The organism is Microbispora sp. CA-135349, assembly GCF_050947365.1.
Taxonomy (GTDB): domain Bacteria; phylum Actinomycetota; class Actinomycetes; order Streptosporangiales; family Streptosporangiaceae; genus Microbispora.
This window is the reverse complement of record NZ_CP192001.1, coordinates 1,402,371-1,460,041: the sequence shown is the minus strand read 5'-3', so window position 1 is coordinate 1,460,041 and position 57,671 is coordinate 1,402,371. Positions and strand designations below refer to the sequence as shown.

The following is a 57,671-nucleotide window of genomic DNA, read 5'->3' as shown; positions in this document are numbered from 1 at the left end:
CCGGGTCGTGAGGCCGTTCCCGGTGAGCGCCTTGGCCAGTTCGGCGTAGTGCTCCATGGTGGCGGCCCCGCCGAGCAGGTCCTGCCGGGAGAGCCGGTCGAACACGGCGCGCAGCAGGCCGTCGGCCCTGAGCCGCTCGGTCACGAAGACCTCCGGCGGCACGACCCGCCGGACGTCCGGCCGGACGTCCGGCCGCTCGGGGACCGTGCCCTCCTTCGCCACCATGCCGTCCGGCAACACCCGGGTCATGGTGCCGCGTAGCGTGATGCGGCTGGTCCGGGGGACGCCGGTGGTTTTGGCGACCGCGCCGCGCAGGCGGCCCGACGACCGCTCGACCTCGATCGTGACGGTCACCGGATGCTCGACGAGTTGCCCGCCGCGGAACGCCGAGTGACGCTGGATGCGGGTCCGCTGGGTGCCGACGGAGGCCGTGCCGGAGTGCGAGCGGCCGGTGGCGGCCGCGCCGCCGCCGCTGCCGGCGCCCTGCCCGGCTCCGGCGTTCGCGGTGCCGCCGAACGTCGTGCCCGACGACTCGGCGGCCTCCTCCTGGCCGTATGTGTAGTCCTGCAGGATCTGGCCGAAGTCGTGGACGTTCCCGCCGTACGTCGCCTGGTCGCCGTGGAGTTCCGCCGTGATCCTCACCGTGACGTCCTCGGTGAGGTGCGGGCCGATCCTGAGCGAGTACGTCTTGACGAAGCCCTCCGACCCGGTCATGTCGTCGATCTTGCCCCACCAGCGTTTGCCGGCGAAGTCGCCGAACAGGCTGCGCAGCAGGACCGGGTCGCGCTTCAGAGCGCCGGGCGCCACCTTTCCGATCTGGCCGAGCACCTGGTCGATCAAGCGGGTTCGCATGCCGTCCGGGGTCGTGAGCCGGACCGACTTCACGGTGCTCTCGCCGAGGGAGTCCTCGTACAGGTCGGGGACGTCCACGCGGCCGGCCAGGTCCGGCAGCCTGTCGTGCATCCGCTTGAGCCGGTTCCCCTCGGCGGCCACGCGCATCGGGAAGTCCCTGGCGAGCCGCTCGGCGAGCGCATCACGAGGGTGTTTCCTCACCAGGTCGGGCCGGGGACGGCCGTCCCTTCGCGCCAGCGCCCGATCGGCCAGGTATCTGCGGGCCAGCGGCACCGCCGTACGCGGATCGAGCCGGAGGTTGCCGTCGAGCAGCCGCGTCACCGCGTCGGCCACCTGGTCGAGGGGAAGCGTGAGCTCGCCCCTGCCGTACAGATCGAGCGCGTCGCGCTCCGGGAGGGAGTAGACGACCGTCCTGTCCCGCAACCGCTCGGCGTCGGCCCGGCGGTTGCCCGATTCGTCTCCGGAAACCGTGATGTCCGCCTTCATGGCGAACACGTAGTGCTTGCCGGTGTCGATGGCCAGCCGTTCCCTGCCCCAGATCGCCGTGTCCGAGATCGACGACGATGTGCTTGCCGCCCCGGTGAGGCCGGCCCCCTCCTTGCCGCCGAACGCGCCGGGCAGGGCCTCGCTCGCGCCGGTCGAGGCGTCCACCGACCGTCCGCCGCGCGCCTCGATCCGCGTGGTGTGCGCGCCCATCGTGAAGTTGATGTCGCCGATCACCAGGTCGGCCGCGGTCACGAACGTCGACTCGCCCGGCCGGGCCGTGATCCACGCCGACGCCCGGTGCGTACGCAGGCCGCGCGGGCGAACGGCCATGGCGGTGCTGTACGTCGTGGCGAGTCTGTCGGGGTCGGCGGACAGCCACTCCGGGTGGGAGATGAGGTTGCGCATGGAGAACGTCTCGGCGAGGTGGTGGAACGACACCGAGCCCGGCCGCATCGCCTTCGGCAGCACCGATCGGAGGGCGTCGAGCACGCCGGTCCCGTCCACGTGCAGCAGGGTGGCCAGGCTCAGCGCCTCCGCGGACGTCGGGTGGCTGGGCGAGGGCTCGGTGCGCTGCTCGGGCAGCAGGTCGGAGGGCACCAGCACCCGCATCCACACGTCGTCGCCGCGGGCCAGCGGCGTCACCGTTCCGTCGTCCTCGATCAGCTCCACGGTGAGCCTGTGCGGAACCTCGAAGACGGCCGCCGGAGCGGTGCCCTCCGTCAGTGTGACCAGGTTGCCCGTGTCGTTGAGGGTCGTGCCGGCCGTGCGCCCCTTGTTCCGGTGGAAGCCCCCCTCTCCGCCGGTCGAGCCGGCCTCGCCCGGCTTCGTCTCCAGGCCGAGGCCGGGCCCGATGTCCCGGACCCGTCCGTGCGACCGGCCCGCCGAACGGCCGGAGGTCTCCGACGAGATGTCGAGGTCGGTCACGACGTCGGCGGCGCTGGTGCCCCGGAACTCCTCCTGGCCCGACTGCTCCAGCCGGATCCGCAGGGTGAGGTGCCGGCTGGCCCTGCCGATGCCCTGGGTCACCAGGTCGAGGAAGACGCCGTCCTGCATGGCCTGGTCGTACGCGGTCTGCAGGCGTGCCGGGGAGAACTGCTCGGCCAGCTCGATCATGTTGGCGATCTGGCTCGCCCGGGTCAGCGGGTCACGCGACAGGCGGCCGTTCTCGTCCGGCAGCAGGCCGTGCGCGCGCAACGCCGCCTCGACCTTCGCGCGCACCTCGTCGAGGCGGCCGGCGCTCTCCGGCCGGTCGCTCGCCTGGACGAGCGCGGGCCCGGCCCCGCTCCCGCGCGACCAGCCGGGCAGCCTGGGCAGGCGGCCCTTCGGCGTGCCGGGCTTCGGGTCGTCCCTGAGCCTGCCGTCCTTCCGTACGGCCGACCGGTCGACGGGAAGGCCGTAGCGGTACGCCTGCGGCTCCGGCATGCGGAACAGGCCCGTGCTCCGGCCGGTCACGGGGGCATGCGGGGCGTCGTCGGTGTTCAGCTGCACGGTCACCGTGTGCACGAGCTCCAGCGCGTAGGCCTGGGTGTGGCCCGCCCAGCGCTGCACACTCGGCCGGATGGCGGTCCCGCCCGCGCTCATCGACCGCGACCGCGACCAGGAGCGGGCGAACCCGCCCGTGAGGCGCGGTGTGGCGGCCTTGTAACCGTCGAGGCCGACGGCGCCGAGCACCCTCCGGACGCCGATGGGAAGCTGGACCCCCGCGGTGCCCCTGATTTCGAAGGAGCGGCCCGCCGAGCGTGCGCCCGACGCGCCCGAGAACCCCACACGCAGCCGTTCCAGGCGGTGCTTGGTGCTCGGCGTGCCGACCGGCCGCGCCGTGTCCATCACGACCCGGGTCTTGATCCGCATGTAGCCGACCACGCGCCCGTGCACGGTGATCGGGCGGCGCAGCCCCTCGGGATCGTTGATCGCCTCGCCGAGCCGGGCCGGCAGCTCCTTCGTCACAATCGTGAGGATCTGGTCGCGGGTCATGCCGCCGACCTCGGAGTGGCCGGTCCGCTCCGCGGTGCGCTCGGCGAGGTCCTGCAGCCCGGTCAGCCCGGTGACCCCGTGCTCGGGGAACGGCGTGCGCTGCCACTCTTTTCGCGAGAGCCGGGTGACCTCGGCCGGCCCCCGCTGCGCGTGCGTGTGCGGGAGATACACCCGCAGGCTCCGCGCGTCGCCGTCCGTGCCGCTGTCCACGCGCGCCGTCTCGGTGCCGGTCGCGGTGCGCAGCTCCACCTCCGCCGAGGCGAGCCCGTCGAGCAGCAGCGCCTCGCCCGCGTTGTCCTGCACCGCGCCGGCCAGCGCGAAATCCGACGCGTTGCCGCTGAACGACTCGCTCCTGCCGAAGGCGGCGCCGCCCTTGAGCACGCCGAACTTCATCAGCATCCCGAACCAGTGGGTGTCCTGCCACGGCTTGGTCAGGGCGTTCAGGTCGAGATTCGGCGCCAGGCGCAGCGAACGGCCGGCGGTGGCGGAGGCCGAGCGTCCGCCCTGCGGCAGCTGGCCGAGCATCGACTGGGAGTGCCGCACCGGATGGCCGAAGACCTCGACCAGGTCCGTGACCTTCAGCCGCAGCCGCAGCTCTGCGCGCGTGCCGCGGCCCACTCGCAGCATCACGCCGTCCTGCGAGACCAGCCCCCTGAAGTTCGACCGCAGCACGTGCGACAGCTCGTCGGGCGAATAGCGGTGGTCGACTCCGGCGCGTTCGAGCATCTCGTTGACGACCCGCGTGAGTCGTTCGAGGTGGGGCAGCCGGCCCGCGGGCGTCGACTCCGGCAGGACCTCGGGCGACGGCAGGGCGTCCGCGAACGCCTCCTTGTACGCGGTGTGGGCGGCCTCCGCCTCCCGGGCCAACCGGGCGACCTCCGCCGGCAGCGTGCCTGTCCGGCCCGGGGGGAGGGCGTTCAGGGCGTTCTCCAGCGTCTCGTACTTCGTGCGTGCCACGACCGCCCGCCGCACGGCCCGCGCGTACGCCTCCTTGCTCAGGCGGGCACGCTCGGCGCTCGCCCGGTGGACGGCACGGTCCGCCAGCGCCTTGCGGCGGCGTTCCTCTGCGCCGCGGTCCTCTTCCCGCGACGCCTTCTCGGCGGCCTCCTCGGCCTGCTTCGCGTCGGCCGTGGCCGCCCTGGTGCTCTCGATCTTCTCCTTGACCGCCTTGAGCAGTTCTTCGATGGCCTTCGCCAGCGTCTCCCGCTGGCTGCGAGCCAGCCCGAGCAGGTCCGCCACCGGATCGGTCGCGGCCGGGCCCTGTGTGGTGGAGGCCTGTGCGGTGGAGGCCTGTGTCGCGGGGCCGGGCGTCGCCGGGGATGCGGCGGACGGCGGCCGGGGGGCCGACCAGGGGGGCGCCGGGGCGACGTGCCCGAGCCTTTCGATCTCACGCCCGAGCTGCTCGATCTCGTGCGCGATGGCTGGGCGCTCCTGCGCCGGGGCCGCCCGCCATCGCCTGTCCAGGAGCGCGTGCTCGCGATAGCGGGCCGTCACGCAGGCCGTGGCGTCCGGCTCGGCCGTACGGCTCAGGAAGGAGCGGATCACGCCCTGCCGGGGGCCGGCGAGCCGCTGGAAGACGTCGCTGATCTCGTGCAGCCACACCCGGGGCAGGATGTCGTTCGCCAGGCGCGGCGACAGCCGTACGACGTGGGGATCGGTGGCCGTGCCGGACCGCACCCTGGTGCTGGCGAGACGGCCGTCGGGCACCCTGCCGGCACGCACCCTGCCGATCTCGAACCGGAAGTGCTGCGCACCGAACCGGCCCGTTTCCACGACGACCGTCTGCCCGCCGGTCCGGCTCAGCGCCGTCACGTCCGGAGCCACGTCGGACGCGTGGAGCGACAGGAAGCCCTGCTCGGCCTCCTGCGACGACAGGTCGGCCAGGTGCGACGGCCTGCCGTCGGCGACGAACAGGCTCCGGGCGATGGGCCGGGCGGTCACCCGGCCGTTCCCCCGGGTCGTACGCGGTCCCGGCCGCGTGCCGGACGGCCCCGCCGGGCCGGCTGTTCGAGCGGAGTTCGTCGCCGGAGCGGCCCCCGTGGTGGAGGAGGCCCCCGCGTTCGAGGAGGCCCCCGTGTTGGACGAGACCGCAGTGCCGGAGGAGGCCGTGGCGTTCGAGGAAGGCCTCCCGGCGGAGGCCGCGGCGTTCTGGCCTCCGCTCGCCGGGTTGGCCGTCCCATTCGTGCCGGAGGCGGACGAGATCCCGGCGAGGCTCTCGGCGCGCCGGACGATGTCCGCGGCGGTGCCGGAGGAGCGGCCGACGCGAAGGGCGTGGTCGGGCCCGTGCGGCGGGACCGCCGCCGCCTCCTCTGCCACTCCGGCCCCCGCGTCGCTCAGCCGGTCGGGCCGCCAGCCGCGTGGGTTGTCCTCCAGCACCTCGCCCGCCACCTCGACGGCGGCGGCGCGGCCGTCCGGCGTCGCGTCGGCGAGCATGGCGAGCGCGTCGAGGGCCCCTTCGACCGGGAGCCCCAGGCTTTTCCCGGCGATTGTCGCCCCCAGCACGGCTGCCGCCTCCGCGCGGAGCCGAGGCGCGTCCACGCCCTCGGCGGCACGCGAGGTGAGCCGATCCACGAGGGCCTTCATGTCCTCGCCCGGCAGCTGCACGGGCCTTCCGCCAGGACCGGTCAGCCAGGCGCCCTGGCCGTCGCGAAGGAAGAGCACGTCGGGCGCGATCGTGAACAGCACATCGGAGACCGCGGTACGAGCCGAAGCGTGCGCCGCGGCGACGCTGCCGGAAGCGGTGCCGCCGGTCGTCCCCGGGGACGCCGCCGGTGCCGTGGCCGCCGGTGCCGTGGCGGCCGGTGACGCCGCGGCGGATGACGTGGTGCCACCGGACGACGGCGGCGCTGGGGACGCGGCCGAGGTGGGCGGCGCGGTCGATGTGACCGGTGCCGACACGGCCGGCACGGGCGGCGCTGCGGACACGGCCGGTGTGGGCGGCGGCGCGGTAGATGTGGGCGTCGCGCTGGATGTGGCGGGTGTGGACGCGGAGCCGGCAGCAGTGAGGGTGGCCGCGGCCGCGCCGCTCGCGCCAGTCGTGGTGCTTGAGCCCGCCGTAGTGCCCGGACCGGCCGCACCGGGGTCGGCACCGCCCGCGTTGGCGGCACTGGCTGTGCCGGGGTTCGTCGTGCTCGCGCCGGACGCGGCCGGCGGACCGCCGGAGGGCTGCCCCGCCACGGACGCGGTGCTTGTGCTGCCCGAGCCCGTCTGCCCGCCGTTGCCCACGGTTCCGCCGCCGGCCGTACTCACACCGGCGGAGCCCGGATCGCCGCCGGACGGCTGCCCTGCGGTGGGAGCCGGAGACGTGTCCGAGAGAGCGCGGATGAGGTCGGTGCGCACGCTCGTGTCGTACGCGGAGGCCAGGGCCGTACGCGGGCTGACGACCGCCTGGATCACGTCCGGGTTGAACGGGCTGATCGTGTTCGTGCGACCGGCGCCGCCCAGAGCGGCCCCGAGCAGCGACTCCCCGTCGGGCATCTCCCACTGGCCGTACACGAGCCCGTTGGCCAGGACGCTCCCGGCCGGGGAGGCGATCACGTTGCTCAGCCCGGTCGTCAATGCCCTGCCGGGGAAACGCCTGAACGCGTTGCCGAAGCCGGGGGCGTCGGTGTCCAGCCTTCTGAGCAGGGGAATCCTGTTGACCAGGTCGCTGACGGGGCGGGCGGCCCGCAGGCCGATGGCCGCGCCGCCCGCCGCGCCCACCGCCGCGGCCCCGGTCTTCCTGAAGTCCCAGCCGTCGCGGGTGCCCATCTTCCCCTGCTGAAGCTGGGCGATGACGTCCCCGGCGACCTCCTCGCCGATCTCCTCGACGAGTTCCCTGCCCAGGGGGTTGGCGAGGATGCGGCTGAGCAGGCCGAGCCGGGCCGACGACAACAGCGTTCCCCTGGCGAGCGCCTGCGCCGCGGCGGGACGGCCGGCGGCGAGGGCGAGCCGTTCGAGGATCCTCTCCGTCTCCGCCCGGGCTCGGGCGGCGATCGGGCCGACGAACCGCGTGGAGGCCCCGGCGGAGTAGAAGGCGGCGACGAGCGCGATGAACGTGGCGATCAGGGCGATCCAGAACACCACGTTGACGGACAGCTTCGAATACTGCGTCTCGCGGGCGAAGTTGTCGGCCTGCGCCGCGTAGGCGAAGTGGTTGTTCGCCACCCCGAGCAGGCCGGACTGTTCCGAGTAGTGCTCGCCGAGCCGGGTCAGGAACGCCTGCATCGACGGGCCCCGCATTCCGCCGAGCACGGAGACCGCGGCGGCTCCCACCGGGTCGACGGACCCGATCAGGCTCACGGTCGCGGACCGATGGGCGCGGGCGAGCTGCCACAGCAGGCTCTCGCTCGCCTCCGGCCATGTCTGGCCCGCGGTGAGCAGGGCGATGAGGTCGTCGGCCCAGGCGGGCAGCGACTCGCCCCAGGCGGGGGTGACGTCGGCGACCGAGCCTCCGCCGTCGGCGAACTCGGGCAGCCCGTCGCCGGTCGAGACGACGTCGCCGCCCGTCGTGGCCGGGTGGCCGCCGGAGCCCGTACCGGTCGCGCCGGAGTGGGTCATCGTCAGACCCGCCTCAGGATCTCGCGCACCTCCCTGGCGCGTTCCTCGTCCATCCCCCGGGCGTTCTCGGCGCCGCGCCGTACGGCCGGGCCGAGCTCGACCACCTTGGCGGCGAGCTCCTCACCCCGGTGCATCAGCGCGTCGGGCCCGTCGCCCTGCGTGTAGGCGGAGTGGAAGGCGGTGCCGGCCGTGTCCCGCCCCCACGGTTCGGCGGCGTTGAGCCGCCGGATCTCCCGCAGGGCGGCGCCGTAGCCGCTCTCGGCGCCGGACGACGCGGCGTGCCACTGCGACAGGCCCTTGGCGAGCTGCTGCGGGCGGATGTCGACATAGTTCACTTCGAAGAGCTCGCTCATCTCTCCCCCGGCGGCTGGTTCGGCAACCGCATCGACATCTGCTCCAGCACGGCGTCGAGATCTCCCTCGATGTGCGCCCTCATCTGCTCGGCGGGGATGAGCGGCGCGAAGATCTCGACGACGCGGTCCTGAGCTTTGGCCGCGGCCGCGTGGATGGTGCGGGTGATGGTGTCGGCCAGCCCGCGCGCGTCCTGCCGCCGGTAGATGCGCGGGTCGAGGTCGAGCCTGACCAGGTCGCCGTTCGCGCCGACCGTGGCCGCCACCAGCCCGTCACGCGACTTCTCCGTCACCTGCACGGCACGCGCCTTCTCGTGCAGCGCGGGCGCCTCCTCCTGCAGGCGCGTGAACGTGGCCCGCAGTTCCTCGGCGTACGCCCGCATCCCGGCGGCGTCCGGCGCCTGTCCCCTGGTCGTGTTCATCACCCCGATCGACCGCGTTCACCTGGACGATGATCTCTATACGACTTTCGGGATTATCACACCGTGACCGGAAATCCGGCTAGAGGTGACCATGACGGTTCACCGGGCCGCGCGAGACGCGCGCCCCCGGGCACGCGGGGGTGACAGGCCCTCACTCTTGGCGAAGCGCGCGGGAGTGATGCCGACGTGCCGGGTGAAGTGCCGGTTCAGATGCGCCTGATCATGAAATCCCACACTCGTCGCCACGTCGACCGGCCGTTGTCCGCTCAGCAGGAGCCTGCGCGCCAGTTCCACACGCTTGCCCGTGAGATAGGTGTGAGGCGGCAGGCCGTACGTCTGCCTGAAACAGCGGATCAGGTGGGTCGGGTCGCAGTGGAAGACGGCGGCGGCCTCGCGCAGCGACACACCCGTCCGGACGCGGGCATCCAGCAGGTCGCGCAGCCCGACGGCCAGGCGGTTCGCCTCGCGGCCCGGCGTCCTTTGACGCAACGCCTCAAGGTGGAAGCGAAGCCTGTCCGCGATGAACGACAAGCGTGATTCGGCCTCGAACACCTCGTCCTGGTGACGCAGCGCGGCGTGCAGCCGGTGAATCCGATGACGAAGCAGTGGGTCCGCGAGGATCGGCGCGTCCACCGCCTTGCCGATGAGGTGTTCCGGCAACACGGTGGTGTCCAGGTAGAGCACGCGCTTGCGGAAGCCGGCGGCGGTGACGGTCCTGCCGTCGTGACGGACACCGGGAGGCAGGAGCAGAACGGCGGACAGGTCCGTGGCGCCGTGCCGGCGACGGTCCAGCCCGAAGTCGACCGCGCCGTCATCGAGGATCATCAGGTCCCACGTGTCGTGGGTGTGCGCCGGGTAGGCGTGATCGGTGAAGTGCGCGTGGAACACCTCGGCGATGCCCGGCACCGGTGGCCGCCAGGCGCTGATCGTCGTCGGCGAGCGGTGAGCGATCACGCCAGAAACGTACAAGACGGGCGGCAGGAGAGCGGGCCACGCTTGTCCCATCCGCCATCGCCCACAGGGGCGGTGCACGTCCGGAAGGTGCCGCAGGGTGTCCGTTTCCCGTGATCCCATCAACATCGCCCACAAGCTCTCCCAGTTCGACGAGTTGTGGACGCAGAAGAAAATCGCCGGGCTCAACGACTATGAGATCAAGCTCGCCAAGCTGAAGGGGGAGTTCGTCTGGCACACCCACCCGGAGACCGACGAGCTGTTCGTGGTCGTCAGCGGCCGGCTCACGATCCGGCTGCGGGAAGGCGACGTCGTCCTCGAACCCGGCGAACTCTACGTGGTGCCCCGTGGCGTCGAGCACTGCCCGGTGGCCGAGGAGGAGACGGCCGTCATGCTGGTGGAGCCGACCGGCACGCTCAACACCGGCGACGCGGGAGGTCCGATGACCAAGGCCGCCGAACCCTTGACGTCGTGAAAGTCCCCTCGTCCCCCGCGGGCGGGCTACCCGCCGGAGAACCTCTTCGCGACGTCCCTGGCCCACTGCGCGGCCTTGGCCGCCTGGTCGGCGGCGACGGGTGCGCCGGGCATCCGGCTCAGGCGCTCCACCTGCTCCGCGAAGCGCAGGTGCTCCCGGTGAGCGTGCTCCCTGCAGGCGAGGCAGGTGACGCTCTCCGGACGGGCCGAGGTCATCGCATAGGGCACCCGAAGCCCGCAACCGGTGGTGACGACGTCCGGCGCGTCGGGCGCGCGCCCCAGCGACGACGCGACCAGATTGCGGTAGTCGGCACCGGCCTGCATCACCTTCTGCTCGACGTGGATGTGCGGATCGCTCTCGCTCATCTGCTGTCCGTCCTTCCGGCTCGAGTCGTCCCGGTATCAGGCTGGTGTGAGAGCCCCAAATCGAGGAGCTCGGCGTGCTCGCGCAATTCGGTCACCTCGGCGCGGGCCACCCAGCGCCGGTGAACGCCCCGCTCGGCCCGCTCCATGCCGAGCGCCCGGGCCACCGGCAGCCGCCCGCCGGTGTATTCGAGCAGCAACTCGCCCGCGCGCTCGCCGCGTACGAGGCAGGGGGCGCCCCGCCACTCGCATCTGCGGGTGACGTGGAAGACGGCCTCGCACTCCTGCGCGGGCACGGACCGCACGAACCGGCCCGGCGCGCGCTCCTCGAAGCCGTCGGCCGGCCCGTCGTGGAGCAGCCGGATCAGCAGCCCGTCGTGTCCCGGGTCGGGATTCGCCCGGAAGCCGGCTCCCCGCCAGCGTGCCCGATAGGAGCTCGCCGGGGCCTGCGCCGTGTACTCGCCGGGCACCCAGCGGCCGAGGTCGCCGTCGTGGACCGCGCGGACGATCTCGGTGCCTCGCGTGGTCAGCTCGACGATCTCCGAGCCGTGCGGCAGCCGTACGGCGTCCAGCTTGTACTCACGGACCAGGGAGTCGGGGTTCGGGGCGAGGCCCATGCCGGTGAACGGCGGCTCCTCGACGACCCACCCGGCCACCGCCGCCATGCCCGCCTCGTCGGTCCCGCCGTACGGCGTGCGGTAGAGGTTCAGCCCGACCGTGCGCCAGCGCAGCAGGAACAGCGAGCCGTCGCCGGTGAGCAGGCCGTCGTCCGCGCCCCTGCCGAGGGCGTCGGCGAGCACGGCCGGCGTCGCCACGTGCTCGACGTCGAGGGCGTGGTGACAGTAGCCGGAGACGCACGACTCCCCCTCGCCGAGGTACGTCCGCAGCTCGGGCGGGGTCAGCGGCTTCTGCACGACCGGCAGCGCGGGCTCGGGCTCCGCCAGGCGGTCCTGCGCGAGGGTGGGGACCGCGAGCCTGGCGACGGTCCCCGATTCGAGCAGGAAGCGCACCGGCAGCCCGGGGTTGACGGCGAGGCCCCACCGGGGGTCGGGCCAGCCGGCGGCCAGTTCGACCAGCGACGTCACCCTGACCCGCGACGGCGCGCCGCCGGTGGCGGCCCGCATCGCCTCGACCGACGTGTAGGCGGGCAGCCACACCCGGTCGGGCGTGGTGATCGTCGGCCAGGCGGCGCCGTCCCCCGGCGGAGCGGGCAGCGCCAGCTCGGTGTCCCTGAGCATGCCCAGGCAGAGCGCGAGGTCGCCCGCGTCGTACGCCGCCCCGAGCCGCCGCTCGAACGTGCTCGCGGCCCAGTCCCGCACGGGGTGCCGGTCCGTCACAGGGTGAACGGCGGCAGGAGGGACGGCGTCTTCATGCCGCCGAGATCGCCGGGGTCGGGCAGGGGATCGGCGAGCCCGCCGGTGGCCGGGTCGAAGGCGACCTTGGCCGTGGTGAGGTCGGGCACGTCGGCGGCGATCGCCTTCATGCCGGGGAACTTCGCGCTCGCGCCGCTGTAGAGATAGCCGGACACGGTGAGGATGCCGGCGACCTTCCAGCTCGTCTTCATCATCGTGCCGACGACCTTCTGCGCCCCCCGGCCGAGGGCGACCATGGCCCGCGCCACCATCGGGCGGGTGGCGGCGAAGGTCAGCGCGTTTCCCTTGCACGCCTGGCTGAACACGGCGACCGCCATGGCCGAGCCGCCGAGCGACGTGGACACCCAGCTCGCCGCGTCGTAGAGGTCTGCGGCCGAGTCGAGGCTGCCGCCGACGCACTCCTTGCACCGCTCGAAGTCGAGGAGCTGTGCGTTCAGCTCGGCATGCCTCTCCTTGATCTTGGCGAGCATCTGCCCCTTCAGGAACTCGCTGGACTCCAGCTCGGTGAACTGCCGGTCCAGCTCCGTGCGCAGCTCGGCGATCCCTTGGGTCTTCTTCCCGTCGGGCGACGGCTCGTCGCGCCACTGGCGCGCTCCCTGCCGCATGGCCTCCGGCGTGGAGATCATCGTGGTCAGCAGCCCCGCCAGCGGCCAGCCCGTGGGTTCGAGGCGCGCGGCCGTGGCGGCCATGCCGGCGCCCGCGATGAACCTGCCCCTCGCCAGGTCTCCCATCTCAGTCCTCCTCCTGCATGCCGAGGACGGCGGGCGCCACGTCCTCGTCGCCGAACCACGTGCTCTCGTCCTCCGGCACCGCGGGCCCCCGCTCGCGGTCCTTGCCGTCGTCGCCGCTCGCCGCGCCGCCCATCGGGGCGTACGGCATGGCGGGCATCCCGCCGGCCCCGATGCCGGTACGACCGGCTCCTCCGTAAGCGGCGGACGTCGGCGGGCCGTACGCGGAGCCGTATCCGCCCGAACCGGCGGGGCCCGTCCCTGACCGGGTCCCCGCGGTGGGGTCGGCGGGGCCGTACCCGGCCGTGCCGAGGTCGGGGACCGCCGGCGGGGACGGCAGGTTCGGGGTGTACGCCGACAGGGAGGTGTCCTTGGGGATGCTCGGCGTGGGCGCGTCGAGGCCTGCGGGAGTGGTGACGTTCTGACCGAGCCCCGCGCCGCCGAGACCGTTCGAGTCCGGGCCGTTCGGGTTGAGGCCGTTCGGGTCCGGGCCGTTCGGGTTGAGGCCGTTCGGATCCAGGCCGTTCAGGTCGAGGCCGTCGTTCCCGGGGCCGGTGCCGGGCAGGTCGAGGCCGCCCCCGCCGGAACCGGGAAGGCCGCCGGAGCCGGGGAGGTCCGGCGGCTTCAGCCCGTCGTTCAGGCCTCCGCCCTTTCCGGCGTTCGAGGAGAAGTCCAGTCCGCCACCGGGTCCCAGGCCGCCGGAGCCGAGACCGGGCATCTTCGGGCCGTTCCCGAGCGTGCCCGGGCCCTTCTGGCTCCCGGTCCCGCCCGAGCTCTGCTTCTCCGCCTCCTTGGCGTTGTCGATCGCCTTGTGCAGCGCCGCCTGCCAGGACTCGAGGACCTCCCTGCCCTTCGTCACGGCGTCGGCGGCCTGGTCACGCAGTCTGCTGTGGACGCCGTTCAGCCCGCCGCCGATGACGCCGAACGTCCCCACGGGCAGGTGGATGTTCTTTATGGCCGCGCCGGTGTCGGCCAGGGTCCGCCCGTGGCCCGCCACCCGGTCGGCGAACTTTCCGACCTCCGAGTAGTTCATGTGGAACTCGGGGTCGGCCAAGCGGGGGTTCACCGCGCCGCCGCCCGCTCCCATCGTGGCCGCGAGGTCGGCGAAGGGATTCGTCCCCCCTCCGCTCGTATCGGTCATGACACCCTCCAGCCGATTCACACGTCAACTAGTTACGGTCGAGTCACCATAAAGTTCGCAAATCGTACAAATCTTCTAACTAGCCACCTGACAAACCGCAAGAGACGTGACGGAATCTTAATCTCGGACAGCCCCGGCAAGCCGCGCACTGATCCATTACTGTGATTTTCGGGTCATCACCCGGCCCTTCCGGTCGGGGGAAGTCGAACGGGATCAGTGGAGGTGACCATGTCGCACTCTGGCGCAAGCCAGGCCCAAGTGAGCCGGCACGACCTGGACGAGGCGATCACCTGGATCGGCGACGCGGCCGAGAACATCCGCGGCATCCAGCGCTATCTGGACAGCGCCGGCGAGAACCTCAAGGTCCACTGGCAGGGTGAGTCGCACCACGCGTTCGACAAGGTGCACCTGCTGTGGCACGAGCGCATGGACGTCATCCTGGGCAGCCTGCAGACCCTCGCGGAAAGCATCCGGGCGAACAACAAGAACTACGCCGAGTTCAACGTGCAGGCGACCGCCGAGATCAACAAGATCGAGGCGCTCATCAACCAGGCCCCGCCCGCCTCGTACAGCCGCTGAACTCGAGACGACCACCAGGAACGGACGGAGAGCGCGACGGTGGACTTCGACGTCACAAAGGTCAACTTCAGTGGTCTCGACACGGGCGAGACCGAGTTCCAGAACGCCTTCAACCGGCTGGTCACCGAGCTGGAGACCCTGGAGAACAAGCTCAACACCAAGACCGCGATCTGGCAGGGCAGCGCCAAGGACGCCTACGACCAGACCAGGCGGATCTGGCAGCAGGAGGCCAAGGGCCTGGCGGACATCGTCTCCCTGCTGGCGAAGAACATCAACATCACCAACATGAACATGCAGGACGTGGAGCGGATCAACGCCGCGATGTTCGACGGCAAGTGAGCGGACGTCCGACGGTACGGCCGGCGGCATCGGTGCTCCCCTGCCGGTGCCCGTCGCGGCGTTGACGGGAGTGTGACGCATGGCTCGCGACGGTGGTGTGGAGGTCAGCCGCACGGCGCTCAGGAACGCCCGCAAGGACTTCGAGGAGGTGCTCGAAGTGCTGGCGCCCGGCGCGTCCAAGGGCAGGATCACACCGGTCGCCTTCCCCGAGGGCGGCGCGGTGAAGCGTCTGCTCGAGCGGCATGAGGCCGTCGGCGGCTTCTGGGACGCCGCCATGGGTTTCCACATGAGCCTCACTGGGGCGGAGGGCGCGGTCACCGCCGTCTACGCCGAGATCGCCGCGACCCTCGGCATCGCCGCGGAACGTCTGGAGCTGGCGATCAGGAACCTCGACGCCGGAGAGCAGGCGGGCGTGCGGCACGTCGGTGTGGCGGACGTCCAGAGCGGCTGAGGAGACGTCGTGGCCGAGAGGAAGATGCCCATCAGGGCGGCGATCGACGCGTCGGACCCGGGCGTCGTCACGCTGGACGCGTTGCGCACCGCGCTCGACAAGACCGATCCGGAGCTGATCAGAGCGGCCTCTGGCGAGTTCAAGAGCGTCCACGACAAGCTCAAGTCCGTGATCGAGACGCTCGACAGGCACCTGGACGCGCTCGACAAGCACTGGACGACGGGCGAGGACGCCAAGCAGGTGAAGGAGCAGCTCCGCAGGCTCAGGGCCTCCACGGCCGCGGTGATGACCGCGATCGTGGACACCTCACTTCCGGCGGGGCAGATGGGGCCGCCCTCGCCGCGTGGCGTGGTGCCGGCGCTGGACGTGTATGCGAGTTCTCTCAACCAGTTCAAGGGCGAGAACGTCCCCAAGCCCACGAAGAGCGACGTCGACTGGTACGACGCGGCCGTGGAGGCGGGGGCGGTGGGCGCCGCGGGCGGCGCCGTCGCCGGCTCTCCCTTCGCGGGCGTCGGGGCGATTCCCGGAGCGGTCATCGGCGGCGTCGGCGGGTTCATCGTCGGCGGCATCGGCGGCGCCATCGGCTCGGTCTTCGGCGACGGCCCCTTCTTCAACCTCTTTGGGGAGTCGAAGGAGGAAAAGGACATGAAGGCGGCCGAGGAGCACCTCAAGAAGCTCACGCAGGCGACGCTGGCCGCCAACGCGCTCTTCCCCGACGCGCTCGACACCGACGTGCCGAGGTTCGACACGACGCCCCCGGCGTACACGCCGGTGACCGGCCCCGGGGCGACCCTCCCGAACCCGGCGCTCCCCACGGACGTGCGGGGATGGCGGAACCCCGCGTCGCTCGGCGACCTCGGCACGGGCTCGAACGGCCCCGGCGGCCCGGGCGACGACGGCTTCCCCGGCTGGAACGGCGCCGGCGATCCGTACGGGCCGGGAGTCCCGGGCATCGGGACCGGCACCGGCGGCACGGGAGCGGACGGCGGCCCGAACGGCGGCCTGGGCGGCGGCCTGGGCGGCGGATCGTACGGCGGCGCCGGAATCCCGGGGCTGGACGGCACCGGCACGACCGGCGCCGGCGTGAACGGCCCGGGAGCGAACGGGACGGGTGCGAACGGGACGCAACCGGACGGCACCGGGCTCGGCACCAGCCTTTCCGCCCACACCCCGCAACCGCCCCATACCGGCGGCCCGGCCGGCGGCTCCGGCGCCGGATACGGCGGTTACGGCGCGGGCGGCGGCGCCGGAGGCGTGGGAGGCATGGGAGGCACGGGAGCGACCGCGGCGGCCCCGCGCGCGGGCAACGGCATGGTGCCGATGGCGCCGCACGGCACGGGCGGGGGCGGCGAGCGTCAGGAGCGTGAGCGCACCACCTGGCTGCTCGAAGACGAGGACTTCTTCGTCAGCGACCAGCAGACCACGTCCCCCCGCATCGACAGGGCGTAGGACGAGGGAGGCGAGAGGTGAGCCACGATCCTGGCGGCGGGACGCCGCCGCCGACGCTGCGGCTGCCGGAGAGCTGGCCGGGTCTCGGCGGAGGCCCGGACGAGCTGTACATCGACCACACACGGGTCCGGCAGATCCTCAAGGGACTGCGCGATGAGCTCGGCACCCTGCGCGGGCGCGCTCCCGCAAGCATGAGCGCCACCTGGAGCGGCCCGGGGACCGCGGGCGAGGTCCAGGGGCTGACCAACGTCGGCCCCTCGGAGACCGGCCCGTGGGAGACGGCCAAGTATTTCGGACTGAACGCCGAACAGGCCCACGAGGTGCTCAGCGGCAAGTATCAGCTGCTGATCGACCGGATCGAGGCGATGGCGAGCGCGGTCGAGCAGGCCGTCGTCAACTACCAGAAGGGCCACACGAGCAGCAGCGCGTGAGCTGCCGAGGGCAAGGGGAAAGATCGCGATGGGGGCCGAAGCCGGCTGGGAGCCGATCAAGGTGTACGCGAGCCTCTACGGGCTCGACCAGGACACGCTCTCCCGGGAACAGATCAAGCAGAAGCTGGACGCGTCGAAACCCGACGAGGTCTACCGGGCCGGTCAGGCGTTCATCGACGCCGCCGATCTGGTGGGCGGGAAGGTCGGCGGCAACGGCCCGTCCGAGATCGGCATCCAGGCGGCGCTGAGCAGGACCGCCAAGGAGCTGGCCGAGGTCTGGCGCGGCCCGGCGGCCGAGCAGGTGCAGTCGGCCCTCCGCGCGCTGTACGCGACGGCGGGCGCGCTCGGCGAGGCCATGACCCGCAGCGGTGTGGCGCTGTCCTCCTACGCGGACGCGGTCAGGGACGCGAAGACGAACTTCCCCGCCGCCCCGAGCGGTTCGGACGAGAACGCGGGCGGCGGCACCACGGGAAGCCCGGCGCCCGATCCCGACGAGACGGCCCGCACCCACTTCCGCGCGCTCAACCAGAGAATCCAGGAGGTGAACGACAGCTTCGCCGAGGGGCTGGCCTTCCAGTTGCCCGCCATCGAACCGCTGCGCATCGACCTCGCGAACTCTCCACGCATCCACGTGGGCGGGACGGGGGCGCCCGTCACGAGTTCCGACGGCGTGTGGCACGGCCGCTCGTACGGTGACGGCACCGCCGGCTCGGGCTACGCGGGCCCGGGTTCCACCGGCTCGGGATCCGGCGGCCCGGGTTCCGGCGGCACCGGCGCGGACGGGTCCGGCGTCGACGGGTCCGGCGGCGCGGGCGGCCCCGGCACGACGAGTCCCTCCCCCGACCCCGGCGGCTCGCCGGACCCAGGGCAGGCGAGCACAGGACAGACGGACCCAGGACAGGCGGACCAAGGACAAACGGGCCCGGGACCGGCGAGCGGCTCGGGCGACGGGCCGGGCACGGCTCCGGCCGTGATCGGCGGCTCCGACAGGACCGATCTGGCGACCACCCATCCGCTGCCCGGCGGCACGGTTCCCGCCGGCGCCGCTCCCCCCACGCTCACCGGCTACCCGGACCCTCACATCCCCGTCACGACGGCCGGACCCACCGGCGCGCTGCCGCCGGGCGGGGTGATCGGCACGTACGGCGGGGCGCGCACCGGCTACGGCGTCGGCGCCGCCGGGGAGGCCGGCGCCGTCCTGGGCGGCTACCGGACCGGCCAGGGCGGTGCGGGCTCGTCCTATCTCCCCTACGCGCCGGCGGCGGGCGGCGCCGGGGCGGGTGGGCAGGACGAGCGCGAGCGGGAGATCTACGACCCCGAGCCGGACGTCTGGCGCGTGACGAGCGCCATCAGCCCCGACCGCATCGGCTGACGGCAAGGCACGGTGCCGCCGAGCGGCACCATGCGGCGAAGGGCGCGAGGCCGGCGAGGCCGCCTGCCCGTCGCGTCATGGCCGGTCACATGCTCAGTCTGCGGCTGATGCGGTCGAGCTCGCCCAAGACGTCTTCCGCGGTCCGGTCGAAGGCGGACTCCGCCTCCCTGACCTGGGCGAGCACGGCCTCCGGGTCGTCCAGGAACCTCGCCTGGTCGCCCTCCTGCCCGAGCACCTCGGCCATGGTGCGGTTCATCTGCCGATACAGGTCGTCGGACGCGGCGCGCACCGTCTCCTTGATCCGCTCGGCCAGCTCGCCCGAGCTGAGCCGCATCGCCTTGGGATGAAGCTCCAGTTCGCTCAGCCCCCGGGCGGAGAACTCGACGCCGACCAGGCCGTCCTCGTCCCGGGCCCGGCCGACGAGCGAGGACAGGGTGCCCTGGAGCCGTTCGACGGCATCGATCCTGGCGTCGGCGCGCTCCCTGAACCGCTCCATGTCGAAGTCGTCGAATCCGCCGTCGGCCATTTGAGCCCCTTTTCCCGCGATTTCCGGACATCGGCAAGTTAACGCATTCAAAGCGCGGCGTACGGGGTCTACGGGCTTACCCATTACATGTCAGTGAACATCCGTCTAATTTATGCTTTCCACCTGCGGAAGCGTCACCTGGCGCGTGGCAGGGGCACGAAGCCCGGTGATAGGGAAGATCACGTGTCATACGGTGAACCCTCGCCAAGCCGGTCACCGGCGACCTCCGCGACGGCGTCGCCCGCCGGTTCGGTGAGCGCGACGCCGAGCGCGCCGGCATCCCCGGCGCCGCCGACCTCGGCAGCCCCGCCGGCGTCCGATCCCACCTCTCCAGCCCCCTCCACAGCACCCTCCACAGGGCCAGCCAGCGGGGTGCCCACAGCGGCGGCGACGGCGACACCGACGCGGACGTCCCCCGTGTCCCCGGCTCCGTCCGTGCCCTCGATGGTCAGCCCGTGCCCGCACACCCCGCCCTGCCCGCCGCCCGGCCCCTGCCTGCCCGACTCCCTGCGCGTACGGCAGGCGGGCGCGTCCGCGGCCCCGAAGCCGGCGACGCCCCCGGCCGCACCCCCCGCCGGCCCGAGCGGTGACCCGAGCGGTCTGCCCGGCTACGAGGTGGCCGTGGGCTTCATCAGGAAGTTCGCCGGCACGGTGGGCGGCTCCGCCGAGGGCGTCCGGCGGCTGAAGGACGCCACACCCCGTTTCGAGGGCTGGACCCTCGCTCCGCTCGCCGGGGTCCCCGTCGTCGGGCTCGCCTTCGTCCACCGGTTCAACGCCGTCTCCGACACCTGGTCGGACGCCGCCGGCGTCCTCGGCGACGCCCTGCGCAGGGACAGCGAGACGCTGGTCAGGGCCGCCGACAACTACGTCGCGGCGGAGAAGGCCGGCAAGGCGGCCATCCAGAAGACCCGCCCCTGAGAGGACCCGCATGTCGACCCCGCCCAGTGAGCCGGGCAAGCTTTTCGTTCCCGGACAGCCCACCTCGGGCCCCAAAGAGCTCTACATCACGGACTCGAGCGGCAACGTCCGGCGAACCGTCCCCGTGGCACCGGCCGACGCGGCCCCCGCCTCCGTCGCCACCCGCACCGATCCCGGCTTCTTCAAGAACCTGGTCAAGGGGTTGAACCCGCTGCGGCAGCAGACGCGCAGCGCGATGGCCATGTCCGGGCTGGGGATCGCGGCCCTCGCCCTCGACGTGGCGGCCACGCTGAACCTCGGCAACCCCTTCCTCTACTACGACCGGCGGGAGCACTGGAAGGAGATGGGAGGCCGGTTGGAGAGCGGCAGGTCCGACATCTGGTTCTCCTACTTCCAGGACGTCGGCCCCAACTGGCAGGGCCACGCGGCGGACCTGCTCGGGCGGCGGGTCCGCTTCAACACCACGGTCCTGTACGAGAAGCTCCACGGGGTCACCGGCGAGATGAGCGGCGCGATGCACAGCCAGTTCAAGGAGGTCCTGGAGTACGACCTGTCGGTGTTCGGCCTCTACGCCGCCTCGGCGCCGATCCTTCGTACGCTGGCGGCGATGAGCGCACACCCGGCCGGGCGGGTGGCGCTGATATCGCAGGCAGGCGTGTTCGTCAGCGCGCTGGGCAATCTCGTCAAGCAGTTCGCCGACATCTCCATGGCCTCCGAGGGCGACCTCAACAAGGTCGAGCAGAAGCTCAACGACCTGCGGGCCGCCTTCTTCGAGCAGGGCGACCCGGCGCGGGGCCGCCGGGATCTCACGCTCACCCCCGACGTGGCGGACCGCGCGCACGTCCTCGGCTACTGGCAGCCGGCGAGCAAGGAATCCCAGTGAAGAACATGGCCGCGTTCAACGACGGCGGGGAAGGCGACGTCGCCGGCCTGGTGCGGAAGGTCCAGGGCCGGGTCGGCGCGCTCGCCGACCTGCTCCGCGGGTTGGACGAAGAGGTGGTCGAGGGAGCCGACGCCACGGGTGCGGTGGTGGCCAGGGTCTCCGGGGCCGGCCGCCTGCTCGGGCTGACCATCGACCCGCGCGCGATGCGCGACCTCGACCACGGCGCGATGTCCGCCGCGATCGTGGGCGCGATCGGCGCCGCGCGGGGCGAGACGGGCGAGCGGCTGGCGAAAGCCATGGAGGAGTTCGCCGGATCACCCCCGCACGGCGACCCGCTCGCCCCATACGTCCAGGCCCTGCTGCGGGAGGAGTGACCGTGGACGAGATGCGCGAGCTCCGGGCGCGCATGGAGCGGCTGACGGCCGCGGCCGCCCTCATGGACGAGCTCGCGACCGAGTGGAGCACGCGGGAGTACGCCGGCAGATCCGACGAGGGCCGGATCACGGCGACCGTCGACGCCGCCGGCACGCTTCGCGCCGTCGACATCCACCCGCTCAGCATGCGCAGGCTCGACAGCTGCGCGCTCGCCGAGGCCGTCCTGAAGGCCGTACGGCGGGCCGAGGCGGCCGCGGAGGCGGCGAAGGACGACCTGCTGCGCGGCGGACTGGAGGCCGCAGGCGTGCCCCACGTGGCCGGCCTCCTCAGAGACGCCCGCCGCGACTTCGACGAGCGAGCCTCGCCCGAGAACGCCGATCGGGCCTAGGTCGTATTCGCCAGATCATGGCCCTGCTGCGCGGCCCGGGCGGCGCCTCTCCGCGTTCTCGTCGTCGCCCAGGGCTCCGCCGCTATGGGCTCCTCCTCGGCCTTGCGACGCACTCACCTGAATCCACGCTCGCGACGGCCGTGGACCCGCCGGGCCCTCCGCATCAAGAGAAATCATGACGAGTTCACCTTGGACTACCGACGCATCTGACGCATAGTGGATCACGCCAGTCGAGGAAAGCGGCCCCAGCCGAAGGGATGGCGATGCAGGACGTCGTCCAGGGAGTCGCGCGTCCTCAGCGAGACGTCTTCCAGCCGTCCGGCGCCCGTGATCGGCGCGGTGCACCGGCGCGGTGCATCGGCGCGGTGCACCGGAGCCCGCTGTTTCCGGCGAGCGGGCGGGGCTCGGGACCGGCGGACACGACCCGACAGGAAGGAAGCACTCTCATGCCACATGCCCAGTTCGACCCCGCCGCGCGTGAGGCTCTGGCCCTCGCCGCTGTGGAGGCCAAGACCCGCAAGGACCTGACGTGGCAGCAGATCGCCGACGCCGCCGGCCTGTCGGTCGTCTTCGTCACCGCCGCCGTACTGGGTCAGCACGCTCTGCCCGAGGCCGCGGCCAAGGCGGTCGCCGACCTGCTCGGTCTGGGCGACGACGCCGTGATGCTGCTGCAGACCATCCCGACCCGCGGCTCACTCGGCGGTGCCGTCCCCACGGACCCGACGATCTACCGCTTCTACGAGATCGTCCAGGTCTACGGCACCACTCTGAAGGCCCTCGTCCATGAGCAGTTCGGGGACGGCATCATCAGCGCGATCAACTTCAAGCTCGACGTGAAGAAGGTCCCCGACCCGGAAGGTGGCGAGCGCGCCGTCATCACCTTCGACGGCAAGTACCTGCCTCTCAAGCCCTTCTGACCGGATCGGCGAGCCCGCCGGAGGCGGTGAGACCGGCCCTCTAGGCGGTGAGACCAGCGCCGGAGAACCCTGCGCCGGCGAACGACACCGTCCCCCGTGGCCCACGCCCTCGGCCCGCCCGGCGGCGGCGACGACGGCCGAACGCTCCCCTGCCTTGCCGTGAATACGGCCGGGTGGCGGACTCCGGGAGCCGAGTCGCACCGGGCGGGCGTGTCCCGCGGTCCGTGGCCGGATGCACAGCGCCGCGTCACCAGCCTCCCGGGACAGTACACCCAGCGACCGGGGACCACGGTCCCTCCCCGTCGCCCCGCACCGGATTGCGGACGTCTCCGGCCGTGGCCCCGCCAGGCCGTCCGCACGGTGCGAACCCGCTCTCCGGACGTTTGCGACGATCTCCTATGCTCAATTCCTTGATTAGTCATATTGTTGACTATGAACGAGCGGAGGGAGCGATTCCATGGCCTTACGGCACGCCGCCCTCGCGGCACTGCTCGACGGCGAGCTCAGCGGCTATCAGCTGGCCAAGGCGTTCGATGTCGGTGTGGCGAACTTCTGGCACGCCCTGCCCCAGCAGCTGTACGCCGAGCTGGCCAGGCTGGAGAGGGAAGGGCTGGTCGCGGGGCGGCAGGTGGTCCAGGAGACCCGGCCCACCAAGCGCCTCTTCCACGTCACGGACGCCGGGCTCGCCGAGCTGGAGCGGTTCGCGGCGGCCGCGTCGAAGCCGTCGTTCATCCGCGACGACCTGCTCGTCAAGGTGCAGGCGGCCGACCACGTCGACGCCGGGCCGTTGATCCGGCAGGCCGAAGAGAGGGCCGCCATCGCCGAAGCCAAGATCGATCTGTTCCGGCGGATCCTGCGGAAGATGCGCGGCGGCCTGGGCGAGGAGGAGTTCCTCCGCACGGGCGGGCGCGTGGGGCCCTACCTGACCTGCCTGCGCGGTCTGGCCTTCGAGGAGGGCAACCGCGACTGGTGCCTGCGGACCGCGGCGATCCTGCGGGAAAGGAGCGCCGCCATGCCGGGCGAAGGAACCGCGGCCATGACACGAGAGGCGACCGCGCCGGCCACCCGGAACCCGGAGGTGGCTCATGCCGAGCGATGAATGCCTGCGTTACGTCGCCCTCGGCGACAGCCAGACCGAAGGGCTCGGCGACGGCGACCCCGCCCACCCGCGGGGCTGGGCCGACCGGCTCGCCGAGCGGCTCACGACCGTGGACCCGGAGGTCACGTACGCCAACCTGGCGGTGCGCGGGCGGCTCGCCGGGGAGGTGCGGGGCGAGCAGCTCGCTCCGGCCCTGGCCCTGCGCCCCCATCTGGTCACCGTCGTCGCCGGCGTCAACGACCTGATCAGGCCCCGCTTCGACGCCGCCGAGGTGGCCGGGCACCTGGAGGCGATGTTCGCCGCTCTCACGGCTGCGGGGGCCCGCGTCGCGACCCTCACATTCCCGGACGTCGGAAAGATCGCGCCGATCGCCCGGCCGCTCCGGTCACGGGTGTTCGAACTCAACGACCGCATCCGGGCCGCGGCGGCACGGCACGGCGTCGTGGTCGCCGAGACGGCGCCTCATGCCGTCTGCACCGACCCCCGGCTGTGGAGCGCCGACCGGCTGCATGCGAGTCCGCTCGGCCACGAGCGCATCGCCGCGGCCGTGGCCCACGCCCTCGGGCTGCCCGGCAGCGACGACGGCTGGACGGTGCCCCTGCATCCCCCGGTGGATCCGGCCGGGTGGCGGATTCTGGGCGCCGAGCTGCGGTGGGCGGGCACGTTCCTCGGCCCGTGGCTGGTGCGGCGCCTCCTCGGCAGGTCGTCCGGCGACGGTCGTGCCGCCAAGCGCCCCGCGCTGCTGCCCGTACGGCCGGCCGCGTGACCTCCGGCGGAAGGTCACCGGCGATCGGCACCTCGGTGCCGGCATTCGGGAGACGCCGTCCCGTGATTCGAGGGGTCAGCCGGACAGGCCGCGCACCCAGGCGTACAGGTCGAGCACGCCCAGTGTGAGCGGGACCAGTGCGACGACCAGCAGGGCGTCGAGGATGTCGGCCGCCCGTCCCCAGAACGGCGAGGGCTTGCCCGCGGGCAGCCAGAGACCGAGGCCGAGCACGAGCAGCGCCGTCCACAGCACCCCGATCGTCACGGCCACCTCGGCGACCGCGTCGGCGCCCGTGCCCAGCGCGAACGCCAGCGCGACGGCCCCGGCCACGGCCGTGAGAACCATCCAGAGCCGCTGGGCGACCCCCGCGAAGACCCTCGCCCGCATCGCCAGCGCCAGGGCCAGCGTCGCCGCCGTCGCACGGGCGACCCAGCCGCCCTGAGCGACGAGCAGCAGCTCCGCCGCGACACCGGCGAGCGCGATCGCGATGACCATTCCCGTGGCGTACCGGTGGGCCTGCGCGGTGCGCTGGAGCACCAGCGGGCCGTCGATCCGCTGGTTGTCGCCGCGCAGCTCCTCGGCGCTGGTGGGCAGCGGCGGCAGCGGCACCCTTGCCATCCTGAACGACAGCGTGGGGATGAGCGGGCTCAGCGCCAGCAACGCCGTCGCGACCACGGCCGCCGCCCCGGCCCCCGGCCCTCCGAACACCATCACGCACGCGGCGCCCACGGCCCCCGCGACGGACGCGACCGCGACGCCGAGGAAACCGGCCACCCCGTCCGCGATCAGCACACCGCCGACGGTCGCCGCCAGCGCGGTGTACGCGAGCGCGGCCAGCAGGTTCGGCGCGCCGAGGACCAGCACGGCCCCGGGGTCGCCGGGGGTGAAAAGCCCGGCGAGAAAGGCGTGCGGCAGTGCCGCGTAGCCGATGAGGGCGCCCGCGGTGGGCTGCCCGACGGCCCTGGACACCACGGCCCCGGCGGCGATCAGGAGCACCGCCACGGCGCCGGCCACCCCGGCGGTGAGCCGCGGCGGTGCCGACGCCAGTGCGAGGACGACGGCGCCGAGCGCGAGCAGCGCGGCGGCCACGCCCATGCCGAGCAGCCGCGTGTGCCGCGGCTCCCACCTGCCGCCGCCTTCCCTGGTGCCGGTGGCGACCACGTCGGCCACATCGTCGTACACCGCCGGCGGCAGCACCGCGTCGCGCGGGCGCAGGTAGAGGACCTCCCCGTCCAGGACGCCCAGCGCGCCCAGGCTCTGGCCGGGGTCGAGCGGCGGTCCGCCGAGACGCTGGAGCACCCAGCCCGGGGCCGCGGCCGCGTCGCCTCCCACCTCGCCGACCGCCCGGAGCAGTCCGGGCAGGACGTGCGGCAGCGGGATGTCCGACGGCAACGCGAGGTCCGCCTTCCTGCGCGGGGCGACCACGGTGACGTGACACAGGGGCGGCAGCGGCGCGGTCACCTGCGGCAACGCACCCTGCTGGATCGCGCCCTGCTGATGGCCGTGGGGGATATGGCCGTGCTGAAACTGCCCCTGCTGGAACTGGCCCTGCGGGACCGGGCCCTGCTGGAACTGCCCCTGCTGGACCGCACCCTGCGGGATCTGGCCCTGCGGCACGGGAAGGGGGGCCGGCGATGACACAGCGGGAATCCTCTCCCGAAGATCTCTCTGACAGCCCGAAAATATCGGCAAACCTGGTAAAAAAGTCAGTCAGATGAGCATTGTCGTCGTATCGCGCCCGGAGCGCCGCCCGGGTCCCAAACCGCCCCGTGGCGAGATCCTCCTGGAATCACCACCGGAGATTCCCGAGGTCCAGCCGCAGGGCCTGATGTCCATGCTCACGTACGTGCCGATGCTGGCCGGCGGCGCCGCGATGGCGCTGATGTTCACAGCGGGCGGCACCGGCAACCCCCTGATGTACGTGGCCAGCGGGCTGTTCGCCGTCTCCATGGTCGGCATGAGCGTGGGCCAGCTCGGGCGCAACGCCGGCGAGCGCAGGAACCGCCTCAACGGGCTGCGCCGCGACTACTTCCGCTACCTGTCGCAGATCCGCGGGAAGGTCCGCAGGGCGGCCGTGCAGCAACGGGAGTCCCTGGAGTGGAGCGGGCCGCCGCCCGACTCGCTCTGGTGGATCGCGATGGGACCGCGCCTGTGGGAGCGCAGGCCGCGCGACGACGACTTCGCGACCGTACGGCTCGGCACCGGCGTGCAGAAGCTGGCCATCCAGCTCGTCCCGCCGGACACCAAACCGGTGGAGGACCTCGACGCGCTGTCGGCGGGCGCGCTGCGCCGGTTCGTCCGGGCGCACGCCACGGTGCCGGGACTGCCCGTCGCGGTCGCCCTGCACTCCTTCGCCCGCATCCACCTCACCGGCGACCCCACGGCGGTACGCGAGCTGGTGCGGGCGCTGATCGCGCAGCTCGTCGTCTTCCACTCCCCCGACGACATGCGGATCATGATCTGCGCGAGCAAGGAGTGGATGCCGCACTGGGAGTGGGTCAAGTGGCTGCCGCACGCCCTGCATCCCGACCAGACCGACGCCGCGGGCCAGGTCAGGCTGATGGCGGAGAACCTCGCCCACCTCGACGCGCTGGTCGGGGAGGAGCTCAGGGAGCGGGCCAGGTTCCGCCCCGGCGCCTCCGCCGACGCCCTGCCGTACCACGTGGTGATCGTGGACGGCGGGCACGTGCCGCACGACAGCCAGCTCGGCTCGGACGCCATCCAGGGCGTGACCGTGATCGACCTGTCCGGCGTGACCGGGCCGGCCCCCGAGGCGATCACGCTCCGGCTGGACGTCCGGCCCGACGGCTTCCACATGGTGAAGATCGACCACGCCGGACGGCGATCGGCCAACCGGCTCGGCGACCCCGACCGCCTCGGCTATCCGCAGGCGGAGGGGCTGGCCCGGCAGCTCGCTCCGCTGCGCGCCTCGGCCGGACCCCAGGGCGAGGCGCAGGACGTGCTCGGCGTCAACACCTCGCTCACCGACCTGCTCGGCGTGGGCGACCCCGCCCACCTGGCTCCGTCGGTGATCTGGCAGCCGCGCGCGGGACGCAACCGGCTGCGGGTGCCGATCGGCCTGGGCGCGGACGGGAGGGTCGTCGAGCTCGACATCAAGGAGTCGGCGCAGGGCGGCATGGGGCCGCACGGCCTGGTCATCGGGGCGACCGGCTCCGGCAAGAGCGAGCTGCTGCGCACCCTGGTGCTCGGCCTGGCCATCACGCACTCCTCCGAGATCCTCAACTTCGTGCTGGTGGACTTCAAGGGCGGCGCCACGTTCCTCGGCCTGGAGTCCCTCTCCCACGTGTCGGCGGTCATCACCAACCTGGAGGACGAGCTGCCGCTCGTCGACCGCATGCACGACGCGTTGCACGGCGAGATGGTGCGCCGTCAGGAGTTGCTGCGCGCCGCGGGCAACTACGCCTCGCTGCGCGACTACGAGCGGGCCAGGGAGCAGGGCGCGGACCTCACGCCGATGCCGACCCTGTTCGTCGTGATCGACGAGTTCAGCGAGCTGCTCACCGCCAAGCCGGAGTTCATCGAGCTGTTCGTGATGATCGGACGGCTCGGCCGCTCGCTCGGCGTGCACCTCCTGCTGGCCTCCCAGCGCCTGGAGGAGGGCCGGCTGCGCGGCCTCGACACCCACCTGTCCTATCGGATCGGCCTGCGCACGTTCTCGGCGATGGAGAGCCGGGTCGTGCTCGGTGTCGCCGACGCCTACGAGCTGCCGCCCGCGCCGGGCAACGGCTACCTGAAGTTCGAGACCACGGGGATGACCCGGTTCAAGGCCGCGTACGTGTCCGGCCCCCACCACGCCGACCCCGCGCGGTCCGCGCCGGGCGAGGCGGGGCGGCCCGTACGGGATGTGGTGGAGTACGGCACGGCCTTCGCCCCCGTGGAGGTCACCGAGCCGTCCGGGGATCTCGCGCCCGCCGAGGAGCCCGGCGGGCCGCGGCAGAGCCTGCTCGACGTCGTGGTCGGCCGGCTCGCCGGTCACGGCCCGCCCGCGCACCGGATCTGGCTGCCCCCGCTGGCCGAGTCGCCGACGCTGGCCCACCTGCTGCCGCCGCTGTCCGTCACGCCCGAACACGGCCTGACCACCGCCGGCTGGGGTGGCCGGGGCATGCTCCACGCGGTCGCCGGCATCGTCGACCGGCCGTTCGAGCAGCGCCGCGACCCCTACTGGCTGGACCTGTCCGGAGGCGCGGGCCACGTCGGCGTCGCGGGCGGCACCCAGAGCGGCAAGAGCACGGTGCTGCGGACCCTGATCACGAGCATGGCCCTGATGCACACGCCGCGTGAGGTGCAGTTCTACTGCCTCGACTTCGGCGGCGGCTCGCTGGCCTCGCTGGAGGCGCTGCCGCACGTGGGCGGCGTCGCGAGCCGCCTCGACGCCGACCGCGTCCGCCGTACGGTCGCCGAGATCTCCACGATCCTGGAGCGGCGCGAGGCGGACTTCGCCGAGCACGACATCGAGTCGGTCGCGGCCTACCGGCGGATGCGAGCCGAGTCCGGCCGCGACGGCGACGGCTGGGGCGACGTGTTCCTGGTGGTGGACGGCTGGCTGACGCTCAGGCAGGAGTTCGAGTCGCTCGAACCCGTCATCACCGACATCGCCGCCCGGGGTCTCGGATACGGCATCCACGTGGTGGCGGCCACCAACAAGTGGTCGGAGTTCCGGGCGAGCATCCGCGACCTGTTCGGCACCAGGGTCGAGCTCAAGCTCGGCGACGCGTACGAGTCCGAGGTCAACAGGAAGGCGTCGCTGGCGGTCCCCGAGGGTGTGCCGGGACGTGGCCTCACCAAGGAGGGGCTGCACTTCCTGTCCGCGCTGCCGCGGATCGACGGCGTGCAGAGCTCCGAGGACCTCGCCGCGGGTGTGCGCGGGCTGGTGCACGCGGTCAGGGACGCCTGGCAGGGACCGCCCGCGCCGGCGATCCGGCTGCTGCCGCCGGTGCTGCCCGCGGCCTCGCTGCCCGGCCCCGAGGAGACGGGGCCGAAGATCCCCATCGGCATCGACGAGGCGACGCTCTCGACCGTGCTGCTCGACTTCGACGCCGACCCGCACTTCGTCGTCCTCGGCGACACCGAGAGCGGCAAGTCGAACCTGCTGCGGCTCGTCGCCGAGGGGCTGGTGGCCAGGCGGCAGCCGCACGAGGCCATGATGATCGTCGTCGACTACCGCAGGTCGCTGCTCGACTCGGCCGCGACCGCCCACCGCATCGGCTACGCGGCGTCGAGCACCGCCGCCCAGGAGCTGATCAACAATGTGCGCGGCGCCCTGCTCAAGCGGCTGCCGCCCGCGGACCTCACGCCCGAGCAACTGCGGGACAGGAGCTGGTGGCAGGGCTCCGACGTCTACATCGTCGTGGACGACTACGACCTGGTCGCCACCTCGTCCAATCCGCTGCTGCCTCTGGTGGACCTGCTGCCGCAGGCCCGGGACATCGGGCTGCACCTGGTCCTGTCACGCCAGATGGGCGGCGCGGGCCGGGCCATGTACGACCCCGTCATCCAGAAGCTGAAGGACATGGCCAGCCCCGCCGTCATCCTGTCCGGCAACAAGGACGAGGGCTACCTGTTCGGCAACGTCCGGGCGCATCCGCTGCCGCCCGGCCGGGGCTACCACGTCGACAGGAGGTTCGGCGCGCGGCTCGCCCAGACCGCGTTCCTGCCTCCTTCCGGGGAAGAGTGACGGGCTGAGAGGAGCGGTACGTGGCCGGTTTCGACATCCATTTCCAGGCGCTCGAAAGCTGCCGTACGGCGGTGAGCAAGGCCTGGGGCCAGTACGAGAGCCTGCACGGCGGCCTGCCGGAGACGCCCGGCACCCCGGCGGCCGCCTTCGGGCACGTGGACGGCGCGGCGGCGCTGGCGGAGGCCGTCGGCACGGCCTACGCCGCGCTGACCGCGGAGGCTGCCGACGCGAGGAACAAGCTGAAAGGCGTCGAGCGGGCGCTGGAGACCGTCCAGGACAATGTCAGAACGGCCCACAAGGCCACGTCCACCTCGATGCAGGCATGAGTAACCTCTCCGAGCTGCCGGGCGGCGGCGAGCTGGCCGCCATGGCGGAGAAGGTGCACGGCGATCCCGGCGAGATCCGCGACATCGCCGGGAAGTGGCGCGGCGCGGCCGGCGACGCGCAGGACTACGCGGGCGGCGTGGGCCGGGCCGTGCGCACCGTGGACGCCGCGTGGCAGGGCCGCTCCGCCGACGCCTTCGTGGGCTACATGAACAGGTATGGCAAGGCGGCGGACGGCCTCCACGACGCCCTGGTCGCGTGCGCGGGCGCGCTGGAGAAGGTCGCGACCGCGCTGGAGAGCGCCAAGTCGAAGATCGACGGCATCTGCGCCGACGTGGTCGCGGAGGCGGCGGCCTACCGCGGCAGGAACAAGGACGCCACGGACAAGGAGCTGGAAAACGGACTGCGGGCCATCGTCTCCAGGGGCGTCGAGGACGCCCGGCCGCACCTGGAGCAGGTGACCACGGCCGTCGGCGACGCCGCGAAGACGCTGGGCTCCCGTCTGGGCGATGACTACCGTGACGGCGCGCTCACCTTCGCCAAGATTCCGGATCCCGGCAAACAGGACTTCGTGCCCCGTCATGGGCACACCGTCGACTGGCAGCGCACCCCCGGCTACACCGGGACCCCCCGTGACGCGGCGCACCCGACGTACGCCTCGTACGGCCGGACGAGCCTGAGCGGCATGAGCGGCTACGCCGGCGAGGGCGGGAGCGGCGGCTTCGGCGGGTACGGCCCCAGCGGCCCGCCGCCGGCCGGCGGCGGGCCCGCGCCCACGGGCCGGGTCAAGGAGTGGATCGACCAGGCCATCGAGATCCTCACGGCGCGCGGCTACCCCGCCGAGAAGATGAACCGGGACGACATCTGGCTGATCATCCGGCACGAGTCGGGCGGCAACCCGCACGCGATCAACAACTGGGACTCGAACGCGGAAGCCGGAACCCCCTCGAAGGGATTGATGCAGACCATCGACCCCACGTTCGACCGCTGGTCCCTCCCGGGGCACAAGGACATCTGGAACCCGGTGGACAACATCATCGCGGGCGTCCGCTACGCCGTCGCGCGCTACGGCTCGGTGTCGGCCGTACCCGGTGTGGTGGGCACGAAGACCGGCACCGGATACGAGGGGTACTGATCGCTCAGGCGGCGGGAAAGTCGGTGGCGGACGCGCTGATCGCAGTGGCCTCGACGTTCGCCCGCAGGGCCTCGACCTTGGCCACGGCGTAGGAGTGGGCGTCGGAGCCGAGCAGCTGCCGCAGCGGGCCCTCCCCGGCCAGGACCCGGCCGATGATGGCGCCGGCGCCCCTGACCGGGTCGCCGAGCTGGCTGCCCTGGAGCTTGAGGTGGTCGGAGGTCATCGCACGGATGGCCGGGTAGTGCGCGGTCGTCTCGGCGGGCAGGGCGAGCGAGTGCTCGGTGAGGAAGTCGGTCCGGAAGTAGCCGGGCTCGACGATGGTGACCGTGACGCCGAAGTCCGCCACCTCGGCGGCGAGGGCCTCGCTCAGCCCCTCCAGCGCGAACTTCCCGGCGCAGTAGAGGGCCCAGCCCGGGACGGCGGTCAGACCCAGGATCGAGGACACGTTGACGATGTGGCCGCCGCGTTGCTCGCGGAGGATGGGCAAAACGGCGCGCAGCACGTTCCACACGCCCACGACCTGGACGTCGAGCATGTCGCGGACCTCGCGGTCGCCGGTCTCCTCCACCGCCGCCAGGAAGCCGTAGCCCGCGTTGTTGACGACGACGTCCAGGCCTCCCCAGCGCTCGGCGGTCTCCTGGACGGCCCGCCTCACCGCCGCCTCGTCACGCAGGTCGACGGTCAGCGGGAGAAGTCGCGACGTGTCGATCTCGTCGCCGAGCGCGGCGAGCAGCCGCTCGGACGATCGGGTCGTGGCGGCGACGCGGTCGCCGCGCGCCAGCACCTGCTTGACCAGTTCGAGACCCAGGCCGCGGGAGGTGCCGGTCACGAACCAGACGGCGGGTCGATCTGTCGGGAAGCTCATGGTCGTCCTCTCGAATGCTCTGCTTGTCGGTTGTGGGCGGTAGCGCCGGCGGGGCCGCCCCCCGCGACCGGCACGACACCAGCCTGGTTCAGCACGACTCGCGGTGGAGGCCCATATCACGCCCTGCGCGACCGCGTACCGGGCAACCTAGGACGCACAGGACCAGTCAGGACCGGACGGCGCGAGAGAGACTGGGTCTCATGGCCGAAACCAACCGTGAACTCGCCGATTTCCTGAGACGGGCCCGGAGCCAGGTCGATCCGTCACGGGCCGGCCTGCCCCCGGACGGCCGCGTACGGCGGGTCCCGGGCCTGCGTCGCGAGGAGGTCGCCCTCCTGGCCGGAGTCTCGACCGACTACTACGCCCGCCTCGAACAGGGCCGCCGCATCATGCCCTCACCGGCCGTCGTCGAAGCCGTCGGCCGTGCCCTCGGGCTCGACGACGCCGGACGCGCGCACCTGCACGACCTCATCGGCATCACCGCGACACCCGTACGGCGACGAGCCCGCGGCGTCCAGCGTGTGCGTCCCGGGCTCTACCAGCTCATCGACGCGCTCGACGGCGAGCCCGCCCTCGTCCTCGGCCGCCGCACCGACGTGCTCGCCGCCAACCAGATGGCCAAAGCACTGTTCACCGACTTCGAACGGCTGCCGCCCCGGCACCGCAACTACGCGCGGTGGATGTTCCTCGACGACGCCGCCCGATCGCTGTTCGCCGACTGGGAGGTCCAGGCACGGGCCGCGGTCGAGAACCTGCGGCTCGACGCCGGCCGCGACCCGGACGACCAGGCCACCGCCGCCCTCATCGCCGATCTGCGCGAGCACAGCCGCGAGTTCGCCCACTGGTGGGACCAGCACCGCGTCCACCAGCGCACCCACGGCTCCAAGCGGCTGCGTCACCCTCTCGTGGGTGAACTGACCGTCGAGTACGAGACGCTCTCCCTGCCGGGAGACCCCGATATGACGCTCTTCGTCTACACCGCCGAAGCCGGCTCGTCCTCCAAACGCGCCCTGGACCTTCTCGCGAGCTGGACCCTCCCCGGCCCCGGCGGCGATGCCGTCTCCCCCCGCGACCGGCGGGCAGACGGCCGGCGAGCGGTGGACGACGCCGATCGGGCATGACGACGCGTTCCCTGGCGTCACCCGCCGCCGCGACCGCCTCCTGCGGCAGCGCGGGGGGCGCGCAGACGGAAGGCCGGGCGGGTGCCCGCCCGGCCTTCCCGTGGGTCCGGACCTGCCCGCCCGGCCTTCCCGTGGGTCCGGCCCGCGTGGGAACCGGTCAGCCGCAGTTGGCCCAGCCGGCGCTGGCGCCGCCGGAGCCGACGCTGCCGGAGAACCTGACGCACTTGCCCTTGGCCTGCAGCTTCACCGGGCCGGCATAGTACTCGTAGTTACCGCTGTCGGTCCTGCTCCCGCCGCCCTGGACCTCCAAGGTCGCGGAGACGGGTGTCGCCTTGCCGACGTCGGCCGTCTTGACGGTGACGGCGCAGTTCTCCCCCGTGCTCGCGTTGTAGAGCTGGTAGGCGGTGCCACCCGCCATGGCGCTGCTGCGCTGCACGTAGAAGCCCGACCCGCAGATTTGGACCGCGTTGTAGGGGTTCTTGGCCGGCGGCGCCGCGGTCGTCGGCTTGGGTGCCGCAGTCGTCGGCTTGGGTGCCGCCGTGCTCGGCTTGGGTGCCGGGGTGGTGGGCTTGGGCGCCGCCGTCGTCGGTCTGGGTGCCGGAGTCGTCGGCTTGGGTGCCGCCGTGCTCGGCTTGGGTGCCGGGGTGGTGGGCTTGGGCGCCGCCGTCGTCGGCTCCGGAGTGGGCGGTGCCGTCTCGGCCCAGCTCGGCCGGGCGGGCACGCTGGGCTCCGGGCTCGGCACCCGCTCCTGAGTCTGGGTGGCCTCAGGACTCGGCGACCGCGTGGCCGGGGCTTCGGGCGACGGCTCCGTCGGCGCCGGGCTGGGCTTCGCGGTGACCGTGGCGGTGGTCGTCACCCGGGCCGTCGGCTTGGCCCGGCCGGTCGGCTGCGCCGGCGGCGGGACCACCGGCTGTGTCGGCACCGGCACGAGCGGGCCCGGGGTCGGGATCGAGGTGAGCTCCGGTGTCACCGGCGCGTCCGTCGGCCACTCGCTCGGCAGCACCAGCGGCTGCACCGGCGAGTCCGGGTCGTCGGACGACAGCGCCCACGGCACCGTCACCTGCGGTGCCGCCGTCGAGTTCTGCCCGCGGCCCCCGGTGGCGCCTCCCCCGGTCGCGCCGCCTCCGGTCCCGCCGCTGACGGCTTCTCGCCCGCCGCCCCCGTGCTGGCCCACGGCGCGCTCCGCGGCCGCCGGCGAGAGCTGGACCTCCGCGTAGTGGCCGGCGCCCCACAGACCCACCCCGGAGAGCAGGACCACGGCACCGACCGCCGCCGCGAGGCCGACGGGGAAAGGCTTGCGCCCGGCCTTCTCGACCTGCCCCTGGGCGGTCGGCGGCCCCCACGTCTGCTGCTGGGGCTCCTGCGGCATGGCGGGCGGCTGCCAGGCGGCGGACGCCGGCTGAGGCTGGGGCGCGGGCGGTGGCCCCCACCCCTGCTCCTGCGGCATCGCGGGCGCAGGCTGGGGCTGCCGGGGCGACGGCGGCGGGCCCCACACCTGCTGCGGAGCCGGCGGAACGAGGGCTCCCCCGACCGGCGGCTGCGGCGCCTGCGGAGCAGGAACGGGCTGCGCCGTTCCCGCACCCGGGCCCGCCGGTTGCGCCACCCCCGGTTGCGCCACCCCCGGTTGCGCCACCCCCGGTTGCGCCACCCCCGGTTGCGCCACCCCCGGTTGCGCCACCCCCGGTTGCGCCACCCCCGGTTGCGCCACTGCCGGTTGTGCCGTGGCGGCACCGCCGCTGAGCAGTTGCAGCATGGCGGTGTAGGCGGTCGGGCGCCGCCCCGGCTCCTTGGCCAGCGCGGGCAGCACGACCTGGCGCAGCCGCTCCTCCAGGCCGTCGAGGTCGGGCTGCGCGTTCAGCACCGCCTCCGGCTCCTGCGGGAACGGCGGCCGCCCGGTCGCGGCGAAGACGACCGTGGCGGCCCAGGCGAACATGTCCGCGTACGCGTCGTACCGCCCGCCCCCGATCTGCTCGGGAGCGCGGTACGCCGGCTCGCCCACGGGCGCTCCGACGGCGACGTCGGTCAGCTTGACGCCGTCGTCGGTGACGATGACGTTGTGCGGGGTGAGCGCGCCATGGGCGAGGTCGGCGAGGTGCACGGCGGTCAGTGCGGTGAGCACTCCCACCGCGACCCGTTCGAGCGCCTCCCCCGACAGCGGGCCCCCGGCCACCACCACGGCGGCCAGGCTGCGCCCCTCGACGTGCTCCCTGACGACGTAGGGCCGATCACCGAGCAGGCCCGCCGCGATCGTGCGGGCGACATATGAGCTGGACACACGTGTGGCCACGGTGAGCCGGTCGAGGACGGCCTGCCCCGACCCCGGCTCGGCGGCCAAGAGCTTGATCACCCGCACAGGGGCGTCGTCGCCGGTCTCCTTGCCGACATAGACGTCGCCGCGGGGCCCCTCGTCCAGCCGTCCCAGGATGGCGTACTCGCCGATCTGCTCGGGATCACCCGGCCGTAAAGGGTGCATCTCAGTCCTTTCTGGAAAGCGACCTGATCGGGATCATTCAACCAAGAGTGCACAGCACAAAGCAGCAGTTTCCGGCAGACCAAAACATTTGGGGGTCAATTACTCAAATCTGACGTGTCAACCCTCGCGGCCGGGGCGCCAGCCCCTGCGCCGGCCCATGGGGACGAACATCCGCACGGCCACGATCAGACCCACACCGCACAGCGCCGCCGCCGCGATCGTGAGCGCGAGGTCGATCGCCTTCCGGTCCACCGGAGCAGCCCTGCTCACCGCGTCCGGCGACAGCGGGGCCGGGGCCGGCGGCGCGATGACCGGTGCGTCGGCGGCCTCGAGCGGCAGGATGGCGGTGACGGCGAGCAGCGGGTTCACCATCCCGGCGCCGGTGCCCGTCCCCACGCCGCCGTCCGCCGTGGCGACGATGCGCCACCGCACCCGCTCCTGGTTCAGCTCCGGATGGCGGGCGCGCACCAGCGCCGCCACCCCCGCGACGTACGGGGCGGCGAAGCTGGTGCCTTCGAGCCCGTTCCTGTACGACCGTCCGGGCCACGTGGAGGTGATGTCCTGGCCCGGCCCCAGCACCGCGACGGGCGTGGCCGTGTTGGAGAAGTCGGCACGCCTGCCGTCGGGGGCCGCCGACCCCACGGCGAGCACTCCCGGGTACGCGGCGGGGTAGGCGGCCTCCGGGGTGCCGTCGTCCGCGGTCGTGTTGCCCGCCGCCGCCACGATCACCGCGTCCTTGCCGAGCGCGTACGCCACCGCCTCCCGGAGCTTGGGAGTGTCCTGGGCCTGGATCGACACGTTGATCACGTCGGCGCCGTAGTCGGCGGCGTCCACGATGGCCCTGGCCAGCGTGTCCACGTCGCCGTTCTCCTCGTTCGTCTGCTTGAGCGAGATCAGCCGCACGCCGGGCGCGACCCCGTGGAAGGGGACGCCCTTCAGATACCGGGCGGCGATGATCCCGGCGCCCGCCGTGCCGTGCCCGACGCAGTCGCGGTGTCCCGTGCCGGTGTAGTCCACCGCCTTGGCCACGTGGATCTGCGGGTGTGTCAGGTCCACCCCGCTGTCGATGATCGCGACCGTGACCCCCTCACCCGTGGTGAGCGGCCACACCCGCTTCGGGTCGAGCCTCCGCTGCGCCCACGGCTCGGCCACCTGCATGCTGCCCTTGCGCGGCGCGCATCGCACCGGCGCGGCATGTGCCTGCGCGGGCGACGCCGATGCCACGAGAAGCACCGGTGCCACGAGAAGCAGAGCCATCCCGAGGGCCGTCCCGAGAGCCGGCACGGTCGCCAGAAAACCGGGTCCCCGCATGAGTGATCAGCCTAACCGGTCGATCCTGACCGGCGACGCCGGGGAAAACCGGCATACCGGTAAAGCCGCGTGGACAAGGCGCGGCAGCGGTCCCGCCCGGTGAGGGGGGCGACGCCGTCCGGCGTCCGCAGGTGCATAAAATCCAAAGGCTCCTAACCAGAGGCCCGAGGGAAGGATGGACACGGTGCACAAGGTCCTGATCGCCAACCGCGGTGAGATCGCCGTGCGGATCGCCCGGGCCTGCGGGGACGCCGGGATGACCAGTGTCGCGGTCTACGCGGACCAGGACCTGGACGCGCTGCACGTGCGGGTGGCCGACGAGGCGCACGCGCTCGGCGGGCAGAGCCCGGCCGAGACCTACCTCGACATCGACAAGATCCTCGCGGTGGCGAAGAAGACGGGCGCCGACGCCGTCCACCCCGGCTACGGCTTCCTCGCCGAGAACGCCGGCTTCGCCCAGGCCGTGCTCGACGCCGGTCTGATCTGGATCGGCCCGCCGCCCTCGGCGATCACCGCGCTCGGCGACAAGGTCCAGGCCCGGCACATCGCGCAGCGCGTGGGCGCCCCGCTCGTGGCCGGCACCCCCGACCCGGTCTCCGGGGTGGACGAGGTCGTCGCCTTCGCCGCCGGGCACGGCCTGCCGATCGCGATCAAGGCGGCGTTCGGTGGCGGCGGACGTGGGCTCAAGGTGGCCCGCACGATGGAGGAGATCCCCGACCTGTACGAGTCGGCGGTGCGCGAGGCCGTCACCGCCTTCGGGCGCGGGGAGTGCTTCGTCGAGCGCTACCTCGACCGGCCGCGCCACGTCGAGACCCAGTGCCTGGCCGACCGGCACGGCAACGTCGTCGTCGTCAGCACCCGCGACTGCTCCCTCCAGCGTCGTCACCAGAAGCTCGTCGAGGAGGCGCCCGCCCCGTTCCTCACAGAGGAGCAGCTGGAGCTGCTGTACTCCTCCTCCAAGGCGATCCTGCGCGAGGCGGGCTACGTCGGCGCCGGCACCTGCGAGTTCCTCGTGGGCCAGGACGGCACGATCTCCTTCCTGGAGGTCAACACCCGGCTGCAGGTCGAGCATCCGGTCAGCGAGGAGGTCGCGGGCGTCGACCTGGTCCGCGAGATGTTCCGCATCGCCGACGGCGAGGCCCTGGGCTACGACGACCCGGTGCTGCGCGGCCACTCCATCGAGTTCCGCATCAACGCCGAAGATCCGGGCCGGGGCTTCCTTCCGGCGCCGGGGACGATCACGTCGATGCGCGTCCCGTCCGGTCCCGGCGTACGGCTGGACGGCGGCTACGAGACCGGCATGAGCGTGCCGCAGGCGTTCGACTCGCTCGTGGCCAAGCTGATCGTGACCGGCGCCACCCGCGAGCAGGCCCTGGAGCGGTCGCGCCGGGCCCTGGCCGAGTACGAGATCGGCGGCATGCCGACCGTGCTGCCGTTCCACCGGGCCGTGGTCGACGATCCCGCCTTCACCGGCGAGCCGTTCGCCGTCCACACCCGGTGGATCGAGACCGAGTTCGTCAACGACATCCCGCCGTACGAGGGGGCCGTGGAGGCGGCCGGGCCCGCCGAGCGCGAGCGGATCACGGTCGAGGTCGGCGGCAAGCGCCTGGAGGTGGTCCTGCCCGCGGGCCTGGGCTCGTCGGGAGTGGGCGCGACCGGCGGCACCGCCCCGGCCGGGAAGGCGGCGCCCCGGCGGTCCGGCGGAGGCGGTGCCAAGAAGACCGCGGCGAGCGGCGACTCCCTCGTGAGCCCGATGCAGGGCACGATCGTGAAGATCGTGGTCGGCGACGGGGACACCGTCGAGCCGGGAGACACGATCGTCGTCCTGGAGGCGATGAAGATGGAGCAGCCGCTGACCGCCCACAAGGCCGGGACGGTCACCGGGCTCGCGGCCGCCGTCGGCCAGACGGTCACCGCCGGCGCCGTCCTCTGCGAGATCAAGGACGCCTGAGCAGGACGTTCCGGGCGGCGGCCGTGCCGGTGTCACATCGGCCGGCTCTCGCACCCCGCACCCCGGATCTCCCCGCTGTCACCGCAGGGCCCGGCCCCGCTTCCACGGTCCGGTACGCCGGCGAAGGAGCACGTCCCGTCCTTGGGGGCCGGAAAGGCGCATGCCGCGTCCCGAATGCGGAACGATAGTTTTCTGTGGAGGAACCATCGCGCCCTGCCGTTCGTCCAGTAGGGCGAAGGAGGCTTGAAGCCGTGACCATGAAGACACCGCTCGGCCGGGTGGGGGCCGCCCTGGCGGCGCTGCTCGCCGGGCTCATCACTGTCCTCGCGCTCGCACCGGCCGCGATGGCGGCGGCTCCCCCGGACCCGACCACGGTCCTGTCGTCGTGGAAGAACGCCAAAGACCCGCTGTTCGTCATGAGCGGATCCCCGCTGTCGTCGAGCCAGCAGAGCGAGATCCGCCAGGCGCTCGAGGACTCGAAGTCCAAGATCTACGTGGTCGCCATGCCCGACGGCACCGTGAGCACGAGCCAGGTGAGCACCTACATCCCGCAGCTGCTGTCCGCGCTCGACAAGGCCGGCCGGTCGAGCGCGACCGTGGCCCTCCTCGACGGCAACAGCCTGTTCGCGGGGTCGACCGAGCTGCCCAGGAACGCGGCCGGAACGCTGACCCGGCTGTCCACCAGCGCCAACGGCGACGTGGTCACCGGCATGAAGGACTTCATCAACCGGGTGAACCTGGTGCGCGAGGGCGACGTCAACGGCGCCCGCACCAAGGGCAGCACGGTCGGCGGCGGTGGCGGTTCAGGAGTGCTTGTCGGCATTCTGGGCATCGCGGTTGTGGGAGGTGCCGGTTTGTGGATCATCGGACGCCGCAACAAGCGCAAGCGCGAGGAGCGCGAGGCCGCCGAGCTCGCCGCCGTCAAGCAGACGGTCGAAGAGGACGTCACCAAGTTCGGTGAGGAGATCACCGCGCTCGACGTGGACGTCAAGATGCTCCCGCAGGCCGAGACGACGAGCGACTGGCAGCGGGCCCTCGACTCCTACGAGCGGGCCAAGGTCGAACTCGACGCGATCAAGCGCCCCGAGGACCTGCGCACGGTGACCTCCACCCTGGAGGACGGCCGCTACGCGCTGGCCTGCGTCAAGGCGCGCGTGAACAACCAGCCGCTGCCCGAGCGGCTGCCCCCGTGCTTCTTCAACCCGCAGCACGGCCCGTCGGTCCGCAACGTCCGCTGGGCGCCGCCCGGCGGCGCGGTGCGCGACGTCCCCGCCTGCGCGGCGGACGCCGAGGCGGTGGAGCGCGGCTTCGACCCGCAGATGCGCGAGGTCATGGTGGACGGCCACCGCAGGCCCTACTGGGACGCCGGTCCCGCCTACCAGCCCTACGCGTACGGCTACTACGGCGGCTTCGGCGGCGGCGACCTGCTGACAGGCATGCTCGTCGGCACTATGCTCGGCAACGCGTTCGGCGGCTGGGGCCACGGCGGCTACGGCGCCGGATACGACTCCGGTTACGCCGCGGGCGTTGACGCCGGCGGTGGCGGCGACTGGGGCGGCGGAGACTTCGGCGGCGGCGGAGGCGGCGACTGGGGCGGCGGCAGCGACTTCGGCGGAGGGGACTTCGGCGGCGGCGACTGGTAACGCCTGAGCGCTTCGGCGACGGCAAGGGGGCGGACCCGCGAAGGGCCGCCCCCTCGCTCATGTCCGGAGGCGGGCCCAGGGTTCCGGCGCGTTCGTCCTCCAAGGATCGCTTCGGCGTCCCCGCGTTTCCGGAAATGACGGTGCCCGGCCACGCCGGTGAGTGCCGGCCAACCGCGGGCAAGCGGATTGCAAGTGGCGGTTCAGATCGCGTGGGACACTCGGGGCGTTCCCTCAGGAGGCCCCCCGTGCGTCGCTTCGCCCCCCTTTTCGCCGTCCCCCTTGCCGCCGTGCCCCTTTGCGCCGCCCCCCTTCTCGTCGCCGCCCTGTTCCTGTCGCTGCCGTCCCTGCCGGCGAGCGCGACCGCCGTTCACGCGGCCGCGGCGCCCTGCACGCCGGGCAGCGGCGTCAAGCTGCGCGGCAGGGACCTCACCGGCGCCACGCTGCCCCCCGACCTGCGGTGCGCCGACCTCACGGGCGCGAAGCTGGACGGAGTGGACCTCACGGGCAAGGACCTCACCGGGGCCGTCCTGCGCAAGGCCTCGCTGAAGGAGGCCGACCTCGGCCAGGCGCACCTCGACTACGCCGATCTCCGCAGCGCCGACCTCAGCGAGGCCGACCTCGGCCAGATGCGGGCCAAGCAGGCGAACCTGCGCGGGGCGATCCTCGCCGACGCGGACGCCGTGCAGGCGGAGTTTCCGCACGCCGACCTCACCGGCGCGGTCCTCACCCGCGCCGTGCTCACCCAGGCGAATCTCACCGACACCACACTTGTGGACGCCGACCTGAAAGACGCCGCGCTCGGGCAGATCAAGGCCCGCAAGGCCGACTTCACGCGGGCCAAGCTCGGCGAGGCCAAGTTCGGCCAGGCCCATCTCGAGCACGCCGTGCTCAGGGACTCCGACCTGTCGGAGGCGGAGTTCACCCAGGCGGAGCTGGACGGCGCCGACTTCCACGGGGCGAACGTCGGCAAGGCCTCCTTCACCCAGGCCGACGACGTCGACCTCACCGGGGCGCGGGGCACGCCGGAAAACCTCCCCGACGACGCCGTCGCGCCCGGCACGACCTCCGGGAAGGACTCGGCCGCGAATGAGACAGCCACCGATGAGACAGCCACGGACGAGACCGCGCACGCACAGGACGTGCCCCGGAACCTCGCCCGTCCCAGGGGCCCGTCGCCCGCGCTCGTCCTCGTCATCGTGTCCGGTCTCGGCCTGAGCCTGACGCTGATCCTGTGGGGCGTCGCGCACCGGCGCAAGGAGCGATTCGTGGCCGAGATGGCGGTGGCCAGGCACGCGGCCGAGGAGGACGTGACCCGCTTCGGCGAGGAGATCGACGCCCTCGACTTCGAGATGAAGGTCAACCAGGTCAGCGGCCCCGCCTACGAGTGGCGCGCGGCGCTCGACGCGTACGACGCGGCCAAGCGGGCGCTGCACGCCGCCCGGACGCCGCACGACCTGCGGGCGGCGGCCACGGCCGTGGCGCACGGACGACAGGCCCTGCACGAGGTCAGGTCACGGCTGTCCGGCACGGGCGGCCACCGCTGATCGCCCTCGTCATCAGGCGGGCGCGCGGGCTGACCGGCACGTCTCCCGGTCAGCGGCGGCCCTGCCCGAAGACGGCGTCGCGAGCGGTCGAAAGGGCGGTGGAGACCGCGCCCCTCAGCACGGGGTTGTCGGGGATGCCACTGACCCGCACGTGCACGGGGACGGGCGAGACCTGCGCCAGACGCTCGGCGACCATAGCCGCCAGCGGGTCGCCGCCCGCCATGCCGGTGGCGCCGCCGAGGACGACGAGACCGGGATCGACCACGGCGACGAGCGTGAAGGCGGCCACGGCGACCCTTTCCGCCAGGGCCGGCAGGTCGAGTCCGCGCACGGCGTGCGTGCGCAGCAGGTCGCACACCGTGATGTCGAGCCGGCCGAGGAAGCCGATCTCGCCGGCTCCGCCGGAGGCGCCCCGGCGGACCCTGCCGTCCAGCACGACGGCCGCGCCGATGCCGTCGTCGAGCCACAGCAGCACGAAGTCGTCCCGCCCGGCGGCCGCTCCCGTGGCGTGTTCGGCGACGGCGGCCAGGTTGACCTCGTTCTCCATCGTGATCGGCGCGTCGACCAGGGTGCGCAGGGCCGACAGGAGCCCGGGCCGCCACGCGAACTCGACGTTCCCCGCCGCGAAGTCACCGGTCTTCGGGTCGACCAGGCCCGGCGCGCCGATCACGACCGCGCGCAGGGGACGTGAACCGGCCGCCTCGGTGAGCGCGTCGGCGACCAGCGCGGGAAGGTTGTCGCCCAGCGGCCGCGTCGCCGAGCCCACGGTCGCGCCGGTGATGTCGGCGACCGTCACGTTGATCACGTCGCGTCGCACGTCGACCCCGCTCACGAAGGCCCGGTCGGCGACGATGCCGTAGAGGCGGGCGTTGGGGCCGCGCCGGTCGCCGCCGCTCTCGCCGGCGACCTGGATCAGGCCGTTGACCTGGAGGCGTTCGATCAGGTCCGACACGGTCGGACGGGACAGGCCGGTGAGCGCGCGCAGTTGCGGCGCGGTCAGCGGACCCCGTTCCAGCAGCAGATCCAGGGCGAGCCTGTCGTTGATGGCCCGGGCGAGCTGGGGTGTCGCGGTCTTCATGAAAACTCACTTTTCATCAGGAACCCTGCCTGTTAATTTTGCCCACATGCGAGACAGACATCAACGGGCCACCGCCCTCGTCTTCGCCGTGCACGGCGCGGTGGCGGGCACCCTCGCCACCCGGATGCCCTGGTTCCAGGACCACTTCGGGCTCGGCACGGCCGCTCTCGGGCTCGTCCTGCTCTGCACGCCGATCGGCTCGATGCTCGCGATGCCGCTGACCGCTCGGCTGTCCCACCGGTTCGGGGCCAGGGCGACGACCCGGGGACTGCTGGCCCTGTGGTGCGTGGCACCCGCCCTGCCCGTGCTCGCGCCCGGCCCCCTGTGGCTGGTGCCCGCGTTCCTCCTGTACGGCGCCGCCGCGGGCATGTGCGACCTTGCCATGAACGCCCAGGGCGTGCACGTGGAACGACGGCTGGGCCGGTCGGTCATGTCCGGCCTGCACGGGATGTGGAGCGTGGGCAATCTCTGCGGCGCGGGCGCCGGAGCCCTGGCGGCGCAGGCCGGCCTGGACGCGCGTGCGCATTTCGTCATCGTGGCGCTGGCCCTGCTCGCCGTCGGCGCCGCCGCGAGCCGCGCGCTGCTCGACGAGAGACCGGCGCCGGACGAGCGGCCGCCGCGGCGCTTCACCCTGCCTCCGCGGTCCATCCTGCTGATCGGCCTGATCGGCCTGTGCTCCACCTTCGCCGAACGGGCGAGCGGCCAGTGGTCGGCGATCTACCTCAAGGAGGTGGCCGGCGCGGGACCCGGCCTCGCGGCGGCGGGCTACGCCGTGTTCACCGCGAGCATGGTCGCGGTGCGGCTCGGCGGAGACCTCGTCGTACGGAGGCTCGGACCGGTCGCGACGGTGCGCGCGAGCGCGGTCGTGGCCGTCCTCGGCGGCGTGGCGGTGGTCGCGTTCCGCACTCCCGCACCGGTGATCGCCGGATTCGCGCTGTTCGGCGCCGGCGTCGCCGTCGTCGTGCCACTGGTGTTCGCGGCGGCCGGTCGGATCGCCCGTACGCCCGCCGAGGGCGTCGCGGGGGTCGCCACCGTCACCTGGGCGTCCGGGCTCGTGGCCCCTCCCGTCATCGGCTGGCTGGCCGGCGTTTTCGCCTTCCCGTTCGTCTTCGCCCTGGTGACGTGCCTGGCCGGGGCGATGATCTGGCCGGCCCGCGCGCTGGGCCCGCGGCCGGCCGCCCGCGTCCCGGCCACCGCGGCCCGAGCGGAGTGACGGGGTCAGATGCCCCCGGCGGTCAGCGGCGACATGAGGCGGCGGGCGGCCTCGGTGATGGAGCCCGACAGCGACGGATAGACGGCGAAGGTGTGCGCGAGCTGGTCCACGGTCAGGCGGTGCTGCACGGCCAGCGACACGGCCAGGATCAGCTCCGACGCGCGCGGGGCGACCACGACGCCGCCGAGCACGATGCCGGTGTTGGGACGGCAGAACAGCTTCACGAAACCGTCGTTGAAGCCCTGCATCTTGGCCCGGGCGTTGGTGGCCAGCGGCAGCTTGACGACGTTCGCCTCGATCTCGCCCGACTCGATCTGCCGCTGCGACACGCCGACGGCGGCGATCTCCGGGTCGGTGAAGATGTTGGCGGCCACCGTGGCCAGGCGGATCGGCTGCACGGCCTCGCCGAGCGCGTGCCAGACCGCGATCCTGCCCTGCATGGCGGCGACCGAGGCGAGCATGAGGACGCCGGTGCAGTCTCCAGCGGCGTACACACCGGGTGCGGAGGTCCTCGACACCTTGTCGACCTCGATGAAGCCGCTCCGGTCGAGCCGCACGCCGTTGTCCTCCAGCCCGAGCCCGGAGGTGTTGGGGACCATGCCGACGGTCATGAGGCAGTGGGTGCCCTCGGCGGTGCGGCCGTCCTCCAGGGTCACGACGACGCCGTGCTCGGTGCGCTTGACCGAGGCGGCGCGCGAGCGCCCCATGACGTTCATGCCGCGCCGCCGGTAGACCTCCTCCAGCACCTCGGCCGCGTCGGCGTCCTCGTTGGGCATCATCCGGTCGCGCGAGGAGACCAGCGTGACCTGCGACCCGAGGGACCGGTAGGCGCCGGCGAACTCTGCGCCGGTGACACCGGAGCCGACCACGATGAGGTGCTCGGGCAGCTCCTCCAGGTCGTAGAGCTGGCGCCAGCTGAGGATGCGCTCGCCGTCGGGCTCCGCCCCGGGCAGCACGCGGGGGTGCGCGCCGGTCGCCACGATGACGACGTCGGCCCGGATCGTACGGTCACCCGCGCGCACCACCTGGGGATCGACCAGCCGGCCCCGGGCGCGGATGACCTCGACGCCCTCGGCGGACAGCCGGGCGGCGATGTCGTGCGACTGCGCCAGCGCGAGCTCCTTGACGCGCTTGTTCACGTCGATCATGTCGACGGCGACGTCGCCGGCGTCGTGGTCAGGGCCGCCGTCGAAGCGGACCCCGAGAGACGACGCGTCGAGAAGCGCCTGCTTGCGGACGGAGGAGGCGATCAGGGTCTTGGACGGCACGCAGTCGGTGAGCACGCACGCCCCGCCGGGGCCCTCCTCCTCCACGACGGTGACCTGGGCGCCCAGTTGCGCGGCGACCAGGGCCGCCTCGTATCCGCCGGGGCCGCCACCGATGATCACGATCCTTGTCACATGCTCCATTGTCCCGCATCCTGACTACGCATTCCCGGCGAGGGGCGCGTAACGGGCCGACTACGCGTATTTTTCTCGCCACACCCCGGTTTTCTTGCCACACCCGGTGCGCGCGCTACCCGTCCAACTTCCGGGATCTTGGTTTAGGCTTGTGTGCCGTGCCTGTCTACGCGGCCTACGGCAGCAACATGGACCCCAAGCAGATGGCGGAGTGGGCGCCCCACTCGCCCATGCGAGGAACGGGGTGGCTCCCAGGCTGGCGGCTCACCTTCGGCGGCGAGGATGTCAGCTGGGAGGGCGCTCTCGCCACGATAGTCGAGGATGCCGACGAGCAGGTATTCGTCGTCCTGTACGACGTGCCGGAGTGGGACGAGGCCTCCCTCGACCGCTGGATGGGCACCGACCTCGGCCTCTACCGCAAGCTGCGGCTGCGCGTCGCGACGCTGGAGGGCGACGTGCTCGCCTGGTCGTACGTGCTGAACTCCTACGAGGGCGGGCTGCCGTCGGCGCGGTACATCGGCATCCTGGCCGAGGCCGCGGAGAGGGCCGGCGCGCCCGACGACTACGTCGCCTCGCTGCGCACCCGTCCCTGCAAGAAGCTCGGCGACTGACACGGGCCCGGCACTTATCGGCCGGGTTCATGCGCTTCTGTACCCTCAGCAAAGTGACCCCATATGACCTGGCGGCCGAGGCCGCGACCACGCTGAGGAACCTCACCGGCATCTCTTCCTTCGACGTCGCCCTCGTCATGGGCTCGGGCTGGGTCCCGGCCGCGGACGCGATCGGCGATCCGGTCGCCGAACTCCCGGTGACGAAGTTGCCCGGGTTCTCCCCTCCCGCGGTCGCCGGTCACGCGGGCACGGTGCGCGCGGTGCGCACCGCCGCCGGGCTCAACGCCCTGATCTTCCTCGGGCGTACGCACCTCTACGAGGGCCGCGGGGTGGATCCGGTGGTCCACGGGGTGCGTACCGCCGTCGCGGCCGGGGTGCGCACGGTCGTGCTGACCAACGCGGCGGGCGGGCTGCGCCCGGAGACCCAGAAGGTCGGCGATCCGGTCCTGATCAGCGACCACATCAACCTCACCGGCGACAACCCGATGACGGGCGCGAGGTTCATCGACCTCACCGAGGTGTATTCCAAGCGCCTGCGCGACCTCGCCCGCGCCGTGGACCCCACGCTGGCCGAGGGCGTGTACGTCGCCTTCCGCGGCCCGACGTACGAGACGCCCGCGGAGATCCGCATGCTGCGCACACTCGGCGGCGACCTGGTGGGCATGTCCACGGTGCTGGAGGCGATCGCCGCACGGGAGGCCGGGGCCGAGGTGCTCGGGATCTCCCTGGTCACCAACCCCGGCGCGGGCCTGGTGGGCGAGCCGCTCAACCACGAGGAGGTCCTGGAGGTCGGCCGGGCCACGGCCGCCCGCATGGGCGTCCTGCTCGCCCAGGTCGTCGACAAGCTGTAGGGGGCACACATGACCGATCTCGTACGGCTCGCCGAAGAATGGCGCGACCAGGACCCCGACCCCGAGACGCGGGCGGAGCTCGACGCGATCCTGGAGCGGAACGATCTCGCCGCGCTGGAGGACCGCTTCGGCGCGAAGCTGGAGTTCGGCACGGCGGGCCTGCGCGGCGCGCTGGGTTCCGGGCCGAACCGGATGAACCGGGTCACGGTGATGCGGGCGGCCGCCGGGCTGGCCCGTGTGCTCGGACCGGGACGCCACGTGGTGATCGGCTACGACGGGCGGCACAAGTCCGACGTGTTCGCCGCCGACACGGCCCGCGTGCTGACCGGGGCGGGCCTGCGTGCCTCGGTCATGGCCGGCAAGTGGCCCACCCCGGTCCTGGCGTTCGCCGTGCGCCACCTGGGCGCGGACGCGGGCGTCATGGTCACCGCCTCGCACAATCCGCCCCAGGACAACGGTTACAAGGTCTACTGGGGCGACGGCGCGCAGATCGTGCCGCCGATCGACCGGGAGATCTCGGCCGCCATCGACGCGGCCGGCCGGGTGGACGCCCTCCCGCTCGGTGAGGACTGGCAGACCCTCGGCCACGACGACATCGTCGTCCCCTACCTGCGGGCCCTGGCCGCGCTGCCGCTCGGCGACGCCCGCGACATCGCGGTCGCGTACACGCCGCTGCACGGGGTGGGCGGCGCGACCGTGTCCGAGGCGTTCCGCGCGGCGGGATTCGAGGTGCCGGTCACGGTGAGCCGGCAGGCGATGCCCGACCCCGACTTCCCCACCGTGGCGTTCCCCAACCCGGAGGAGCCGGGCGCCATGGACCTCGCGCTCGAACTCGCCGCCGCCACGCGCGCCGACCTGGTGATCGCCAACGACCCCGACGCCGACCGGTGCGCGGTGGGCACCCCGCTGCCGGGCGGCGGCTACCGCATGCTGACCGGCGACGAGGTCGGCGGTCTGCTGGCCGAGCACGTGCTGCGGCACACCTCGGGCGACGACCGGCTGGTCGCCACCTCGATCGTGTCGTCGTCGCTGCTCGCCAGGATCGCCGCTGATCACGGCGTGCGGCACGCCGAGACGCTGACGGGATTCAAGTGGATCATGAAGTCGGGGCCGGGACTGGTCTTCGGCTACGAGGAGGCCCTGGGCTACAGCATCGGGTCCGACGCAGGCCTGCCGGTCCACGACAAGGACGGCGTCGGTGCCGCCCTCGCCGTCGCCGCGATGGCCGCCGCGGCCAAGCGGGACGGCAGGTCGCTGCCCGACCTGCTGGACGACCAGGCCCGCCGCTACGGGCTGCACGCGACCGCCCAGCTGTCGGTCCGGGTCGACGACCTGTCGCTGATCGCCAAGGCCATCGAGCGCCTCCGTACGCATCCGCCGGAGCGGCTGGCGGGCCGGGCGGTGGAGTCGGCCGAGGACCTGTCCCTGGGGGTGGCGGGGCTGCCGCCGACCGAGGGCCTGCGCTACCGCCTGTCCGGCGACGCCCGGGTCGTCGTACGGCCCAGCGGCACCGAGCCCAAGCTCAAGTGCTACCTGGAGGTCGTCGTGCCGGTCGAGGGAGACGACGTCGCTCCCGCGCGGGCCCGGGCCGCGCGGGAGCTGGAGGATCTGAAGAAGGACCTCGCCGTCGCCCTCGGTCTTTGAGCTACCTGCAGACGGTGTCGCGGGCCGGCCGCTTGCCGGTGACCAGGAACGCGGTGACCGTGTCGTCACCGCAGGCGTTGCCGTTGACCAGGTAGGACCCGTGCCCGCCCGAGTCGACCGCGACCATGCGCGCCCGGCTCCCGAAGGCCTCGCGCATCCGCAGGGCGCCGCTGTACGGCGTCGCCGGGTCGCGCAGGTTCTGCACCAGCAGCACGTTGGACGGCCCCTTCGCCGTGACCCGCACCGGCGCCTCCACCGGCCGGTAGGGCCAGTAGGCGCAGGGGCCGATGTTGACCGGCATGCCGGCGGTGAGCGGGTGAGCCTCACGGTCGGCGGCGACCAGCCGCCGGTGCAGATCGAGCGAGCTCGGCCACTCGACGTCGCCGCACAGGGTCGCGGCCGCGGAGGCCGCGGCGTTCTGCATCGCCTCGTCCGGCGGGGTGGAGGGCGCGGGGAGGGGACCGGAGCCGAGCGCCGCCCGCATGAGCCCGGCCAGAGCCGGGAACCCGGTGTCGGAATACAGCGCGTTCAGCATGGTCTCGCGCAGGACCGCGCCGTCGAGCCGCGGAGGGTTGTTGCCGGGCCACGCGATCGGTTCGTGGTCCAGGCGGCCGGCGAGGTCCAGGAAGGTGCGGCGGACCGCATCGGCGTCCGTCCCCAGGCCGAACTCGTCGTCACGCTCGGCGGCCCAGGCCGCGAAGTCGGGGAAGCGGTCGTCGACGCCCACCGAGTAGTTGGCCAGCCACACACGGGCGACCTTGTTCGGGTCGGGATCGTCGTTGCTGTCGAGGATCACCCTGTCGGTCCGGCCGGGGAACATCGTGGCGTAGACGGCCCCGGCGTACGTGCCGTAGGAGACGCCCCAGTAGGACAGGCGCTTCTCCCCGAGAGCCCGGCGGATGGCGTCGATGTCCCTGGCCTCGTTGCGCGTGCTGATGCTGCGCAGCACCGGGCCGCCGTTGCGGGCGCAGGCGTCGGCGATCCTGCGTGACCAGGCGGCGTTCTGCGTGATGTCCCCGTCGGCGGACGGGTAGGGCTTGAGCAGGGTGGGCGCCAGGTCCTCGTGCGCGAGCCCGCAGGAGACGGGCGAGCTCCGGCCGACGCCCCGCGGATCGAAGCCGACCAGGTCGTAACGGTCGAGCACGGCGCTCGGCAGGCGCTTCACCATCGCGCTCGGCCTGCTCAGGCCCGCGCTGCCCGGTCCTCCGGGAATGAGCAGCAGCACGCCCCTGCGCAGTCCCGGCCGCGCCGTACGGATCCGGGAGGCGGCCAGGGAGAGCGTGCCCCCGCCCGGCTTGCCGTAGGAGAGGGGGACCTGGAGCGTGGTGCACTCCTGGCGGGGGTCGAGCCCGGCGGCGTCGCCACAGGAGGTCCAGGTCACAGCGGCCCGGGCGGCGTGGGCGGCGGCCGGGGCGCCGGTGCCGGCCGCGACCAGGGCGGTGGACAGGGAGATCACGGCGGCTGCCGATGCGATGCGGTTCACGATTTCCAGCCTTCGAGGTTGTTTTTCGCAAGAAGAAGAGGGTGTGCCCGGTTACTGACGGGCGCCGATGGCCTCGGCGGGGCGGGCGCGCAGGGCGAGACGCGCCGGGAGGCTCGTGGCGACCAGGGCGAGCGCGGCCACGGCGGCGATCACCAGCGCGTAAGCGGCCGGGGGGACGTACGGCAGGGCAGACCCGGTCATCCCCCTGCTGAAGGCCGACAGCGTCATCAGCGCGATGCCGGTCCCGGCGAGCACGGAGACGACCAGCGCGGTCAGGGTCTCCAGGCGGAGCATGCGCAGCACCTGGCGCCGGGTCGCGCCGACCAGGCGGAGCAGGGCCAGCTCCCGCGACCGGTCCGTGGTGGACATGGCCAGCGTGTTGACCACGGCGATCGCGCTGAACGCGATGATCAGGCCCATGGCCACGTAGTTGACCTCGGCGTTCGGCGCCTGCGTCCCGGTCCCTTCCGTCGGCGACACCACCGGCGCCACGGCGGCCAGGGCCTCGCGTCCGACCGAGGGGGCCTCGACCAGCAGGGTGCCCGAGGGGTCGTCGACATGGGCGGCGACCAGCGCGTACGGCAGGGTCAGGTCGCCGAACCCGAGGCCGCGGGAGTAGATCGCGGCGACCTTCAGCTCGGCCGGGGTACCGTCGCCCAGGGTGAGCGTGAGAGCGTCACCGGCCGACAGCCCGAGCCTGGAGGCCGCCGACTCGCTCACCGCGACCGAGCGGGCGCCGAACCCGTCGAGCGAGCCGGACACCACCCCGAGGTCCACGGCCTGCCCGAGCGGCCGCTCGCCGCCGTCGACGGCCTGCGCGCCGTACTTGTCCAGCCCGACGCGCACGGAGGTGCGGACGACCGAGGTGACGGCCTTCACGCCCGGCACGCGGCGCACCGCGTCCGCCGTCGCGCCGTTCACCACGTAGTCGGCGTGGGTGCCGGCGGCGGCCTGCTCGGCCGACGCGTGCCCCATCGTGGTCTGGGTGAACAGGATGGTGCAGGTCATGGCCACCAGAAGGGTCAGCGGCGCCATCACGGACGCCGTCCGCCCCGGCCCGGCCTGGAGGTTGCGCGCCGCCAGGTGCCCGGCGCGGGACACCCGCAGCGGGACGCGTACGAGGGCGACCACGACGCGGGCGAGCACCGGGCCGAGCAGGGTGACGGCCACCGTCCAGACGAGCGCGGTCAGCATCGTCACGGGGCTCGACGCCGCCTCGGTCTCGAGTCCCGACAGCACCAGCGTGAGCACGATCCCGCCGGCGAGGCACAGGACGCCCGCGATCGACCGGCCGAGGGGCAGCCGGCCCCCGCCCATGGCCGCCTCGCCGAGCGCCTCGACGGGACGGATCCGCGCGGTGCGGCGGACCGAGAGGCGGGTCGCGGCCCAGGCCGCCACCACCGCGGCCAGCAGGGCGGCCACCGCCGGGAACGGGCTGACCACCAGGCGCAGGTTCGCCGGCATGGCGCCCAGCTCGACGAACCGGCCACGCAGCCAGAACCCCAGGCCGATGCCGGCGGCCGAGCCGATGACACCGGCCGCCAGGCCGACCATCAGCGACTCGCCGCCCAGCAACCTGCGCACCTGACCCGGCGTGGCGGCGACCGCCCTGAGGAGGGCGATCTCACGCCGTCGCTGCTGCACCGCGAGGGCGGAGGTGCCGGTCACGACGAGGATCGCCACCAGCAGGGACGTGCCGCCGAGCGCGCCGCCCAGGCTGATCAGCCGCACCCGCGCCTGCTCCGCGTCGAGGAACTCCACCGTGCCGCGCTCGTCCCCGGTGTGGGCCACGAGGCGATCACCGAGCACCGGCGCCACGTCCACCGCGGGGAACACGCCGATCGCGGTCACCTGCCCAGGACGGCCGGCCAGCCGGCGGGCCTCGGACGTCGAGAAGAACACCGTGTCCTGGCTCGGCAGGGCCTGGGCGGTGACCCCCACGACCCGGTACGCCCTCCCCCCGACCCGCAGGGCCGAGCCCGCGGACAGGCCGGAGCGTGCGTCCACGACCACCTCGCCGTCCGCGCGCGGCGGGCGTCCCCGGGCGATGGTGAACGGCGTGAGCTCCGCCGACTCCCACCCGTGCCCGAGAGCGTGTCCGTTCACCGGGAACGTCACCTCGGTGAGCACCTTCGAGACGCCGGGCAGGCCGCTCAGCTTCGCGGCCGTCGCCTCCGGGATCCAGACCCGCTCGGACAGCGGCTTCGCCTTCGACTTGACCTTCCCGGAGGACTTGGTCACGGTCTCGTGGACGTTCTGGTCGCCGGCGACGATCAGCGGTGCGCCCGCGTAACGCTCCGGTGCGACCCCGCCTCGCAGGCCGGTCTCCAGCAGCATCAGGCACGCGCACACCAGCGCGGCCGCGCACACCAGCGCCACGAACGCGCCCGCGAACGCCGCCCTGCGGTGCCGCAGGGTCTTCAACGCGATTCCGGTGATCATGCTGCGTACGCCCCCAGCCTGGTCATGCGCTCGGCGACCTTCTCGGAGCTCGGCGCGGCCATCGCGTCCACGATCCGGCCGTCCGCGAGGAACAGGACGGTGTCGGCGTAGGAGGCGGCCACCGGGTCGTGGGTGACCATCACCACGGTCTGGCCGAGTCCGTCCACCACCTCCCGCAGCAGCCGGAGCACGTCACGGGCCGTCATCGTGTCCAGCGCGCCGGTCGGCTCGTCGCCGAAGACCACCTGCGGCCGGGTCACCAGCGCCCTCGCGATGGCGACCCGCTGCTGCTGCCCGCCGGACAGCTGGGCGGGGCGGTGCCCGGTCCGGCCCGTCAGCCCCACCCGGCCCACGATCTCCTCGAGCCACGCCCGGTCGACCCGCGCGCCGGCGAGCCGCATCGGCAGCGTGATGTTCTCCAGCACGGTCAGGGACGAGACCAGGTTGAACGCCTGGAACACGAAGCCGACCCGCTGCCTGCGCAGCTCCGTCAGCCGGGTCTCGTCCATGCCGGACAGCTCGCTGCCGCCCAGCCGCACCGAGCCGGAGGAGGGGGTGTCGAGCCCCGCCGCGCAGTGCAGGAACGTGCTCTTGCCCGAGCCCGACGGTCCCATCACGGCGGTGAAGCTCCCCTCGGGAATGGTCACCGAGACCTCACGCAGGGCGGCCACCGCGCCCTGCCCCTTTCCGTACACCTTGCTCACTGCGTCAAGGCGAAGCACCTCTGTCATGTGCTCAAGCCTGCCGATCAACGGTCATGTGCCCCAGAGACGGCCTCACCGCCTGCCCATGACATCGTCATGAGCACCGCCCATGACGTCGTCATGATCCGGACACTGGTAGACATATGCGCGTGATTCGCGTACTTCTCGCCGAGGACCAGCACGTCATCAGGAGCGCCCTCGCCGCCCTGCTCGCGCTGGAGGAGGACCTGGAAGTCGTCGCGACCGTGGAGTCCGGAGAGGCCGCCCTGGCCGCCGCGCTGGTCCACCGCCCTGACGTCGCCGTCCTCGACATCGACATGCCCGGCAGGCTGGACGGCCTGGCGGCCGCGGCCGAGCTCCGCACGCGCCTGCCCGCCTGCCGCGCTCTGATGCTGACCGCGTACGGCAAGCCGGGGCACCTGCGACGCGCCCTCGGCTCAGGTGTCGCCGGATTCGTGCTGAAGACGGCGCCGCCGGACGAACTCGTGGCCGCCATCCGCAAGGTCGCGGCCGGCGAGCGGGTGCTCGACCCCTCGCTCGCGGTCACCGCCTGGGACCTGTCGGACAATCCGCTCACCCCGCGCGAAGCGGACGTGCTTCGCCTGGTCGCCTCCGGTGCGAACGCGACGGACGTCGCCGCACGGCTCCACCTGGCCGCCGGCACCGTGCGCAACTACCTCACAGTGATCGTCACCAAGCTCAACGCCCGCAACCGGACCGACGCCGTGCGCATCGCCACCGAGGCCGGCTGGATCTAGGGCCGGCCGGATCTAGGCCGTGTCTTCGATGTGATCTCCCGGGGCGAAAAAAGGGGGCCAGGCGCCGGCGAGCCATCCGATCACGCCCTCGCCCGATCCCGCGGCGGACTGACCAGCGATATTCATCTGGCCTGCGACGGTGCAGGCCGGCCGCTGGCGTTCCTGGTGACCGGCGGGAACATCAACGCCTGCACCCTCCTGCAGCAGGTGCTGCAGGCCATTCGCGTTCCCCGCCTCAGCCGCGGCCGGCCTCGTACTCGTCCCGGCCACGTGGTGGCCGACAAGGGCACAGCTCCCGCGCCATCCGCAGCTTCCTGCGGCGGCGCGGGAACAGCCACACGATTCCCGAGCGGGCCGATCGGGTAGCCGGCCGTGCCAGGCGGGGCAGCAAGGGCGGTCGCCCGCCCGTCTTCGACGCTCAGGTCTACAAGCGTCGCAACGTGGTCGAACGCTGCTTCAATCAGCTGAAACAGTTCCGCGCCCTGTCCGCCCGCTACGACAAGACCGCCACCTCATACACAGCGGTGGTCACCATCGCAGCACTCCTGCCGTGGCTCTGACTGATCACTGTGAAGACAGGCCCTAGGACGTCGGTGACGACGAATCGCTTACCCGCATTCGTTCCTCCAGTACCTGAGGGCGTCGTCGACGTCATAGCGGGTCACGAGACCGTCGAACCGCGTCCAACGGACCCGAATGCCATCCATGTGCGCGAATTCCGCGGGATTGTCGACGAAGTACCTGGCAGCCTCTCTGACATCTTGGGGAATAGAGTAGGGGCCGGATCCGTTGGCGACGCGCCTCATGTCCTCCATGTCCACCAGGCCGTCCGCCTCGGGGCGGGTGTACGCGCCGGTGTCGAATGCCTGGAAGTTGGCCTGGACAATCGTCGCGTTGCGGGTGGAGTCCGGGCACGACCCCGCCGCACTCGCAGTCCCGGCGCCGAGGGTCAACGTGCCGGCGACGACGGCTCCCATCGTGCCGGCTACCCATATTGCACGCAGGCGTTCTCTGATCATTGAAGTCACCTTCCTTTGGTGATGATGCGGACGGAGACGAAGTCCATGCATGGTGCTGTCCTCCGAATTACCGATGTGCCGCGAGCTGACTTCGCGGTTGACCGTGTTTGCCGCTCGCTGTGAGAAAGATATGAGTGGAGGGCCCTGTTCCGAATCACTGCGTAGAGGGACATTGCGTGTAGCTCACATGAGGGACGAGCGCGGCACCAAGGGGGTCCAGAGATCGCCAGGTTCTGAGCCATGTCGGGGATCCCGCGGCGGACTGACCAGCGAGATTCATCTGGCCTGCGACGGTGCAGGCCGGCCGGATCTAGACCCGCGCGGGCGCCGGCACGCGGTACGGCACGCAAGCGTCGAGCGTGAAACCGTCGCCGTCGGCGTGCGAGGTCAGCCGGCCGTCCAGGGCGGCGAGGCGGGTGGTCAGGTTGCCGATGCCGGACGACCCCCGCCGCGTCGTCCTGTGACGCACCCCGTCGTTGTGGACCCGCAGCCGCAGCCCGCTCTCGTCCGCTCGCATCGTGATCGCGCAGTGGCGGGCCTCGCTGTGCCTGAGCACGTTGGTCACGGCCTCCCTGAGCACGGTGCCCAGCACGGTCTCGACCTCGGCGGGCAGTTTCAGCTCGATCGGCTCCACGGTCACCCGGATCCCGGCGGCCGACAGCACCGTACGCGCCGACTCCACCTCGGCCGCCAGGGACAGCTCCCGCTGCTCGCCCGAGACGGACCGCAGGTCCGCCCGCGCGCTCTCGGCCATGGCGACGATCTCCTCGACCCGCTCCGGCGGGCATCCCAGGCGGCGGGCCAGCTCACAGGTGAGAAGGATCGCGGCCAGGGAGTGCCCGAGCAGGTCGTGCAGGTCGCGCGCGGCGCGCAGGCGCTCCTCGACGATCGCGGAGCGGGCCAGGCTCTCCCTCGCGGCCTGGAGCTCCTTGACGATCTGGGCCAGGCGGAGCAGGGCGTAGACCACCAGCCCGGTGACGAGCGCGCTGACCGTGCTGTTGGCGAGGACCGGGCCGGGCAGGCCGAACAGCGCCCCGGCGGCGGCGACGCTCGCCACGATCACCGCCGCCGCCGGCCACGCGGCCCGCCAGGGGAACGCGAGCAGGACAGGCCCGGCGAGGAAGCCCGCCACTCCGAGCCAGACGGGCCCGAACACCGGGATGGGCGCGTACGTGAGCACCGCCATCACCCCCAGCGCCACCGTGTGACGCCCGTTGACGGAGCGCAGCTGCATCACGACGATCACGGTGAGGCACACCGCGGCCGGGATGACGAGGGCGCCGGGGATCTGAAGCAGCGCCTTGACGCTGAAGCCCACGAGGACGGCCGCGAGCACCGCGACCGACACGGCGTACGACGCGTCGGGGGCGAGCTTCGGCAGGAGCCACCGCCGCCTCGCGTTCTCAGGGGTTTGCGGCGCCTGGCCGTCGCCGGCGCCCGCCTCGGGGGAAGGGTCGCGGGGAAGGGTCGCCTCCACGACGAAGCGCCCCTCAGGAGACAGGCCTCTGGTGAGGGTGCCGCCCGCCTCCTCGAGGCGGAGACCGTCGAAGTCCGCGCCCTCCGCGGTGCGACGTCCGTCGTCGACGACGCGCAGCCGCACCCGGTCTGCCTGCTCGCTCGTCTCGATGACGCAAAGCCGGGCGGTGCCCCGCCGTACGACGTCGGTGACGGCCTCGCGGAGCACGCTCGCCAGCAGCGCCCCGCCGGGCCCGAGCGGCTCGGTGTGGCCGCCGCGCACCTCGACGGCGATCCCCGCGGTGTCGAGCATGGCCCGCGCCGTGACCACTTCGGGCGCGAGGGAGGTGGCGCGGTAGTCCGCGGAGGCGGCGCGGGCGTCGGTCAGCGCCGCACGCGCGGTGGCGGTCACCGAGGCCAGCACCTCGGCCGCGCCGTCCGGCTCCGCGAGCGCGCGGCGACCGCCCTCGACGATGACCTCCAGACTCCGGCCGAGGCCGTCGTTCAGTTCGGCCGCCAGACGCAGCCTCTCGGCGGCCACGGCCGCGGCGGCCAGCGAGAGCCGGGCGGCGTGCATCTCGCCCGCGCGCTCGACGAGCCGGGCGAGGCCGAAGACGACCAGCGCGACGAGCACCACGGTGATCGTCGCATCGGCCGTCGCCCCGCCGCGGGCGGCGTCGATCAGCGCCACGCTCACCACCACGAGCGGCGCGAGCGCACGCGCCCGTGTCAGCAGCAGCGAACCGGCGAGGAAGCCCAGAATCCCGGTGGAGACGCCGCCGGCGAGGGTCGCCGTGTACACGAG

At 72.8% G+C, this 57,671-nt stretch carries 47 protein-coding genes and 1 pseudogene (2 of these 48 cut by a window edge); 27 read left to right on the top strand and 21 right to left on the bottom strand.

Annotation, left to right across the window (positions count from 1 at the left end; genetic code table 11):
* The 4 genes from ACQPZZ_RS07225 to ACQPZZ_RS07210 form a co-directional block, all read right to left on the bottom strand.
* A protein-coding gene (locus ACQPZZ_RS07225; RefSeq protein WP_432930071.1) for a hypothetical protein crosses the window boundary here: on the bottom strand, positions 1–7,851 show its 5' portion. 1,929 nt of this gene lie to the left of the window's left edge; 7,851 of the gene's 9,780 nt are visible here — the first part of the coding sequence; the start codon lies at positions 7,849–7,851; the stop codon falls past the left edge of the window.
* Positions 7,852–7,853: 2 nt separating this feature from the next.
* Complete coding sequence (locus ACQPZZ_RS07220; protein ID WP_432930069.1) at positions 7,854–8,204, bottom strand: hypothetical protein; 351 nt, start codon at positions 8,202–8,204, stop codon at positions 7,854–7,856.
* Entirely contained in the window at positions 8,201–8,623 is a 423-nt protein-coding gene (locus tag ACQPZZ_RS07215) for a YbaB/EbfC family nucleoid-associated protein (protein WP_432930067.1), read from the bottom strand. The genes ACQPZZ_RS07220 and ACQPZZ_RS07215 overlap by 4 nt, the downstream gene beginning before the upstream one ends.
* Before the next feature lie 99 nt (positions 8,624–8,722).
* The gene (locus ACQPZZ_RS07210; protein ID WP_432930065.1) at positions 8,723–9,577 is read right to left on the bottom strand and encodes a helix-turn-helix domain-containing protein; all 855 of its coding nucleotides are present in this window, start codon (positions 9,575–9,577) and stop codon (positions 8,723–8,725) included.
* Between the two features lie 97 nt (positions 9,578–9,674).
* Here ACQPZZ_RS07210 and ACQPZZ_RS07205 point away from each other — a divergent pair, with 97 nt between their 5' ends.
* Positions 9,675–10,049, top strand: a complete 375-nt coding sequence (locus tag ACQPZZ_RS07205; protein WP_432930063.1) for a cupin domain-containing protein — start codon at positions 9,675–9,677, stop codon at positions 10,047–10,049.
* Between the two features lie 26 nt (positions 10,050–10,075).
* Here ACQPZZ_RS07205 and ACQPZZ_RS07200 read toward each other — a convergent pair whose 3' ends face one another.
* The 4 genes from ACQPZZ_RS07200 to ACQPZZ_RS07185 are packed head-to-tail and all read right to left on the bottom strand — an operon-like array spanning position 10,076 to position 13,653.
* Positions 10,076–10,414, bottom strand: coding sequence for a hypothetical protein (locus ACQPZZ_RS07200; protein ID WP_432930061.1), 339 nt, complete (start codon positions 10,412–10,414; stop codon positions 10,076–10,078).
* A complete protein-coding gene (locus ACQPZZ_RS07195; RefSeq protein ID WP_432930059.1) occupies positions 10,411–11,748 on the bottom strand; it encodes an SseB family protein in 1,338 nt (445 codons plus the stop codon). The genes ACQPZZ_RS07200 and ACQPZZ_RS07195 overlap by 4 nt, the downstream gene beginning before the upstream one ends.
* Positions 11,745–12,515, bottom strand: a complete 771-nt coding sequence (locus ACQPZZ_RS07190; RefSeq protein WP_432930057.1) for a hypothetical protein — start codon at positions 12,513–12,515, stop codon at positions 11,745–11,747. The genes ACQPZZ_RS07195 and ACQPZZ_RS07190 overlap by 4 nt, the downstream gene beginning before the upstream one ends.
* A gap of 1 nt (position 12,516) precedes the next feature.
* The gene (locus tag ACQPZZ_RS07185; protein WP_432930055.1) at positions 12,517–13,653 is read right to left on the bottom strand and encodes a hypothetical protein; all 1,137 of its coding nucleotides are present in this window, start codon (positions 13,651–13,653) and stop codon (positions 12,517–12,519) included.
* Between the two features lie 258 nt (positions 13,654–13,911).
* Between ACQPZZ_RS07185 and ACQPZZ_RS07180 the strand changes: the two genes are divergently transcribed.
* The 6 genes from ACQPZZ_RS07180 (at position 13,912) to ACQPZZ_RS07155 (ending at position 18,274) form a co-directional block, all read left to right on the top strand.
* Entirely contained in the window at positions 13,912–14,232 is a 321-nt protein-coding gene (locus tag ACQPZZ_RS07180; protein ID WP_363639581.1) for a WXG100 family type VII secretion target, read from the top strand.
* A 39-nt stretch (positions 14,233–14,271) separates the two neighbouring features.
* Complete coding sequence (locus tag ACQPZZ_RS07175; protein ID WP_363639579.1) at positions 14,272–14,571, top strand: WXG100 family type VII secretion target; 300 nt, start codon at positions 14,272–14,274, stop codon at positions 14,569–14,571.
* A gap of 79 nt (positions 14,572–14,650) precedes the next feature.
* Positions 14,651–15,022 (top strand): hypothetical protein, encoded by a 372-nt coding sequence (locus ACQPZZ_RS07170; RefSeq protein WP_363639577.1) that lies wholly within the window; start codon positions 14,651–14,653, stop codon positions 15,020–15,022.
* Positions 15,023–15,031: 9 nt separating this feature from the next.
* The gene (locus ACQPZZ_RS07165; RefSeq protein WP_432930051.1) at positions 15,032–16,471 is read left to right on the top strand and encodes a WXG100 family type VII secretion target; all 1,440 of its coding nucleotides are present in this window, start codon (positions 15,032–15,034) and stop codon (positions 16,469–16,471) included.
* Between the two features lie 17 nt (positions 16,472–16,488).
* Complete coding sequence (locus ACQPZZ_RS07160; protein WP_432930049.1) at positions 16,489–16,902, top strand: hypothetical protein; 414 nt, start codon at positions 16,489–16,491, stop codon at positions 16,900–16,902.
* Positions 16,903–16,930: 28 nt separating this feature from the next.
* Positions 16,931–18,274, top strand: a complete 1,344-nt coding sequence (locus tag ACQPZZ_RS07155) for a WXG100 family type VII secretion target (protein WP_432930047.1) — start codon at positions 16,931–16,933, stop codon at positions 18,272–18,274.
* Between the two features lie 85 nt (positions 18,275–18,359).
* On the opposite strand, the gene ACQPZZ_RS07150 is transcribed toward ACQPZZ_RS07155, so the two are convergent.
* Positions 18,360–18,800 carry a YbaB/EbfC family DNA-binding protein gene (locus tag ACQPZZ_RS07150; protein WP_432930045.1) on the bottom strand — a complete coding sequence of 147 codons (441 nt, stop codon included), beginning with the start codon at positions 18,798–18,800 and terminating at the stop codon, positions 18,360–18,362.
* Positions 18,801–18,979: 179 nt separating this feature from the next.
* Positions 18,980–19,144 (bottom strand): hypothetical protein, encoded by a 165-nt coding sequence (locus ACQPZZ_RS07145; protein WP_363639567.1) that lies wholly within the window; start codon positions 19,142–19,144, stop codon positions 18,980–18,982.
* A 91-nt stretch (positions 19,145–19,235) separates the two neighbouring features.
* Here ACQPZZ_RS07145 and ACQPZZ_RS07140 point away from each other — a divergent pair, with 91 nt between their 5' ends.
* The 7 genes from ACQPZZ_RS07140 (at position 19,236) to ACQPZZ_RS07110 (ending at position 24,146) form a co-directional block, all read left to right on the top strand.
* Positions 19,236–19,718 carry a hypothetical protein gene (locus ACQPZZ_RS07140; RefSeq protein ID WP_432930043.1) on the top strand — a complete coding sequence of 161 codons (483 nt, stop codon included), beginning with the start codon at positions 19,236–19,238 and terminating at the stop codon, positions 19,716–19,718.
* A 10-nt stretch (positions 19,719–19,728) separates the two neighbouring features.
* On the top strand, positions 19,729–20,601 hold the full coding sequence (locus ACQPZZ_RS07135; protein WP_432930041.1) for a hypothetical protein: 873 nt from the start codon (positions 19,729–19,731) through the stop codon (positions 20,599–20,601).
* A gap of 5 nt (positions 20,602–20,606) precedes the next feature.
* Positions 20,607–20,975, top strand: coding sequence for a YbaB/EbfC family nucleoid-associated protein (locus ACQPZZ_RS07130; protein ID WP_432934308.1), 369 nt, complete (start codon positions 20,607–20,609; stop codon positions 20,973–20,975).
* Between the two features lie 11 nt (positions 20,976–20,986).
* Positions 20,987–21,364 (top strand): YbaB/EbfC family nucleoid-associated protein, encoded by a 378-nt coding sequence (locus ACQPZZ_RS07125; protein ID WP_432934306.1) that lies wholly within the window; start codon positions 20,987–20,989, stop codon positions 21,362–21,364.
* 446 nt (positions 21,365–21,810) lie between these two features.
* Entirely contained in the window at positions 21,811–22,281 is a 471-nt protein-coding gene (gene cynS / locus ACQPZZ_RS07120; protein ID WP_363639559.1) for a cyanase, read from the top strand.
* A 457-nt stretch (positions 22,282–22,738) separates the two neighbouring features.
* Positions 22,739–23,380: a PadR family transcriptional regulator gene (locus ACQPZZ_RS07115; RefSeq protein WP_432930038.1), complete on the top strand. Its 642-nt coding sequence runs from the start codon at positions 22,739–22,741 to the stop codon at positions 23,378–23,380.
* Complete coding sequence (locus tag ACQPZZ_RS07110) at positions 23,367–24,146, top strand: SGNH/GDSL hydrolase family protein (RefSeq protein WP_363639546.1); 780 nt, start codon at positions 23,367–23,369, stop codon at positions 24,144–24,146. Before ACQPZZ_RS07115 ends, ACQPZZ_RS07110 begins: the two co-directional genes overlap by 14 nt.
* A gap of 75 nt (positions 24,147–24,221) precedes the next feature.
* On the opposite strand, the gene eccD is transcribed toward ACQPZZ_RS07110, so the two are convergent.
* A complete protein-coding gene (eccD, locus tag ACQPZZ_RS07105) occupies positions 24,222–25,787 on the bottom strand; it encodes a type VII secretion integral membrane protein EccD (protein WP_432930036.1) in 1,566 nt (521 codons plus the stop codon).
* 73 nt (positions 25,788–25,860) lie between these two features.
* On the opposite strand from eccD, the gene eccCa reads away from it, so the two are divergent.
* From eccCa to ACQPZZ_RS07090, 3 genes are read left to right on the top strand one after another with little or no spacing between them, the layout of a single operon-like run.
* Entirely contained in the window at positions 25,861–29,841 is a 3,981-nt protein-coding gene (eccCa, locus tag ACQPZZ_RS07100; RefSeq protein WP_432930034.1) for a type VII secretion protein EccCa, read from the top strand.
* A 20-nt stretch (positions 29,842–29,861) separates the two neighbouring features.
* Positions 29,862–30,167 (top strand): hypothetical protein, encoded by a 306-nt coding sequence (locus ACQPZZ_RS07095; protein WP_432930032.1) that lies wholly within the window; start codon positions 29,862–29,864, stop codon positions 30,165–30,167.
* Positions 30,164–31,300, top strand: a complete 1,137-nt coding sequence (locus ACQPZZ_RS07090; RefSeq protein ID WP_432930031.1) for a WXG100 family type VII secretion target — start codon at positions 30,164–30,166, stop codon at positions 31,298–31,300. The genes ACQPZZ_RS07095 and ACQPZZ_RS07090 overlap by 4 nt, the downstream gene beginning before the upstream one ends.
* Positions 31,301–31,304: 4 nt before the next feature.
* Here ACQPZZ_RS07090 and ACQPZZ_RS07085 read toward each other — a convergent pair whose 3' ends face one another.
* On the bottom strand, positions 31,305–32,165 hold the full coding sequence (locus ACQPZZ_RS07085; protein ID WP_363639536.1) for an SDR family NAD(P)-dependent oxidoreductase: 861 nt from the start codon (positions 32,163–32,165) through the stop codon (positions 31,305–31,307).
* Positions 32,166–32,365: 200 nt separating this feature from the next.
* Between ACQPZZ_RS07085 and ACQPZZ_RS07080 the strand changes: the two genes are divergently transcribed.
* Positions 32,366–33,286 (top strand): helix-turn-helix transcriptional regulator, encoded by a 921-nt coding sequence (locus ACQPZZ_RS07080; RefSeq protein WP_432930028.1) that lies wholly within the window; start codon positions 32,366–32,368, stop codon positions 33,284–33,286.
* Positions 33,287–33,443: 157 nt separating this feature from the next.
* Here ACQPZZ_RS07080 and ACQPZZ_RS07075 read toward each other — a convergent pair whose 3' ends face one another.
* On the bottom strand, positions 33,444–35,759 hold the full coding sequence (locus ACQPZZ_RS07075) for a protein kinase domain-containing protein (protein ID WP_432930026.1): 2,316 nt from the start codon (positions 35,757–35,759) through the stop codon (positions 33,444–33,446).
* Positions 35,760–35,876: 117 nt separating this feature from the next.
* Entirely contained in the window at positions 35,877–37,070 is a 1,194-nt protein-coding gene (locus ACQPZZ_RS07070; RefSeq protein ID WP_432930024.1) for a S8 family serine peptidase, read from the bottom strand.
* Positions 37,071–37,254: 184 nt separating this feature from the next.
* Here ACQPZZ_RS07070 and ACQPZZ_RS07065 point away from each other — a divergent pair, with 184 nt between their 5' ends.
* From ACQPZZ_RS07065 to ACQPZZ_RS07055, 3 genes are all read left to right on the top strand, one after another.
* Positions 37,255–39,021: an acetyl/propionyl/methylcrotonyl-CoA carboxylase subunit alpha gene (locus ACQPZZ_RS07065; protein WP_432930022.1), complete on the top strand. Its 1,767-nt coding sequence runs from the start codon at positions 37,255–37,257 to the stop codon at positions 39,019–39,021.
* Positions 39,022–39,278: 257 nt separating this feature from the next.
* Positions 39,279–40,664, top strand: a complete 1,386-nt coding sequence (locus tag ACQPZZ_RS07060) for a hypothetical protein (protein WP_432934304.1) — start codon at positions 39,279–39,281, stop codon at positions 40,662–40,664.
* Positions 40,665–40,909: 245 nt separating this feature from the next.
* A complete protein-coding gene (locus ACQPZZ_RS07055) occupies positions 40,910–42,208 on the top strand; it encodes a pentapeptide repeat-containing protein (protein ID WP_432930020.1) in 1,299 nt (432 codons plus the stop codon).
* Between the two features lie 49 nt (positions 42,209–42,257).
* Here ACQPZZ_RS07055 and ACQPZZ_RS07050 read toward each other — a convergent pair whose 3' ends face one another.
* Positions 42,258–43,286 (bottom strand): ROK family transcriptional regulator, encoded by a 1,029-nt coding sequence (locus ACQPZZ_RS07050; protein ID WP_432930018.1) that lies wholly within the window; start codon positions 43,284–43,286, stop codon positions 42,258–42,260.
* A 46-nt stretch (positions 43,287–43,332) separates the two neighbouring features.
* Between ACQPZZ_RS07050 and ACQPZZ_RS07045 the strand changes: the two genes are divergently transcribed.
* The gene (locus ACQPZZ_RS07045; protein ID WP_432930016.1) at positions 43,333–44,499 is read left to right on the top strand and encodes an MFS transporter; all 1,167 of its coding nucleotides are present in this window, start codon (positions 43,333–43,335) and stop codon (positions 44,497–44,499) included.
* Between the two features lie 5 nt (positions 44,500–44,504).
* Here the strand turns inward: ACQPZZ_RS07045 and ACQPZZ_RS07040 are convergent, their stop codons facing one another.
* The gene (locus ACQPZZ_RS07040; protein WP_363639514.1) at positions 44,505–45,899 is read right to left on the bottom strand and encodes an NAD(P)H-quinone dehydrogenase; all 1,395 of its coding nucleotides are present in this window, start codon (positions 45,897–45,899) and stop codon (positions 44,505–44,507) included.
* Between the two features lie 158 nt (positions 45,900–46,057).
* Here ACQPZZ_RS07040 and ACQPZZ_RS07035 point away from each other — a divergent pair, with 158 nt between their 5' ends.
* From ACQPZZ_RS07035 to ACQPZZ_RS07025, 3 genes are read left to right on the top strand one after another with little or no spacing between them, the layout of a single operon-like run.
* Positions 46,058–46,510: a gamma-glutamylcyclotransferase gene (locus ACQPZZ_RS07035; protein WP_363639512.1), complete on the top strand. Its 453-nt coding sequence runs from the start codon at positions 46,058–46,060 to the stop codon at positions 46,508–46,510.
* A 53-nt stretch (positions 46,511–46,563) separates the two neighbouring features.
* Complete coding sequence (locus ACQPZZ_RS07030) at positions 46,564–47,361, top strand: purine-nucleoside phosphorylase (protein WP_432930013.1); 798 nt, start codon at positions 46,564–46,566, stop codon at positions 47,359–47,361.
* A 9-nt stretch (positions 47,362–47,370) separates the two neighbouring features.
* Complete coding sequence (locus tag ACQPZZ_RS07025; RefSeq protein WP_432930011.1) at positions 47,371–49,005, top strand: phospho-sugar mutase; 1,635 nt, start codon at positions 47,371–47,373, stop codon at positions 49,003–49,005.
* Between the two features lies 1 nt (position 49,006).
* Here ACQPZZ_RS07025 and ACQPZZ_RS07020 read toward each other — a convergent pair whose 3' ends face one another.
* From ACQPZZ_RS07020 to ACQPZZ_RS07010, 3 genes are read right to left on the bottom strand one after another with little or no spacing between them, the layout of a single operon-like run.
* On the bottom strand, positions 49,007–50,488 hold the full coding sequence (locus tag ACQPZZ_RS07020; RefSeq protein ID WP_432930009.1) for an alpha/beta hydrolase: 1,482 nt from the start codon (positions 50,486–50,488) through the stop codon (positions 49,007–49,009).
* Between the two features lie 51 nt (positions 50,489–50,539).
* On the bottom strand, positions 50,540–52,930 hold the full coding sequence (locus ACQPZZ_RS07015; RefSeq protein ID WP_432930007.1) for an FtsX-like permease family protein: 2,391 nt from the start codon (positions 52,928–52,930) through the stop codon (positions 50,540–50,542).
* Positions 52,927–53,661: an ABC transporter ATP-binding protein gene (locus tag ACQPZZ_RS07010; RefSeq protein ID WP_432930005.1), complete on the bottom strand. Its 735-nt coding sequence runs from the start codon at positions 53,659–53,661 to the stop codon at positions 52,927–52,929. The genes ACQPZZ_RS07015 and ACQPZZ_RS07010 overlap by 4 nt, the downstream gene beginning before the upstream one ends.
* A 122-nt stretch (positions 53,662–53,783) precedes the next feature.
* On the opposite strand from ACQPZZ_RS07010, the gene ACQPZZ_RS07005 reads away from it, so the two are divergent.
* Positions 53,784–54,392, top strand: a complete 609-nt coding sequence (locus tag ACQPZZ_RS07005) for a response regulator transcription factor (protein ID WP_432930003.1) — start codon at positions 53,784–53,786, stop codon at positions 54,390–54,392.
* Between the two features lie 84 nt (positions 54,393–54,476).
* A pseudogene (locus ACQPZZ_RS07000) lies at positions 54,477–54,952 on the top strand (IS5 family transposase); the annotation flags it as partial.
* Between the two features lie 48 nt (positions 54,953–55,000).
* On the opposite strand, the gene ACQPZZ_RS06995 reads toward ACQPZZ_RS07000, so the two are convergent.
* On the bottom strand, positions 55,001–55,411 hold the full coding sequence (locus ACQPZZ_RS06995; RefSeq protein ID WP_432930002.1) for a hypothetical protein: 411 nt from the start codon (positions 55,409–55,411) through the stop codon (positions 55,001–55,003).
* Positions 55,412–55,721: 310 nt separating this feature from the next.
* Positions 55,722–57,671, bottom strand: the 3' portion of a protein-coding gene (locus ACQPZZ_RS06990) for a sensor histidine kinase (protein ID WP_432930000.1). Its footprint extends 141 nt past the window's final position; the window shows 1,950 of its 2,091 coding nt (coding positions 142–2,091); its start codon lies beyond the right edge, outside the window — the gene reads right to left on this strand; its stop codon occupies positions 55,722–55,724.

Excerpts from the sequence above, each read along its gene's own strand:
- ACQPZZ_RS07085 (WP_363639536.1), bottom strand. The coding sequence starts at position 32,165 with ATGAGCTTCCCGACAGATCGACCCGCCGTCTGGTTCGTGACCGGCACC.
- ACQPZZ_RS06995 (WP_432930002.1), bottom strand. The coding sequence starts at position 55,411 with ATGATCAGAGAACGCCTGCGTGCAATATGGGTAGCCGGCACGATGGGA.
- ACQPZZ_RS07200 (WP_432930061.1), bottom strand. The coding sequence starts at position 10,414 with ATGAGCGAGAGCGATCCGCACATCCACGTCGAGCAGAAGGTGATGCAG.
- ACQPZZ_RS07010 (WP_432930005.1), bottom strand. The coding sequence starts at position 53,661 with ATGACAGAGGTGCTTCGCCTTGACGCAGTGAGCAAGGTGTACGGAAAG.
- ACQPZZ_RS07080 (WP_432930028.1), top strand. The coding sequence starts at position 32,366 with ATGGCCGAAACCAACCGTGAACTCGCCGATTTCCTGAGACGGGCCCGG.
- ACQPZZ_RS07110 (WP_363639546.1), top strand. The coding sequence starts at position 23,367 with ATGCCGAGCGATGAATGCCTGCGTTACGTCGCCCTCGGCGACAGCCAG.
- eccCa (WP_432930034.1), top strand. The coding sequence starts at position 25,861 with ATGAGCATTGTCGTCGTATCGCGCCCGGAGCGCCGCCCGGGTCCCAAA.
- ACQPZZ_RS07130 (WP_432934308.1), top strand. The coding sequence starts at position 20,607 with ATGGCCGCGTTCAACGACGGCGGGGAAGGCGACGTCGCCGGCCTGGTG.
- ACQPZZ_RS07015 (WP_432930007.1), bottom strand. The coding sequence starts at position 52,930 with ATGATCACCGGAATCGCGTTGAAGACCCTGCGGCACCGCAGGGCGGCG.
- ACQPZZ_RS07190 (WP_432930057.1), bottom strand. The coding sequence starts at position 12,515 with ATGGGAGACCTGGCGAGGGGCAGGTTCATCGCGGGCGCCGGCATGGCC.
- ACQPZZ_RS07185 (WP_432930055.1), bottom strand. The coding sequence starts at position 13,653 with ATGACCGATACGAGCGGAGGGGGGACGAATCCCTTCGCCGACCTCGCG.
- ACQPZZ_RS07150 (WP_432930045.1), bottom strand. The coding sequence starts at position 18,800 with ATGGCCGACGGCGGATTCGACGACTTCGACATGGAGCGGTTCAGGGAG.
- ACQPZZ_RS07025 (WP_432930011.1), top strand. The coding sequence starts at position 47,371 with ATGACCGATCTCGTACGGCTCGCCGAAGAATGGCGCGACCAGGACCCC.
- ACQPZZ_RS07220 (WP_432930069.1), bottom strand. The coding sequence starts at position 8,204 with ATGAGCGAGCTCTTCGAAGTGAACTATGTCGACATCCGCCCGCAGCAG.
- cynS (WP_363639559.1), top strand. The coding sequence starts at position 21,811 with ATGCCACATGCCCAGTTCGACCCCGCCGCGCGTGAGGCTCTGGCCCTC.
- ACQPZZ_RS07045 (WP_432930016.1), top strand. The coding sequence starts at position 43,333 with ATGCGAGACAGACATCAACGGGCCACCGCCCTCGTCTTCGCCGTGCAC.
- ACQPZZ_RS07070 (WP_432930024.1), bottom strand. The coding sequence starts at position 37,070 with ATGCGGGGACCCGGTTTTCTGGCGACCGTGCCGGCTCTCGGGACGGCC.
- ACQPZZ_RS07215 (WP_432930067.1), bottom strand. The coding sequence starts at position 8,623 with ATGAACACGACCAGGGGACAGGCGCCGGACGCCGCCGGGATGCGGGCG.
- ACQPZZ_RS07075 (WP_432930026.1), bottom strand. The coding sequence starts at position 35,759 with ATGCACCCTTTACGGCCGGGTGATCCCGAGCAGATCGGCGAGTACGCC.
- ACQPZZ_RS07090 (WP_432930031.1), top strand. The coding sequence starts at position 30,164 with ATGAGTAACCTCTCCGAGCTGCCGGGCGGCGGCGAGCTGGCCGCCATG.
- ACQPZZ_RS07135 (WP_432930041.1), top strand. The coding sequence starts at position 19,729 with ATGTCGACCCCGCCCAGTGAGCCGGGCAAGCTTTTCGTTCCCGGACAG.
- ACQPZZ_RS07155 (WP_432930047.1), top strand. The coding sequence starts at position 16,931 with ATGGGGGCCGAAGCCGGCTGGGAGCCGATCAAGGTGTACGCGAGCCTC.
- ACQPZZ_RS07125 (WP_432934306.1), top strand. The coding sequence starts at position 20,987 with ATGCGCGAGCTCCGGGCGCGCATGGAGCGGCTGACGGCCGCGGCCGCC.
- ACQPZZ_RS07060 (WP_432934304.1), top strand. The coding sequence starts at position 39,279 with ATGAAGACACCGCTCGGCCGGGTGGGGGCCGCCCTGGCGGCGCTGCTC.
- ACQPZZ_RS07050 (WP_432930018.1), bottom strand. The coding sequence starts at position 43,286 with ATGAAGACCGCGACACCCCAGCTCGCCCGGGCCATCAACGACAGGCTC.
- ACQPZZ_RS07115 (WP_432930038.1), top strand. The coding sequence starts at position 22,739 with ATGGCCTTACGGCACGCCGCCCTCGCGGCACTGCTCGACGGCGAGCTC.
- ACQPZZ_RS07170 (WP_363639577.1), top strand. The coding sequence starts at position 14,651 with ATGGCTCGCGACGGTGGTGTGGAGGTCAGCCGCACGGCGCTCAGGAAC.